Origin of the sequence: Asaia spathodeae NBRC 105894 (assembly GCF_025994195.1) — a bacterium.
Taxonomy (GTDB): domain Bacteria; phylum Pseudomonadota; class Alphaproteobacteria; order Acetobacterales; family Acetobacteraceae; genus Asaia; species Asaia siamensis.
Map to the genome: position 1 here is coordinate 115,222 of NZ_BAPY01000074.1, position 52,655 is coordinate 167,876.

Sequence of the window (52,655 nt, forward strand, 5' to 3'; positions counted from 1 at the left end):
GTGCCCTGATCGATATCGAGGGGCTGACGGCAGAGGATGTGGCGCGCAAGGCCATGAGAATTGCAGGCGATATCTGTGTTTACACCAACCACTCCGTTCGGGTGGAACTGCTCGGCGGGGAGACGCTTTGATGGAAATTCCGAATTACTCGCCGCGCGAGATCGTTTCCGAGCTTGATCGCTTCATCATCGGGCAGAACGAGGCCAAGCGCGCCGTGGCCATTGCCATGCGTAATCGCTGGCGCCGGGCGCAGCTTGCTGACGGGCTGCGTGAAGAGGTCGTGCCCAAGAACATTCTGATGATCGGTCCGACCGGTTGCGGCAAGACCGAAATCGCCCGCCGACTGGCCCGTCTCGCGCAATCGCCTTTTCTGAAGGTCGAGGCCACGAAATTCACCGAGGTCGGCTATGTCGGTCGTGATGTGGAATCGATCGTGCGTGATCTGGTCGAAGTCTCGCTGACCATGCTGCGCGAAGCGCGGCGCAAGGATGTGAATGCCAAGGCCGAATTGGCTGCTGAGGCGCGCCTTGTCGATGCTCTGACGGGCGAGGGCGCTTCGGCTGACACGAAGACCAAGTTCCGCCAGATGCTGCGCAATGGTGAACTCGAGGACAAGGAAATCGAGATTCAGGTCGGTCGCGAGGCTGGCCCAGGCGACATGCCGGAAATGGCAGGCGGCACTGTCATGAATGCGGCGGCCTTCGGCGATCTGATGAAAAATCTGATGAACCGCTCGCCGCAGAAGCGTCGTCTGACCATTGAGGCCGCGCGTGTGCTGCTGATCCGGGAGGAGGCCGACCGGCTGGTCGACAGCGACGCCCTGACACAGGACGCCGTGCGTCATGCGCAGGATCACGGCATCGTCTTTCTGGATGAAATCGACAAGGTCTGCGCCCGCTCCGGCGAGGGCGGGGGGCGCAGTGGCGATATCTCTCGCGAAGGCGTCCAGCGCGATCTGCTGCCGCTGATCGAGGGCACGACCGTCACCACCAAATATGGTCCGGTCAAGACGGATCATATCCTCTTCATCGCCTCAGGGGCATTCCACCTGGCGAAGCCCTCCGACCTGCTGCCTGAACTGCAGGGGCGTCTGCCTATCCGTGTGGAGCTGGCGGGTCTCACCCGTGATGATCTCAAGCGTATCCTGCTCGAACCGGAGCACTCGCTGCTCAAGCAATATGTGTCGCTGCTGGGCACGGAGAAGGTAACCCTGATTTTTGAGGACGGCGCTGTCGAAGCGCTGGCCGAGCTGGCTGCGGATATCAATGAGCGCGTCGAGAATATAGGTGCCAGACGCCTGGCAACAGTAATGGAGCGCCTGCTGGAAGATATCTCGTTCCGTGCTTCCGATTGTGGTGGTGAAACGATTACCGTCACGGCGCAGGATGTTCAGGAGCGTGTGGCTCCCCTTGCCAGCAAGGGCGATCTGAGCAGGTTCATCCTGTGAGCGGCGCGGTTCAGGCACCATGGGTGCAGCCGGTCGACGGGTCGGCAGAAGAGGCCATTACCGCGATCAGCGACGAGCTGGCCATGTTCGACGACTGGATGGATCGTTACGAGTATATCATCGAGATGGGGCGCGGATTACCGGGTTTTCCTGCCGAATGGCAGAATGACGCCCATCGCGTGCCGGGTTGCCAGAGTCAGGTATGGCTGGAGGCGCACGAGGCCGATGGCAGGCTGTATTTCGCCGGAGCCTCGGACGCCGCTATCGTGAGCGGGCTCGTTGCACTTTTGCTGCGTGTCTATTCAGGGCGGAGCAAGGCCGAGATCGAGGCAACAGATCCGAAATTCCTGCATGATCTGGGATTGGTGAAAGCGCTCTCGACAAACAGGGGTAATGGTGTGGAAGCCATGGCGCAGGCGATACGCGCCCGCGCCCGTGCCTGAACGAAAAAAGACCCGGCATTGCATTGCCGGGTCTTTTTGTTTCTGGTCCGGTAAAGAAGCTTTCGCGTCCGGATCAGTTCTTGCCGGGCGCGCCATCGGCGGGCGTTGCTGCCGGGGCCGCCTTGGTATCGTCCTTAGCGGCAGTATCAGCCTTGCACTTCGTGAACTTGCCCTTGGCGTCACGACATTTCTCAGCCTTTGGCTTCTCGCATTTTGTGAATTTGCCTGTGGTGGCGTCACGACACGGCTTGGCGTAGGCGACTGGTGCAGCGATCGCGCCGCACAGAAGGGTCAGGGCGAGAAATCCACGGAGCATGGCTCATTTCCTTCGTTTGAGAGTGTTGAAACACTCTGACATTATTTACGCAGGTGCAAGGGTTTTTGCCTGCGTCACAAAACCTTCCCGGCCCGACGAGCAGTCACAAAAAAACCCGCCAGAAGGCGGGTTTTTCCGTTGGTCTGCTGAACCGGTTCAGTTCGGCAGAGCGTAGGCGATGACGTAATCGCCCATCTTGGTGCCGAACGAACCATGGCCGCCAGCATAGGTCACGATGTACTGCTTGCCATTGACAGAGTAGCTCATCGGGGTGGACTGGCCACCAGCGGGCAGACGGTCCTGCCACAGTGTCTTGCCGGTCGTGACGTCATAGGCGCGGATGTAGAAATCCAGCGTCGAGGTCAGGAATGCGACGTTGCCAGCCGTGGTGAGCGGGCCACCGAGGCTCGGCACACCGATCTTCAGCGGCGGAAGCTGCACGGGCAGCGAGCTGCTGTAGAGGCTGTCACGCAGCGTGCCATTGCGGTGCTGCCAGATCACCTTGTTGGTACGCAGGTCGATACCGGCCATGTAGCCCCACGGCGGACGCTTGCACGGGATGGGCAGACCCAGCTTGGTGGTGATGGGGTTCAGGAACGGGCTGAGCATGACGGCATAAGGCGCGCCGTAGTTATGCTGCAGACCGGTCTCGCCACCGGAGCCCTTTCTGTTGCCATCTTCCGGCCAGAGCGGGTTACCCGGACCACGGGGAACGAGCTTCGACACGAAAGGCAGGGCGATCGGGTTGGAAATGGCGATCTGACGCTGCGGATCGACCGCAAGGCCACCCCACTCGAAGATGCCGAGATTGCCCGGGAAGATGAGCGAGCCGCGTTCTGAAGGGGCAGTGAACGTGCCTTTGTAGTCGAGCTGATGGAACGCGACGCGACAGATCAGCTGGTCGAACACGGTGCCGCCCCACATATCCTTGCCCGTCAGCAGGGCCTTGGGACGGAGGGTCAGGTCAGAGAAGGGCTGGGTCGGTGCGACGTGATCGCCCTTGACCACGTCCTGCGGAACCGGAAGTTCGGGAGCAGGCACGACCAGCTTGCCGTCACGACGATCGAGCACGAACACATTGCCCGTCTTGGCCGGCGCGTAGATGGTCGGGATGACGGTGCCATCCTTCTGCGTGATGTCGACAAGGCTCATCTGGGCCGGCAGATCCATGTCCCACAGGTCGTGGTGAACGGTCTGGTAGCTCCAGGCCAGCTTGCCGGTATCGGCATGCAGGGCGAGAATGGCCGAGGCATAACGCTCTGCGTCAGGCGTACGGTTGCCGCCCCACTGGTCAGGCGTCTGCACACCGGTCGGGATGTAGACGAGACCCAGATTGGCGTCATAGGACGCGGTGATCCAGGAATTGGGCGAGTTGGCGACGTATTTGTGGTCACCCGTCGGCATTTCGTTCGGATCGGGGTTGGACGGGTCGAACACCCAGACCAGCTTGCCGGTGAACAGATCGAATGCACGTGTGACACCCGACGGTTCCTTTGTGGATCCGTTATCGGTCACGGCACCGGAAACGATGACAACCTTGTCGGTCACGACCGGAGGCGATGTCGGCTCATAGCCGCCAACATGGTCATACGGCATGAAGGGCGTGCGCAGATCGATTTCGCCGTTCTTGCCGAAGCTCGGGCAGGCCTTGCCTGTCTGGGCGTCGACGGCAAACATGCGACCATCATTGACCGGAAGGAAGAGGCGCTCATGGCACTCATCCGGCGCGGGCGTACCATCGGATGTCACGGCGCTGGCGTCGGACTTGTGATAGGTCACGCCACGGCAGGTGAGATGCTGGAAGCCGGGGTTGACGTAGAGATGAGGGTCGAACACCCATTTCGTCTTGCCGGTTGCCCCGTCGACAGCCCAGAGCTTCTGGTGAAGCGAGCAGAAATACAGCGTGCCATCGACTGCCAGCGGCGTGGCTTCGTTGGTGGCTTCGCCCGGATCGTTCGGCCCCTTCAGGTCGCCTGTGCGCAGGGTCCAGGCAACCTTGAGCTTGCTCACATTGTCCGAGTTGATCTGCGTCAGCGGCGAGAAACGATCGCCATACTGCGTGCGGCCATAGGCATGCCAGTCACCATCGGGCACCTGCGACGCATCGCTGCCTGCAGCGGCGATCTTGTCTGTCGGCAGATTGCCTTCCTTGTCGCCCGGGTCCTGCACGAACGCGAAGATCACGACGATCAGGGCGAGAAGAACGCTGCCGGCGAGGGGGAAGGTGGCCAGGCGGCTCGTGGTGATCTGCCGGCTGACGAAGGGCAGAAGCAGCCAGATGCCGAGGATGACGATGACGTCACCGCGGGGGACGAGAGACCAGAAATCGATGCCGATTTCGCCAATCGCCCAGGCAAGGGAGCCGAGGATGATAAGGGTGTAGAGCCAAAAAGCCGCCGGGCGGCCGGTCCAGACAAGATACGCGGTGGCCAGAAGGGCTATACCGCAGACTGCATAATAAGGGGTGTCGCCATAGCTCAGGAGCCAGACACCGCCGAGTGTCAGATAGATGCCAACGAGGGCAAATATGACGGCGGTGAGGGCTGCCCAGAACCGCGGCCGGGAAACCGTGTTCATGCGTCGTCCTATATGAGGTTTCGTGGTCGGAAACGTTGTGAAAAGAGACCGCGTGGTAAAAGGCGCAAATGTTGATCTACGTCAAGAACGTCCCACATTATGGTTAAGGTCCCGTCTAACCTAAAGTAAATGTTTATGCGCGTTAAAACGGGTTGTGCGGAGGCAGGATATCCTATAGGTGCCCCCTTTCGAACGCGCGTCCAGGCGATGGTAGGGCATGCCTGGCCGCTTGGTGGTGGTTGCGAGTGATTGCGACAAGCCGCCTGATATGTCGAGAGGAGAACGAAATGCCCAAGATGAAGACCAAGTCGTCGGTCAAGAAGCGGTTCAAGATCACCGCGACCGGCAAGGTGATGTGCGGTCCCGGCAACAAGCGCCACGGCCTCATCAACCGTCCGCAGAAAATGAAGCGCACCAATCGCGGCCCGCAGACCATGACGGACATGGATGCGAAGACCGTGAAGCAGTGGGCCCCCTACGGACTGGCTTGAGGAGCAATATAAATGGCACGTGTTAAGCGCGGCGTAACGACGCACGCCCGTCACAAGAAGGTTTTGGATCTCGCCAAGGGTTACCGCGGCCGGTCTTCCACCAACTATCGTATCGCTCTTGAGCGCGTCGAGAAGGCTCTTCGTTATGCCTATCGTGACCGTCGCAACAAGAAGCGCGATTTCCGCGCTCTGTGGATCCAGCGTATCAACGCTGCCGTTCGCGAGCAGGGCCTGACCTACAGCAAGTTCATCAATGGTCTTGCAAAGGCCGGCATCGAAATCGACCGTAAGGTTCTGGCCGCCATCGCATTCGATGACGCAGCAACCTTCGCCGAAATCGTGAAGCTGGCGCAGATGGCTCTCGAGCAGCCTGCCCAGGAGCAGACGGCTCAGGCCTGATCTGCCGCTTTTCGGATTTGCCGATTTGCAGATTTGATAGAAAACGGGTCGTCCTGTATCAGGACGGCCCGTTTTCTTTTTTGACGGTACCACCAGACGAACGATGGGACAGGCAGTGATGGGCGATGATCTGGAAGCGCTGAGAAGCGAAACTCTCGAAGCGTTGGCGCAGGCGCAGGATCACGCCGCCTGGGATGCCATTCGTGTCGGTGTGCTGGGCAAATCCGGCCGCCTGACACGACTGCTCAAGGAACTGGGCAAGATGAGCCCGGAAGAGCGCAAGGAACGCGGTCAGGCGCTGAACCGCCTGCGCGATGCGCTCAACACTGCGGTCGAGCAGCGTGGCCAGGAAATTGCCGAGGCAGCCCTCGAATCGCGTCTGAAATCCGAGCAGGTCGATGTGACCCTGCCGGCACCGGCGACTCCGCTCGGTCTTGTCCATCCGATCAGCCGTACCATTGAGGAAATGACGGCCATTTTCGGGGCGATGGGATTCAGCGTTGCCGAAGGGCCGGATATCGAGTCCCAGTGGCACAATTTCTCGGCGCTCAACACGCCTGACCATCATCCGGCACGCACCGAGCACGATACGTTCTATCTGCCCGCCACGCATGAAGACGCTCCGGCGCGCGTGCTGCGCACCCAGACATCTGGCGTTCAGATTCGCACCATGCTGACCCAGGAACCGCCCATACGCATCATCGCGCCGGGTCGCACCTATCGCGCCGATCATGATGCCACTCATTCGCCGATGTTCCATCAGTGCGAAGGGCTCGTTATCGACAAGGGAATCACGCTTGGTCATCTCAAGGGCTGTCTGATCGAGTTTCTTCGCGTTTTCTTCGACAAGCCGAATCTACCGGTGCGTTTTCGCGCGTCGTATTTCCCGTTCACCGAACCCTCAATGGAGGTCGATATCGGCTGGTCGCGCCAGACGGGCGAGATCGGCGGTGGCACGGACTGGCTGGAGGTTCTGGGGTCGGGCATGGTGCATCCGCGTGTTCTGGCCAATTGCGGCCTCGATCCCGCCATCTGGCAGGGCTTTGCCTTCGGAATGGGAATCGAGCGTCTGACCATGCTCAAGAACGGCATTCCCGATCTGCGTTCCTTCTATGATAGCGATCTGAGATGGCTGCGCCATTACGGCTTCTCCTCCCTGTCTTCCGCCAGCCTCGCAGAAGGAGTCTGAGACCATGAAATTCACTCTTTCCTGGCTGCGTGAGCATCTCGATTTCACCGCATCGCTCGACGAGATCCTGAGCGCCCTCAATACGATCGGTCTTGAGGTCGAAAGCGTCGAAAATCCGGCTGACAGCCTGCGCGGATTTCGTGTTGCGAAAATTCTCGAAGCGCATCGCCACCCCGATGCCGACCGTCTTCAGGTCTGCGTCGTGGCCGCTGGCGGCGACTATGAAAAAGTGCAGGTTGTTTGCGGCGCTCCCAATGCACGCACCGGGCTGCATGTGATTTTCGCCCCGCCGGGCACGTATATCCCGGGAAGCAATATCACCATCAAGGCTGGCAAGATTCGCGGTCAGGAAAGTGGCGGCATGCTCTGCTCGCTGCGTGAGCTGGGTCTGGGCGCTGAGTCAGACGGTATTGCCGAACTGCCAGAGACGGTCGTGCTGGGTCAGGCCTATGCCGATTATGCAAAGCTGGACGATCCGGTGATCGATATCTCCATCACCCCGAACCGTGGTGATGCGTTGAGCGTACGTGGCATCGCCCGCGATCTGGCAGCCTACGGAATCGGTCATCTCAAACCCTGGCTCGTGGAGACGGTCGAAGGTCGTTTTCCTTCCCCGATTTCATGGAATATTCAGTATGAAACAGCGTGCCCCTTCATCGCGGGCCGACTGGTTCGCGGTGTAAAGAACGGCCCGAGCCCCGACTGGCTGCGCCAGAGGCTGGAGTCGATCGGGCTGAAGCCCATTAGCGCGCTGGTGGATATAACCAATTTCCTTACCTTCGATCTCGGACGCCCGCTTCATGTCTTCGATGCGGCAAAGATCAGCGGGACGAGTCTGTCCCTGACGCGCGCTGCGCGTGAGACTTTCCGCGCGCTCGACGGACGCGATCTGGTGCTCGGCACCGATGATCTGGTCATTGTCGACCAGGCTGGTGTTCAGTCTCTGGCCGGATTGATCGGCGGTGAATCGACGGGCGTCTCAGACGAAACCTGCGACGTGTTCATCGAAGCAGCTCTTTTCGACCCCGTGCGCATCGCTCTGACCGGGCGCCGTCTTGCTGTGCACACGGATGCGCGTCAGCGTTTCGAGCGTGGAATCGACCCGGCGCTGGTGCTGTCCGGGCTTGAGGCAGCAACACGGCTGATCCTGTCGCTCTGCGGCGGCGAGGCGAGCGAAGTGACCACTGCCGGAAATCTTCCTGACTGGCATCGCGAGGCTTGGCTGCGTTTCGAGCGTCTCGAAAGCCTTGGCGGCGCACAGATCGAATCCGATGAGGCGGTGCGCATTCTCGAGCATCTGGGCTTCGAGGTGAAGGAGCGCGACGACGCGCGTGCCTGCTTTGCCGTGCCGTCATGGCGTAACGATGTGGCCATGGGGGTGACGCTCGACCAGGCGCCGCATCTCGACCCGGATCAGGCCCGGACGGCAGCGTCTTCTGTTCACGCCATTGAGGCAGAGAACGACCTGATCGAGGAAGTGCTGCGTATCCATGGTCTGGATCTGATTCCGCCACAGGCCCTGCCGCAAAAGACCGCCATCGCCGGCCCTGCCGTGACGCCCGCACAGAAGCGTCTCGGCGAGCTGCGCCGTCTCTGCGCGATGCGTGGCCTTGTCGAGACGGTCGGATTCTCTTTCGTCTCGCATGAAGATGCGCTCCTGTTCGGTGGTGCCCCGGAAGGGTTGCGCCTGCTGAACCCGATCGCCTCCGATCTCAACCAGATGCGCCCGACACCTCTGGTCAATCTGGTGCGCGCCTGGCAGCGCAATGCGGCGCGCGGTTTTGCCGATGCAGCCCTTTTCGAGATTGGACCGTCTTTCCACGCCGATGGTCAGAAACTGGTGCTGGCAGGTCTTCGTGGTGGTGAAACGCCGCGTCGCCCCGGTGCGCGGGCTCAGGTTAGAACGCTCTGGGATGCCAAGGCCGATCTGATGGCGGCACTGGATGCGCTGAAGCTCCCGGCCGAGGCGCTCAGCATCACAACGGATGCGCCGGGCTATTATCACCCTGGCCGTTCGGGCGTCGTGCGTCAGGGGCCCAAAATGGCTCTTGGTTGTTTTGGCGAACTGCATCCCCGGGTGACCCGGGCGATGGGGATCGATGGCACGCTCGTGGTCTTCGAGATCTGGCTCGATGCCGTACCGCTACCGAAGGTGAAGCGTCGTCAGGCACCCTCTCTGTCTGCCTTCCAGCCGATCAGCCGTGATTTCGCCTTCATCGTGGCGCCCGGAATGGAAGCGCAGGCTGTGCTCAAGGCAGCGCGCGGGGCTGAGCGGACGCTCATTACCGATGTCAGCCTCTTCGATGTTTATGAAGGGGCGCCGCTCGAAGCCGGTCATCGCTCTCTCGGCATCGAAGTGACCCTTCAGCCGGTCAAGGCGAGCCTGACCGATGAAGAGATCGACGCCGTGTCCGAGAAAATCATCGCTGCTGTTGCCAAGGCAACCGGCGCAACCCTGAGGCGCTGAACGCTCATGCCCCATTCGCTCATCGCCCCTCGTGTCATCTGGCTTCTGGCAGGTGAGGCCAGTGGCGATGTGCTCGGGGCCCATCTCATGCAGGCGCTGCACGCGCGCGATCCGCATCTGATCTTTGTCGGGATCGGCGGACCACGCATGGAGGCTCTGGGGCTCAACAGCCTGTTCCCCATGCGCGATCTGGCCGTCATGGGACTGGTCGAGGTGCTGCCTCGAATCAGGCAGCTGTCGCAGCGCCTCAATGAGGCGGTGAATGATGTGGTGCTGCGTCAGCCGGACATGATCGTCACGATCGACTCCCCCGGTTTTGCCCTGCGCTTTCTCAAGCGGCTACGCGATCAGAATGTCCCGAAGATCCATTATGTCGGCCCTCAGGTCTGGGCCTGGCATGAAAAGCGCGTTCATAGTTTTCCCGAACTCTGGGACAGGCTGCTCTGCCTTCTGCCCTTTGAGGTCGAGTGGTTTGCCCAGCGCGGGGTGGCGGTCGATTTCGTAGGCCATCCCGTTCTGCAATCCGGTGCCGATCAGGGCGACGCGAAGCGTTTCAGGCTGCGTCATGGGCTTAGCGACAACGCGCCCGTGCTGATCCTGATGCCGGGTAGCCGTCGCTCGGAAGTGCCGCGCCTTCTGCCGGTCTATGGCCATATGTTGTCGCTGCTGAAGAAGCGCCTGCCAGATATCTGCCCGGTGCTGCCGCTCTCTCCTCTCGTCGCCCAGACGGTGAAGGCCGCCGTCGCGAAATGGCCGGTCAAGCCGATCATCGTGACCGAGCTGCATGACAAGCATGACGCCTTTGCCGCAGCCGGGGCGGCGCTGACGAAATCGGGCACGTCAACGCTTGAGCTCGCTCTGGCTCATGTGCCCATGGCGGTCGCTTATCGCGTGAACCCTGTGACGGCCTTCATGGCGCGCCGCATGATCAAGGTGAAATATGTCGCCATGGTCAATCTGCTTGCCGGGCGCGAGGTGGTGCCTGAACTGCTTCAGGAACGCTGCACACCAGAGCATCTTGCCGATTCGGCCTACGCGCTTCTGACCGATCCTGCTCTGGGTGAGGCGCAGAAAACTGCGTTCGACGCCGTCATGGCCCAGCTCAGACCGACGGAATCGGACAGGCACAACGGCACGCCTTCCGATGCTGCAGCGGAAGCCGTACTGCGCATTCTGAACGAGAAGTCACGCAGCACAGGCAAAGACGTAGCCGCGGAGCGGGAGTAGCGCCTTCCTAGTGGCTTTTGCCGTAGAGCGCCTCGGCCGAGATTTCGGGGGCAGTGGTATCGCGCAGCCCCTCTGGCGTGACCTCGTGGTAAAAACAGCTTCGGCGTCCGGTGTGACAGGCGACGCCTTTCTGCTGAACAAGAACCAGCACGGCATCGCGGTCGCAGTCGATACGCGCGGAAACGAGTTGCTGCGTCTGACCCGAACTCTCGCCCTTGCGCCAAAGCGCATTGCGGCTGCGTGAGAAGTAGCAGACCCGCCCTGTCGCAAGCGTTTCAGCCAGAGCCTCGCGATTCATCCAGGCGAGCATCAGGATCTCATGCGGTGCCTCTGCAGACTGGGCAATGGCAGCAATCAGCCCGTCCTTGTCGAATTTGACCGTATCGAGGACGCCTTCCAGCGTCTGCTGGTCGGGGGGGGAGTAGTTCATGGTGTTTCTTCTCTGAACCAGTCGGGTCGTTGGGGGGTGAGGGTCAGTCCCTCATGCAGGATGTCTTTTGACCAGACTTCGCGACGCAGGAGGGCAAGGCCGTGCGTGCCGACGCTGCTGCGCATCTGACCGATCTCGCGATCACCCTCCATCAGCAGTGTACCGGGCGGCGGCAGGGTGTGATCGCTGCGTACGGGTACAAGGCGTTTCTTGACCAGTCCGCGATAATGGGTGCGCGCTGTGAGTTCCTGACCCATATAGCATCCTTTCTGGAAGGAAATGCCGTTGAGCCAGTCGAAATTGGCTTCGATCAACAGGGTCTTTTCAGTCTCGCAATCGCTTGAATCAGTTAGGCCAAAGGTCAGGCGGTGGCTGTGATAGGCGGTGAGGGCCTCGGCATTGCCTGCGCTCTCGGCCGGGGCAATACGGCGAGAACCGGCCGTGTCGAGCCTCGGATCGGGCCGTGCATCGCTGGCAGTTTCACCGTCCCAGAGCGCCTCGACGGCAAGGGTAGTCTGTTCGATCTGGACATCGGCCCGCAAACGGAAGCGCGAAAGCCGCGTGCAGAGAAAGGCCGCGTGATCTGCGGGGACATCGAGGTGAAGAACATCGCCACTATGCCAGATAAAGAAATCCGAGAGGTAACGCCCCTGCGGCGTCAGAAAGCCTGACCAGACCAGTTTTTCAGAATCAGCCAAGGTTACGTCATTCGAGACGAGCCCCTGTAGAAAGCTCACCCTGTCCTGACCGCTTACGGAGAGGACCGAGCGATCCGTGAGCCATGCTCTTGCCATTATGGTTCTCCATTTCGGACAGTATTGATAGGAGATGCGGATTGCAGCGTCATGAAACAAGAGAGAAGATGTGAACGCGACGCATAGGTTATTCGCACGTTAGGTTGTCAACGCAAGTCATTCCCCTCGGAAGGGGAGATCCTGGGAGGCGTGATTCTTGCCTGTTTCCGAGATTATAGATCCGGCTGATCCGGAAGCCGAAACAAGAAGGCGCCGTTTGATCGAGCTCGTCGCTCCCATTCTTGGGGTTGTGCTCGTTATTGTGGTGATCGTCATCGTCACGCTGCACTCCTACCACAAGACACGCAATGGCGTGATCTCGCTTTCCCAGGACCTGCTCAGCGAAGAACAGAAAAACATCACGCAAGAAGTGTCGGATTATCTCGCGCCAGCTCCGGCAACCGCCATCGTGGCACGTGATCTGCTGACCGACCCTGTCACCGATGAACCTCCCAGGGTCTTTCTGGCGTATGGCGCCTCCATGCTACGCAATGTCACCCAGGTTGAAAGCTTTTATCTGGCTGATGATCGCGGGTCCTTCTGGTTTATTGATCGCGCCCCAGAGGCAATCAGCGATGGTATGGAATGGGTGCATCTGCTGCACGACAAGAACGTTTTCAGACACTGGTATTACGACAAGGGCGGCAAGCTCGTTCGCGTCATGGATACGCCGGGAAAGGATTATGACCCGCGTCAGCGCCCCTGGTACAAAGGGGCCTTCGAGCATCCCGATCTGAACTGGTCCGATCCTTATCCGACCGTCGCGACCGAGCAGCTGATTGTTACTGCAGCGAGCGTTCTCCATACATCTGACGGTCATCAGGCAGTTTTTGCGATCAATATTTCCCTGAACCGGCTGACTGATTTCCTTGCGGCCATCAAGATCGGAAAAAGCGGTAAGGCGGTCGTGGTAGACAAGGAAGGCCGCATGATAGCGGGCAATAATCTGCTCGATGTGGCACGCAAGGCCGATTGGCAGTTCGACAAGATGCTGCTCGATCCGCAGACGCAACCTGTCTTCACCAGAGCGCTCTCCCTGTTCCACATCTATGGCGCGGGGGTGCACCTCATCAAGGCGCATGACAAGCAGTATGTCACCATCATGGCCTCGCTGCACAAGATAAGGCCGGGTTGGGTCTTGCTGCTGAATGCGCCCGAAGACGATTTTGCCGCCTTTGCGGCGGCCGCTGGACGGCAAGGACTTCTCTTTTCGCTTGTGATTGTTGTGCTTGCGGCGCTTCTGGCGGGTTTTCTGGTGCGTCAGAATCGCAGGACTGAGCGTCTTCGACGGCAGATCGGCTTTGAGCGTGCGCAGGTGAAAGCGGAGAGCCGGGCTCTCAATGCGATGGCGGGGACACCTCATCTTCTGGATCCGACGCAGGACGCCCCCCTCCTTACCCAGAGACTGGCAGAACTCGCAAAGGCGAGACGTGTAGGGTTCTGGCGCTCCGTCGGTGACGATGAGCGGCTGCTTTGCGAGGATTCCTATGACAGTGCTACCGAAGCGCATAGTGCTGGCATGGAGTTGTCGCATAGCGATCTGAAGAACTTCTTTACGCAATTGATGGCAGGTGAAGTGATCGAGAGCGATCATGCCGCAAGCCAGGAAGGCCTGCGCACGTTCCAGCGCATGGTCATGGCGCAGATCGGCTCAAAATCGGTCTATATCCAGCCTATCCTCGCGCGCGGCCTTGTTATCGGCATGGTCGTGCTTGAAGACGCGATCCGGCCCCACGCAGTGTCGCATATCATCGCTATTGTTGCTGAGGTTGCGGCCATACGGTTTGCGGCCATGCGCGAAGATGAAAGCAGCACAGCAAAGCCGACCCCGCAGCGCCGTGAGGAATCCACGAGCATTAGAGCGCGCTTGAGCGAGGGGTTTATCGCTGCGCCAGAGAGGCGGGATGTCGGTGAGCTTGCCTCTGGTCAATACGCCATGGTGCCTGTCGCAACGGTGCTGTTTCAGGACTCCACGACCGAAAGCGACGTTGCCCTGATTCCGATCGTGCAGGATCTTGTTGAAAAATTTCAGGAGGTGGTCCAGCAGCAAAATCTGTTTTCCGCTCAGGTTCTGGGGAGCCGCCTCGTTCTGATCGGCGGGTGTTCGCAGGAGCCTGATCCAGAGGCCGCGCGTCGTGTGGCCGATGCGCTTCTTGCGTTGCGCGAGCTGGCTCTGATCACTTTGTCCGATGCCGATCTGACGCCGAATTTCCGGATCGGCCTTGATGTCGGCCGTGCCTTCGGGGCAACGCTTGGCAAGGAGCCGGAGGTGTTCAACGTCTGGGGCGAGGCGCCGCAGACGTCCGAGCTTCTGGCCGTCAGCGCACCCGACGCGGGCACTATCCAGGTATCGGAAGCGGCCCATGCGCTGCTGCGCGATTTTTATCTCTTCCGACCGCGCGGCATGTTTTATCTGCCTGCGTTGGGTATCACCAATACTTATGTGCTGGCGGCGCGGCGGTGAGAGAAGAGCTTCCTTTTTATCGGCGCTTTCTGCGCCGTCTGGGCGGGCTGACACGACGACAGCTTCGCTTCACACTCATGCTCGTCGGCGCAAGCTGGGGGGTTGTGCGAGAAGCATCTCGCCCCACCTCATGGCGTCGCACCGTCATTTACGAATTCAAGAGCACGCTGCGTCAGTCGGCAGGAGGCGGGCTTTTCAGCACGCTTTTCACGGCGGCGCTGACGGGGTTCGGCATTGTGGCGCAAGCCATCTACTGGCTCGGCATTGCGGGAATGGCCGATACGACGGATTCTCTCCTTGCGACGGTTCTGGTGCGTGAAATCGCGCCTGTTCTGGTTGGCATCATCCTGCTCGGCCGGAGCGCCATGCTCAGCCTGACGCAGCTTGGGCAGTTGACGATCGGGGGCGAGCTTCGTGCACTTCAGGCTCAGGGCATCGATCCGTTTCTGACGCTGGTGATGCCGCGCGCTCTGGCGACAATGCTCGCCTCGTTCACACTTGGCGTTGTGTTCAGCGTTATCGCGCTTTCAGTGGGTTATGGCGTCTGCCGACTGCACGCCATTATCACGATGCCACTCTGGACGTTTCTTTACGATATTGTCGGCGCCATGAAGCCGATCGATTATCTCGGCATTCCGCTCAAACTGGTTCTCAGCGGATTTCTGCTCAGCCTGACTACCCAGCTGACCGGTCTCGACGCCACGCGCAGCGATACGCTGGCAACGCTGCTGCCGCGTGGCTTTGCCCGCGGCATTATGGTGATCATGATCGTGAATGTCGTACTCGGGGTGGCTGTCGCATGAGCGATGATCTTTCTGCCGTGCTGGAATTGAAAGAAGCCCTGCCGGTTTTTGAAGAAAGCGGCCTGGCGTCTATTCCTTATTCTTTGCGGCTCATGCCCGGCGATTGCTTGTTGATCGCCTGCCGCGATCCGCTGCGGACCACGCGTTTTGCCGATCTGTGTAGCGGATTGACGCCACTCGTGTCGGGTCATGCGCTGTGTCTTGGCCTCGATTGGGAGAAGCTCGCCGAAACGCGCGCCTGGGCGTTGCGTGGCAGGATCGGGCGTGTGATGCAGCAGGGGGCCTGGATCGATCTCTTCGGAACCGATCTGAATATCCTTGTCCAGCAGCTGCATCACACGCGCACGCCGACGCAGGATCTCGTTGATGAAGCGACGGCTCTTGCCCGGCGCTTCGGACTTCCGGGTTTGCCGAGCCTGGCGCCCGGCAGGCTGAGCAAGGCCGATCGGGCAAAGGCTGCCTGCGTCAGGGCCTTTCTGGGAGAGCCGCGTCTGCTTCTGCTGGAAGACCCAGTCGAACAGGAGAATGCCGATATGATGACGGCCTTTCTTGCCGAACTGACGGCGGCACGGGAACGCGGCTGTGGTGTCATCTGGTTCTCGCGGGAGCCGGAACTCTGGCATGGCTACAATGCCATGGGCACGCAGCGTTTCAGATTGCTGGATGAAGGTCTGATGCCAATGAAGCAGGTGGTGTGATGTTTCGCGTACGCTCCAATTCCGAGGCCGATGGCCGTTCACGACCGCTGATGCGTATCCGCTACGCAGATGAATGGGTCGGCATTCTCGTGATGGCGACATTCGGTCTGTTCATTTTCGCGATCATCGAGGCCGGTGTGCTGCGCGACTGGCTGACGCCTTCCGGCAAGCTGCATTTCAACCTGCCGGAAAGTGGTATCGCCGGGCTCGCTGTCGGTAACGATATCGAGCTCATGGGCATTCGTATCGGGTCTATCCGCTCGGTGAAGATCAATCCGCATGGCAACATGTATGCGATTGCCGATATCGATCCGCAGTTCGAGCCCTATATCCGCAAGGACAGTCGCGCGATTATCCGTCATCGCTTCGTTGTGGCCGGCGCGAGCTATATCGAGCTGGAGCGCAGCAAGGGGCCGGCGATGGACTGGGAGTTTGCCGAGCTGGAGGCTACGGTCGAGCCCAACCCTGCCGATATGATCACCAAGACGATTGCCGATATCCGCGCTGGCATGATGCCCAGCCTGCATAATGCCGACAGGATCATGGCTGATCTGGCAACGGTTACGAACGCCATTCGTGCGGGGAAGGGATCGGTTGGCGGGATCATCATGGATGACAAGCTGCTCAACCATGCCGATGACGTTCTCAAGTCGCTGCAGGACTCAATCGAACGTCTGAAGCCCATCGAGGCACAGGTTTCGGGCGTGCTGAAGCAGACCGAAGGCACCATGAGCAATCTGCGCTCGAGCAGCAATGACGTGAAGAAGGCCACGCCGCAGCTCAAGGAGACGATGGCGCATATGAACGAGGCGAGTGCCCAGCTTCCCGCTCTGCTGACCCAGGCCCAGGCAACGGCGAACAGTCTCAAGAAACTGACCGACCAACTGCGCAGCCTGTGGATTCTGGGAGGCAGCTCAGGCAAGGCAACGCCACGCAAATTGCGCGCCGGAGATATCAAGCCATGAGATCCCAGACCCGAAGATACCGGGCTCTTGTAGCGGTCAGCGCTCTTGCTGGTCTGACTGCCTGCGGCGGCGCGGGCGATCATGGTGGGGTACGCACCGATCAGGACTACGCCAATGCCATGGATGTCGGGCGCGAAGCCTTCGACATGACCCGAGCCGAACAGGCCCGGACGCAGTTCCAGACGGCCTATGATCGTGCCCTGCTGCGTGACGATGCCGTGGCGATCGACGATGCGGGCTATAATCTGGGCGTGGCGCAGCTGGGCATGGGCGACCCGCAGGCGGCTCTGGGCACCGTTGCGCAGACACATCGTGCCCTGACTCTGCGCGGGGCGACGGCTGGCGCAGAGCTGGAGCTTGTTGCGATGGCGGCCTATTGTCGCCTTGGTCAGTATCAGGCAGCCCTTGACGCTGGCGGGCGTATTCAGACCAGCGATCCGGCGTTGAGTGAACGGCGCGCCTTCCTTACAGGGCTTGCCGCAGATGGGCTGGGGGATGTGAAAACTCTCGCCAGCGCGCGCGATGCCCTGCCGCATTCTGCCAAACCTCCTTTGCTCGAGCAGGCCGATCGCGCTGAAATCGAGTCCCGTCTGGCGCTGCGTCAGAGAGCCTATGACAAGGCCGAGAACGAGGCATTGAAGGCTGTAACCCTGCGTCGGGATATTCTGGATTATCGCGGTATGGCGCGCGGCCTTGATTGCGCAGCCAATGCGGCGAGAGGGGCAGGTCAGTTGAACAAGGCCGCTTCCTATGCCCAGCGCGCCGCAGAAAGCCGGGCCCAGGCTGAAAAGAAGCCCTAAGGCCGGTCTCTTGCGGCTCTGTTGGGGCATCCCTGTTTATCCGGAAGCGCGCGTCTGAGGCGGCCGGACCCGGTTTCAGGCAATCTTCGTTGGCTGCTTCGTCAGTGTCGGGCGTTTCATGGCCCTGACGGACATGATCGTCAGAAAGGCGCACGCAAAAAGCCCGGCGATAGAGGCGGAGCCAAACCACACAAGCACACCGGAAATCAGGTCAAGCTGGCAGCACAGGAGGGCAGCCAGAACGGGCAGGACGATCCGGCAAAGATGAAGGGGAAGGCGGGGTGCTGGTGCGATGCCCTGCACCCGCAGGAATTTGGGTTGCAGCATCGCATGGGCAAAGAGGGCAACGGCCCAGAAGGATGTGGCGATGATGATGATGATCATAGGGCGACAAGCCTGCGATGGATGAAAAGCGCTGCAAGACCGAAGCAGAAAACCGTCAGATCGACAGATTTATAAACATCGAAACCGTTGAGAAAACCGTTTGCGCTGCGTGTCAGCAGATCGAGCGGGAAAAGCGTCAGGGCGAAGGCCGCAAAAACTGCGCATTGCTCGTTCCAGCCTCGTCTCGGTTTCGCACTGAAGCTGCGCAAGGCAGCATGAATGAGGGTTACAGACCAGACAATAAAGAAGGTCCGGATCTCAAAGGCGCCGCGAGCAGGCAGATCCGACCAGAAAAGACGATTGGCCCAGAGATAGGAAAGACAGGCAAGAGGCAGGCCTGTCGTTACGGCAATGGTCAGCGTCTCGGCCAGACGGAACAGAAAATTTCGTGCCTTTTTGGGGCGGTGTTTCATCAGGAACAGGATCAGGCCGCCCGACATCATGATGCTGCCCACAAGGCCGGAAATGAAATAGAGCCAGCGCATGGGCAAGGATGCCCAACGAATGAAGTGCAGACCGCGCAGCACGCCGCCGATGCGGTGAAGATTATCCGGTATCTGGACGACAGCGATCTGGCTGCCGTCTTTCTCGGAAAAGGTCACGTGATCGCGCGACAGGGCGAAAGACGCGGAATCGGCTTTTGTCATCGATACCGTGCCCCGTTCGAACAGGACCAGACCCACCGTATCCGCTCCAAAAACGGCTTCGGCCTTGTGGAGCATCGGTGCGAGGGGAGCGAGGGCAGGAGTGTTCTGCCCGTTTTCGGGTGCCCGACCGCCCGGAGGATGTGCCGGTCGCTCATGGCCCGGCCTGCCATGATGCCCCATGCCGAACATCGGAAAGAGGCGCGGGGCGTGAATGACGGCGCCGGTATAGGCCATCATTGCCATGAAGGGCAGAAACAGCAGGCCTGCCAGAATATGCGCGTCCATCCAGGCGCGCGTCTTCGAGGCGAAGGGTCGGAACAGCAGGAGATCGGTCAGAATGCTGCGGAAATGGATGATGATCCCTGACACGACGGCCACGAGAAGGCCGATTGCAGCGATTTCGGTGAGCATGTTCCCCCAGAAGGGGCCGTAATAGAGGGAGTGGTGCAGGTCGAAAAAGAGCTGCCCGCCGCCAGTCTCACGCGTGAGAATGGGAAAGCCGTCCGCCGGATTATAGACTGTGCCGATAAAGGCATGGCCGTTGAAATACTGGACGCGCAGCATGGGGTCGCGCGGCGTTGGCAGGGTGATGAAGGCGTTCTCACCTTGGCTGCGCAGGTCCTGCGCCAGTCTGCCGATCCGATTGAGCGCGTCATCGCTCAGGGGGGATGGTTGATAGCGGGAAAGCTCCGGCTGCATCCAATGGGTCAGTTCGGTATCGAACAGAGCCAGTGAGCCTCCGGTGAATACGACAACCAGAATAAGCCCGCCGATGAACCCTACCCATTCGTGAAGCCATCCCATGCGGATGCGAAGCGTGTCGCGCATCAGAAGAGCCATCCGAGACAGGGGGCGAGCAGGGCCAGACTGGGCACGATATTACGCTTTCGGCGGGGCGGGATTGAGAAAATCACGAGCAGCAGGGCGGGCATAAGGGCAAAGGCGCACAGAAACCCGACATTCATGAAAGGCTCTCCGCCCATGCGGCGAAAGAGGGAGAGCACACCGATACCTGCAATATAGACGAACGCGATGCCCAGTATGAGCCGCAGGGTCCAGGCACGGATCAGCTTTCGGTCATGTTTTTTTTTGAGACTCTTTCGCATGTGGTTCCTGTGCAACAGGGCCTGCTTTTCCTGACGAAAGATCGCCGGAAGGGCCAAAGTTTAGTTGCGAGCGTTTCTTAATCGCGTCTATTTGACCGCGTCATTTACCCCTTGTCAATGAGATCGCCCTCTTGAACAGTTCGGCCCTGATTACCGTCAATCCTCTGCGCAAGCGCTCACAGCGCATCGCATTTTCTGCCCTTCTGATGATGTCTGCCGCTCTTGCCTGCGAGGCGCGCGCACAGGATCAGGCGAATGTTCAAGCACAGGCACAACAAAAACAAGGTAAACCCGATCAGAAACAGGCCGCCGCATCATCCGGGGGAAAAGAGTTGTCGTCGGATGAGCAGATCGAGGTGAAGGCACAGCGCCTGAACCGCATGGAAGTGAAGTCTGGCGGTAATCTCGGCGCTTTGGGCAACAAGAAGGGGCTCGATGTGCCCTTCAATGTGCGCAGCTATACCTCCGCCCTGATCCTGAACCAGCAGTCACAGACGCTGGGCGAAGTGCTGATGAACGATCCGACCGTGCGCACGACGCTGGGTTATGGCAATTTCTCGGAACAGTTTGTCATCCGTGGATTCCCCGTCTACGGCGATGATGTCGCGATTGACGGGCTGTATGGCATCACGCCGCGCCAGCTTGTCTCCCCCCAACTTTATGAGCAGGTTCAGGTTCTCAACGGTGCCAGTGCCTTCCTGAACGGCGCGGCACCTGGTGGCACGGCGCAAGGCGGCAACATCAATCTCGAATTCAAGCATGCGGGCGATACGCCTCTGACGCGTGTCACGGGCGACTATACGAGCTCGTCGATGGGCGGCGGTGCCGTCGACGTGGGGCGCCGTTTCGGTCAGGACAAGCAGTTCGGCGTGCGCATCAATGTGGCCGGTCGCAGCGGTGTTACGGCCATTGACCGCGAAAAGCGCCATCAGGTGGCTGTGGGTGGCGGTTTCGACTGGCACGATCGTGCCGACCGCACACGGGTAACCATCGACATGGCCTATGAGAACCAGGGCGTGAATGGCGGCCGCGGCGGTGTGTTCCTGAGCGGCGTCACCTCGGTGCCCAAAGTGCCGGGTGCAGGCACGAATTACGGTCAGCCCTGGACCTATACCGAGCTCAACTACATCTATGGCAAGCTCAAGGTTGAGCATGATTTCAGCAAATACCTGACGGCGTATGCGCAGTTCGGTGGTCTGGGGGGCAACGAAAAGGGTAATTACGGCAGCACCTACGTAACCAACAGCCAGACCGGCGCAGGCTATAACGGGGCGATGTACGTGCCCTATGTGCAGACGAATGAGAGCACACAGGCCGGACTCCGTTCACATTTCAACACTGGCGGCATCAAGCATGAAATCAATGCGGGTGGTTCTGGCCTGTGGGAGGAAAATGCTTCCGCCTATGCCCTCGCGCTGACGAGGCAGACAACCAATATCTATCGTCCGACACTTTATGATGCGTCACAGCCCGAGACTTATATTGGGGGGAATCTCAGTAATCCGCAGAAGAACAACACGACGCGTCTGTGGAGCCTGTTTCTCTCAGATACTGTCTCGGCATTTCATGACCGCGTAGCGCTGACGGCGGGCTTCCGTTATCAGGCCATCAAGACAGTTGCCTATAACTACGGCAAGAGCACGACGTCTTACGATCAGGGCGCGTTCACACCGGTTGTCGGTCTTGTGGTGCATCCCACGCGACAGACCTCAATCTATTTCAACCGTATCGAAGGGCTGGCACCCGGCCCGCAGGCCAGTGGGCAGGTCGTCAATCTTGGCCAGATTTTCCCGCCCTATCAGACGGTTCAATACGAACTCGGGGCAAAATACGATATCGGCCGGTTCTCGACCGCCGTGTCAATTTTCCAGATCGAGCAGCCCAATGCCTATACGTCTGCGATTGCAGGCACCACCACCAGCATCTTTTCGGTCGACGGATTGCAGCGTAACCGGGGTATCGAATTCACGGTCAATGGCGAGATCGTGAAGGGTCTGCGCTTCAATGGTGGCACGTCGATCATTGATGCCAGCCAGCGCCGTACATCGGGTGGACTTTATGACGGCAATCGCTCTATCGGCGTGCCGGGCTATACGATCAACGGCAATCTTGAATATGATCTGCCATTCATTCGTGGCGCGACGCTTACCGGGCGTGTGATCCAGACCGGCCACCAATATGCCGACAATCTCAACAAGCTGCGCGTACCGAACTGGACACGCTTCGATGTCGGGGCACGTTACAGCTTCGTGGTCGAGCACAAGGCCATCACGACCCGTCTTGGTGTCGATAACCTTGCCAATACGCGCTATTGGGAGAGTGCTTTCGGTGGCTATCTGCTTCAGGGCCTGCCGCGCACGTTCAAATTCTCTGTCACGGCCGATTTCTGAGCCACTGAAGACGAGAGGGGTGTTGATGCGCCTCTCGTTTTCATAAAGGTGCTACACGTCTCCTGTTCGTCGAAAAGCCAACCTTCGGGTTGGCTTTTTTTGTTGCCTCGTCTCCCTCCTGTCCGGGCGGGGAGAGGGCAGTGCGCGCCAGAAAAAACGGGTGCCCCGCTGTCATGGACAAAGCGGCTCAGGGGGGAGGTCTTCTGAGGCAGGATAGCAGGAAACTCTGGGGGCACGATTTGACCTGCGCTGGTGGCTCACTGTTCAAATCGCAGCGCTTGCTCTCTCCGCAGACAAGACTGGCAAATAACAGCACCCGTACAGGCCATAAGGCGCGGGACGATCAGGGAGAGTACGATTTCCTTCCGTGATCCGTGCCGATCAGCCGGAGAGAAATCATGAAAAAGGCCAGTCCCTCTCGGAACCGGCCTTTCCTGTCTCTATCGAGCGAAGGCGCTTAGTGCCCTTCGGTCATCGGCTTCATGCCGAGATTGGCCAGAAGCTTGCGGTCGCGGTGCTCTGCCGGGTTGGGGGTGGTCAGCAGCTTGTCACCACAGAAGATCGAATTGGCACCGGCGAGGAACACCAGAGCGTGGGCTTCGTCGCTCATCAGCTCGCGTCCTGCAGCCAGACGTACATGGCTGGCGGGCATGGTGATACGCGCAGCGGCCACGATGCGGGCGAAGGTGATGGGATCGACAGCCTCGGCTTCGGCGAGGGGCGTGCCCTCGACGCGCACGAGCAGGTTGATCGGCACGCTCTCAGGGTGCTGGGGCAGGGAAGCCAGTGTGGCAATCAGGCCAGCGCGGTCGCTCTCATCCTCACCCATACCGACGATGCCGCCACAGCAGACATTGATGCCGGCTTCGCGCACATTCGAGAGCGTGTCGAGACGATCCTGATAGGTGCGGGTTGTGATGATCTTGTCGTAATACTCGGGCGAGGTGTCGAGGTTGTGGTTGTAATAGTCGAGACCGGCCTCTTTCAAACGGCGTGACTGGTCGCCATCGAGCATGCCGAGCGTGACGCAGGTCTCGAGACCAAGCGATTTCACGCCTTCGATCATGGCGCAGACCGTATCGAGGTCACGTTCCTTGGGCGAGCGCCATGCGGCGCCCATGCAGAAGCGCCCGGCACCCGCAGCCTTGGCGGCGCGTGCTTCCGTCAGCACCTTTTCCACGGCCATCAGACGCTCGGCCTTCACGCTCTTTTCGTGCAGGGCACTTTGCGGACAATAGGCGCAGTCTTCAGGGCAGCCGCCCGTCTTGATTGAAAGCAGGGTCGAGATCTGCACGCGCGTCGGGTCGAAATAGGCGCGATGCGCCATCTGGGCGCGAAAGATCAGCTCCGGAAAAGGCAGGTCGATCAGGGCCGCCACTTCGTCGCGTGTCCAGTCATGCCTGATCTCGGGTTTCCAGCTTGCCTGGGTGCGGATTTCGCGGGGAAGGACCGGATCACGGGTCAGCGTATCGAGGGACATGCGGGGCATGGCTCCAAAATATTTGAAAATGAAAAAGCTCCGGCAGCGATGCCACAGCAAGGGGGCGCTTGTCACCCATCTGCGCGAGATGTCTACCCAAAATGGCGCATTCATGTCATCACTGCGTCATGAAACATTGGCGCATCGATCAGATGGATTGGGATGCTTTCGATGCATCCCGCGTGGACCCGGACATCATTCCGGTCATCAAGGCGGCGGCTGTGGTCGAGCGGAACGGGCTCGATTATGCGGTCTATCTCGGCAACGTCTTCGTGGGCGACCCGGATTTCCGTCAGGCAGCGGATAACTGGGCGGTCGAGGAGGTGCAGCACGGCGATGCGCTCGGCAAATGGGCCATGCTCGCTGACCCGAGCTGGGACTACATGAAGGCGTTTGAACGCTATCGCGCCACGTATCATATCGAGCAGGATGTCGATGCCTCGATCCGTGGATCGCGCACGGGCGAACTGATCGCGCGCTGCATGGTCGAGACAGGGACATCGTCTTTCTATACGGCCATGGCCGATGCAACGGATGAGCCGGTTCTCAAGGCAATCTGCAAGCAGATCGCTGCCGATGAATACCGGCATTTCAAGCTCTTCTACGACCACATGCATCGCTATCTGAAGCGTGAGAAGCTGAGCGTATGGCAGCGCACGAAGATCGCGCTTGGTCGTGTGACCGAGAGTGAGGATGACGAGCTGGCGACGGCTTATTACACCACCAATATGTCAGCCAACACGCCCTACGATCACAAGAAATGCATCGCTGCCTATATGGCGCGGGCAATGGGTTGCTATCAGCTCAAGCATATCAACCGCGTGACGAGCATGATCTTCAAGACCATCGGCTTTACGCCGCATTCGAAGGTTCAGGTGCTGGTTGCCAAGGCGATGTATCAGCTGATCCAGTTCAAGGCGAAGCGTTTCAGGCGGTCTCTGGCGACTTCCTAACGAAAGCGTTTTCTGTCCTACGACAAATTAAGCCCTCTCACGGTGCGTTCCTGCTCTAAGATGGATCAGAACCAACACCGTGGAGCGTTATGGCTGTGCTGTCTCATCTTTCACGCCTTACCCTTATGGGGGCGATCATTTCCGGTGGCGTGCTGACGCTTGCAGCAACGCCTGTCATGGCAGACCCATATTCCCTGCCGATCGCCTCATCGGGGCCGGTCGCCCTGCCTCCCGTCGCCGATGGCGGCACAATGGCCGCACGCGGCCTCGCCGCGCAGGTCGGTCTGCCGCAGTTTACCTCGCCAAGCTGGCGCCCCGGTCTGGTGCGCCATATCGTGATGTTCCGCTATAAATCGAGCGCGACGGCCGCCATGCGTGCCGAGGTGACATCGCGTTTTCTGAGGCTCGTGCAGGACTCACGTCGCCCCGATGGCACGCATCCGGTCAAGTCGATCGAAATGGGCGTGCAGAACAGCGGCGAGGGGGTCGATGCCGGGTTGCAGCAGGCCTTTATCGTGACCTTTGCCTCCGAAGGTGATCGCAACTTCTATGTCGGCAAACCCGTGATCATGGACCCGGCCTGGTTCGATCCGGCGCATGAGGCGTTCAAGACATTTGCAGCCCCGGCTCTGGAGCAGGTGGTGGTGTTCGATTTCGATGTTCTGGCCACGGCCAGTCTCGAGCCGAGTGGGCACAAGGGCACGTCGCACAAGGCTGGCAGCCAGACTCGCCGTTGAACAAAAACTGTCATAACGTTGCATAATGTGTCCCGCCTTACGGGAAGGCGGGACCTGAAGCTTATTTGTGGAAAAGGCTGCCTAGTGACCAGAAAAATGAAACGCGCTTCCTCGCTCTGGCTCGGTGCTGTCAGCGTTCTTGCTCTGACCGTGCAGTCTGCTTCGGCCCAGACGACCGCTCCGAAAGCCAAGGCCGATGACGCCAGCGTCAAGCCTTACGATCCGAGCTGGGGCTTCAACATGGCTGGCATGGACAAGGCGGTACGACCGGGCGACAATTTCTTTCAGTATGCCAATGGCACGTATCTGAAGAACATCGTCATTCCGGCAGATCGCGCCTCTTTCGGTCCGTTCATCATTCTTGCCGAGACGGCACGTGAGCGCGTGCAGAAGATCCTCAGCGAGGCGGGCAAGCATCCTGCCGCCGATCCGAAAACAACCGAGGAAAAGCTCGGCGCATTCTATGCGACTTTTCTTGATACGGCTCAGGCAGACAGGCTGGGTGCGACCCCGCTCAAGGCCGATCTCGACACCGTGCGGGGCGTGAAAGACGCTGCGTCGCTGGCACATCTGTTCGGCCAGGCGGCATTTGGCTTCCAGTACGCTCCTTTTTCTCTGATCATCAACGCGGATGACAATAATCCTGGCGAATATGCGCTGCTCCTGCACCAGGGCAAGCTCGGCCTTCCGGATCGCGATTACTACCTCAAGCCCGATTTCGCAGCCAAGAAGAAGGCGTATCAGGCCTATATCGCCAAGACCCTGACCATGATCGACTGGGCGGGTGCCGAGCAGGAAGCCGCAAAGATCGTGGCGCTCGAGACCGAATTCGCGAAGGTCGAGTGGTCGCGCACGGAAATGCGTGACCCCGTAAAGGTCTACAACCCGATGACCGTGGCCGAGCTGGCCAAAAAGGCACCGGGTATCGATTGGGCCGGGTTCCTGACATCAGCCGGTATCCCTGCATCGAACCTCGAAAACCGCCGCATCATTGTGGGTGAGCCGACAGCCCTTGCGGGAATGGCCAAGGTGCTATCGACGGCAGATTACGGGACGATCCGCTCCTGGCTTGCCTTCCATCTTGCCAGCGATGCCTCTTCCTATCTGAGCCAAAGCTTTGTGCAGGCGGACTTCGATTTCTACGATCATGAGCTCGAGGGTTCCCCGCAGCTTCCCGTGCGCTGGAAGCAGGCCGTCAGCCATACGGAAGACGCGATGGGCTGGGCGATCGGCAAGATCTATGTCGAGCGTTATTTCCCGCCCGCAGCCAAGGCGCGCATCACGGGGCTCACGCAGGACGTCAAGGCAGCGTTTGCCAATCGTCTGGCCCATAATGCCTGGATGGCGCCTGCCACCCGAGAGGCAGCAGGCCGCAAGCTGCAGAATTTCGAGATCCAGGTCGGCTACCCCAACAAATGGCGCGACTATGCAGGGCTGACGATCAAGCCGGGTGACCTCTATGGCAACGGCGCGCGCGCCATCGCCTTTGAGTGGCAGTACAACCTTGGCCATCTCGACACGAAGGTCGACCGCAACGAGTGGTTCATGACCCCGCAGACGGTCAATGCGTATAATGACCCCAACCAGGTCGAGATCGTCTTCCCGGCAGCCATTCTGCAGCCGCCCTTCTTTGATCCGAATGGTGATTCTGCGGTCAATTACGGTGCTATCGGCGGGGTGATCGGTCATGAAATGACCCATTCCTTCGACGATGAGGGGCGTCAGTATGACGAGCATGGCCGACTGCACCAGTGGTGGACGCCAGATGACGTCAAGCGTTTCCAGGCGCTCGCCGATCGTTACGGCAAGCAGTATGATGCGTTTGAGGTGCTGCCCGGCGTGCATCTCAATGGCAAGCTGACGATGGGCGAAAACATTGCCGATCTCGGTGGTCTGACGCTTGCACTCGACGCCTACCATGCCTCGCTGCATGGCAAGCCCGCTCCTGTCGTGCATGGTCTGACCGGCGATCAGCGCGTGTTCCTGGGCTGGGCTCAGGTCTGGCGTCAGAAGCTGCGTGAGGATTCCATTCGCAATCGCGCCGTGACAGACCCGCATTCGGCACCGGAAGCCCGCGTCAATCTGCCGATGCATAACATCGATGCGTGGTATGCGGCCTTTGGCGTCAAGCCGGGTGACAAACTCTACCTCGCTCCACAGGATCGCGTTAAAATATGGTGATTTTTTCGCGTTGTTCGTTAAATATCCCTGATGCCGTTTTTCGGTCTGCGTCGCCATGACGCAGCCGCGAACGGCCCGAAAGGTGCAATAAACTCCATGTACGTTCAAGGAACGGCGAGGGAACAGTCTCCGACAGAAGAGACGACCGATCCGTTCACCTTCTTCAGGGCTGGCGCCTCATGAGGCGCCAGCACGATCTCCACGACCTGTTGACGGTCGCGGCCGCTCTGGTGCGGGCCCCTGCCGCCTACATGACTCTCCCCGATCGCGGTCGGCAGAGCGTGGCGGCCAGTTATGGCCCGCTTCCTACACGTCTTTCAGTGCCGCTAAAGGCGCCGCAGCAGCCCCTGGTTCAGGAATTGCTGCCACCGCTGAACGAGCTGGCGCAGGCCCCCTGGCGTTACGTGTTTCAGATACGCGTCCCTGTTCCGCTCGTCCGGGAGCAGGAAGCAGGGACGCTCTGTTTCCTGACACATGGGTTTCTGGACCCTGATGCCATCTCGTTCCGGGAAGGAATGGACGCCCTGAAGCGGCAGATCGCGCTCGTCCTTTCCAGACCGGATGATGACAGCCCCGAGGAAAGCCCAGTCACGGCTCCAGCCCCGAGGGGAGGGCGCTCGCGACGGGGCGAAGCGCCGTCGGCGCTGCCCTCGATTGAGGATCTTCCCGGGATCGGCACGTTCGAGATCAGGTTCGGGAGCAATCTCATTTCACTTTCTGCCGAATTGATGCGCCTGACCGGTGTGCCGACCGGCACGCAATGTCCGATAGAAGTGTTCCAGAACTGCATGCCGGTGCCGGATACCGATCTGCTGCATTTTGCCGAGGGTATCAGCGACGAGATCCAGTTTCCGGAGACGGATTTTGCGATCGAGAACCTGACAGATCAGACCAGAAGCTGGGTAAGGCGCAGGGCAGAGATCGAGGCCGATGAAAGGGGAACACCCTGGCGCCTCATCGGTACGCTCGAGGATATCACGCGAGACAGGGTGGCAACCAACCGGCTTTCGGCAATGGTCATTCTTGGTGATGCCTTGCGCAAGGTGGACACACCCGCAGAAGCCTATCACGCGGCGGCTTCAGCGCTGGCCGATGCGCTCGGTGCCGATCGGGCCGGCTGGGCCCTGTTCGAGGCCAGTGACGAGACCCATTTTCGCATCGTGCAGGACTGGCACAGCGCCGGTTTGCCAAGCGCGGCTGGGACATACGACCGGTCCGATTACAGCGTTGCCCTCAATATGCTCGAGCAGGGGGTGTTGTTCTCGGTGCGCGATGCACATGAGAATGTCTGGCTGCCCTGCCTTGTTCCCGAGCATGGCAACAAAGACCAGATCAGGTCGCAGCTTCTGATGCCGGTTCTGAGTCAGGGGCATCTGACGCATTGTCTCTATATCCAGTGCTGCACGCCGCGCGACTGGACCGATCAGGAGCTTGCCTTTCTGAGGGCCGTCTCTGACCGTGCCCAGGTTGCGGCGGCGTCTCTTGAAGCACGCGCCCACCAGCAGACAATGCATCAGGAGCTTGCCCACCGTCTCAAGAACACGCTGGCTCTGGTTCAGGCTCTGGCTAATCAGAGCCTGCGCGGGGTTGATAATCGCGATGCGGTAAAGGCCTTTGAAAAGCGCCTCGTGGCCCTGGGGTCGGCGCATGACCTGCTGATGCGTCAGGCATGGCGCAGCGGTGATCTTGAAACGCTTGCGCGCGAGGTGCTGGCCCGCATCGCACCAATCGAGCGCTTCCATCTGGCAGGGCCCCCGGTCTCGCTCGGACCCAATACGGCGACCACGCTCGGTCTGATGCTGCATGAGCTTGGGACCAACGCAGCCAAATATGGGGCACTCAGCGCCGAGGCGGGTCGGGTGAGCCTCGTCTGGTCAGTCGTGACCGAAGAGGCGCGTCGAAACCTCTCCCTGCATTGGCGGGAGGAAGGAGGGCCACCTGTCGCCGCCCCTCAATCGAAGGGGTTCGGGTCAAGGCTGCTTCAGGCCGGGTTCGGTCATCAGGGCTCGGCAGCCGTGGCCTATCCCGAAACGGGATGCGATGCGCTCTTTACTCTTCCGCTGCGTCAGGCGCAGAGCAATTGAGGGGGATGAGGGCAGGGGATGAAAAGGTTGATGGCCGGAAGAGGCGCCAAAAGCGTCAAACCCGGACTATCCTCTTGCCATTCCTGCCCTGAAGTGATCGAACACAGGCAATTCGCCTGATATTCGTTTGCTGAAGGATACGCCATGACCACGATCTCTCTGGGCTATCTGCGTAACGCCCTGCACGCTGGCTGTGCGAGCGCGGTCGCACGCGTTCTCGATGCCCATGAGGCCGAGGTCGAGTTTGTCGATGCCGATCCGGGGGAGCTGCCTGGTCTGCTCGATGAAGGCGCGATCGATCTGCTTGTCTCGGCCTGGCTGCCGCGTGATGCAGATCTGGTCCAGCATGGCATGCGCGTTCTGGGCACAATCTATCGACCCTATTATTGCTGGGGCAGCTATGAGGCTGTGTCGTCAGCGGCCGAACTGTCGGGCGACTCTCTGGACGCGCTGTTCGTTGCCCGCTCTGATGCGGAGAAATTGCAGCAGGTTCTGGCCCAGACGCCGAACCTGTCGGGTCTGACGCCAACAATTTGTGAAGACGAGGCCCTTTTCGGCACGGTGCAGGGCGCGCGCGAAGCTGGCAGGAAATTTGTCGTGTTTCTGGCGCAACCCCATGCGCTTTTTCACGACGAGGCATTCCAGCCGGTCAGCGATCCGCGTTTTTCGGAAGAGATGGAAGCGGCGCTGCTTGTGCGTGAATCTGTCGCTGCCTGTGCCGATCAGGACATGCTGGATGAATTGTCCGAGATGACGCTAGGCAACAAGGTGATGAGTGCTCTCGAATATGCCATTCAGGTCGATAATATGGACCCTGAAGAGGCAGCCGAGGCATGGCAGCGCGGGCGTCTGGTGGCGCGATAAGGCATTGCTGCCCTGTTGCCGCCCGTCAGCGGCAATAGGGTCGATGGAGTAGTCTGACGGGTGAGGGAGATGTGGGGCAGGTTTTCTGTCCCATGCCTTGACCTTGTCAGTTTGTATGACCAGGAAAGACCGTCCGGTCGTTTTCATCAGGTAAATACGACCTGAAATCAACAAAATTTCTATAAATTCTCAATCTATACTATAGACGGCGCACCCGGTATTTTTTGCAGGCAGTGCATGTCTTCTTATCCAGAAGCGTCAGATCTTTACGAGAAATTCAGGCATTGCAGCGACGAGGCGTGGTTGCACATCCTTGTCGCCTCGCTCCAGTTGCCCGAGATCGAGGGCGTGAGGATGCCTGCTTTTCCCGACCCGTCTTTTCAGAGTGAAATTCACGGTCATTCGGGCGAGGTGTCGCTTCACGAGGCCTCCATGTTCTTTCGGGAGATCAAGGCTTATTGCCGCTATGTCGGCAGGCCGCTCTCTGCGGAAACGAGAGTGCTCGATTTCGGCTGTGGCTGGGGGCGTATCCTGCGTCTCTTCATGAAGGACATCCGCCCGGAAAATCTTTTCGGAATCGACTCGACATCGCGGTTTCTGATGGAGGCGCGTCGTTGCAACCCGGCGCTGTGTTTTCTTGATACCCGACTGGCGCCGCCGACCCTGATCGGTGCGGGTACCTTCGATCTGATTGTCTCGTTTTCGGTATTCTCCCATCTGGATGAATTCATCGCTGGATTATGGATCAACGAGTTTCACCGTCTTCTGCGTCCCGGCGGGCTTGCGGTCATCACGACACAGAGCAGGCGGTTTATCGCCTTTTGTGCCGAGCAGCGTTTGCGCCGTGCCTCCGGGATAAGGCTTGAGCATGGATGGCATGAGGCCTGTGCCGACAGCTTCACGGATGAAGCGCGTGCCAATGCCCGCTATGATGCCGGGCGCTTCCTGCATGCCTCGTCCGTCAGGCGTCCGCATCCGGGCGCGCATTATGGCGAGGCGATCATCCCGCGCGCGTATATTGTCCAGAAATGGGGGCATCTGTTCAGGGTGATCGAGTTTTTGGACGACCCGGCCCGTCTACCCCAGGTCTTCATTGTGTTGCAGAAGGTCGCGTGATGAAAAACAGAGTTCTCTTGACTGCCGTCTTCGTTTTGGTGTCAGGCATAGGGGTGGCAAGGGCGCAGGCGCAGGCGGGAAACCATGCCTCTGACGAGACAATCGAGGTTACCGCTCAGCCCTTTGTGGTTCTGTCGAAACGCTACCAGCGGCTTGAGCGTGTGTTCAGGCGCTTCGATTCCTATCCTGCTGCTGACAGAAGCGGTCTCACCCTGCATCTCAAGGCGACGATCCAGCCGGGGGATCGTCCCGGCTATGGCTCAGGTCTGATGCTGCGCAATGGCGATGAGATGATCAGGCTGATCCCCGCGCCCGGAAACGAGATCGTCTTCCCACGTGACGCAGGATTATGGGAGGCAAACCCCCCGCTCTACGCGAGGCTGCGTCCGGGAGAGACGGTGAGCGTCGGGTTTTTCTTTACCGTCACGCCTGCAGACCCGACGCGCTTTACTCAGGGCGAGGCGAAGCACTGGCTGAACCAGCTTGACCGATGCATCGAAGATGAGGGCGGTTTTCTGATAGCCCTGCTTTTGCCTGACACGCACAAGCTGACCGTCGAGATTGCCCCGAACAGCCGGTTCGAGGTGGTCGAGAATGGCACGACGCACCCACTGGTCGTCAATCAGGGGGCCACGCCCTATCGCTTTGTTTTCCGGCCGCAGGATTATCCGCGCGATGCGGTTTTTCAGGCAAGCAAGCCCCTGGTCCGCATCGTCCTTGATCTGCCTTTTCCGCTGCATGGGGCCCTTGAGCGAAAGTAACAATTTGACAGCGATGCATGGCCTCCGCCATCACCCACCCGGAATTGCTCAAAGCTTAGGGTGAGAAAGAACTGATGTCAGTGCATGCATTCGTGTTTCCGGGCCAGGGCAGCCAGTCTGTCGGAATGGGGCAGGGGCTTTACGAAGCGTTCCCTGCTGCGCGCGAAGTATTCCAGGAAGTAGATGATGCGCTTGATGAGCATTTGTCGAAGCTCATCTTCACAGGTGATACCAGCGAGCTGACGCGCACCGAAAACGCGCAGCCTGCCTTGATGGCCGTCTCGCTTGCGACGGTGCGTGTGCTCGAAACCGAAGGCGGTTTTGCCCTTTCCGACAAGGCTACGGTTGTGGCTGGTCACTCGCTTGGCGAGTATTCCGCTCTGGCGGCTTCGGGCGCGCTGGGCATTGCCCAGACGGCACGCCTGCTGCGTCTGCGCGGTCTGGCCATGCAGGAGGCCGTTCCCGCAGGTGAGGGCGGCATGGCGGCCCTTCTCGGCGTCGAGACTGATCTGGCCCAGGAAATCTGCCGTGAAGCTGCCCGCTTCGAAAGCGAGGGTGGCGATGTCGTTCATGAGACGCTTGAACTCGCCAATGATAATGGCGGCGGGCAGATTGTAATCTCGGGTCGTCTTGCAGCCGTTGAGCGTGCCATTGTGCTCGCCAAGACCAAGGGCGTGAAACGCGCTGTGCTGCTGCCGGTCTCTGCGCCTTTTCATTCATCGCTGATGCAACCTGCTGCGGAAAGAATGGCAGAGGCTCTGGAGCGCGCCGAGATCAAGGTGCCGGCTATCCCCGTCATCACAAACGTCACGGCGGGCAAGAATACGGACGCAACCCGTATTGCCGATCTGCTGGTGCAGCAGGTGACCGGCTCGGTGCGCTGGCGCGAAAGCGTGCTGGCGATGGCAGCCATGGGTGTGACATCACAGATCGAACTGGGTGCGGGCAAGGTGCTGACAGGCCTGGTGCGTCGCATCGTGCCTGACATGACGGCGCGCAATGCGGGTACCCCGGAAGAAATCGAGGCGCTGCTTCGCGACCTCTGAAAACCTGGAGAAAACGACAATGTTCAATCTGCAAGGCAAGACGGCGCTCGTGACGGGCGCTTCGGGCGGTCTGGGCGCTGCCATCGCACGCGCTCTTCATGCCCAGGGTGCCGAGCTCGTGCTTTCCGGCACGCGTGAACCGGCTCTGGCTGAAGTGGCAGCGAGCCTTGGCGAGCGCGTGCATGTCTGCGCCGCCAATCTCTCAAGCGGTGAAGAAGCCGATGCGCTCGTGGGCAAGGCTGAGGCCCTGCTTGGCAAGCCGCTCGATATTCTCGTCAATAATGCCGGGCTCACGCGCGATGGCCTCATCATTCGCATGAAGGATGAAGACTGGTCGCAGGTCATGACGGTTGATCTGGAATCGCCCTTCCGCCTGTGCCGTGCCGCTCTCAAGGGCATGCTGCGCCGTCGCGGCGGGCGCATCATCAATATCGCCTCGATTGTCGGTGTGACGGGCAATGGCGGTCAGGCCAATTATTCCGCAGCCAAAGCCGGCATGATCGGTATGACCAAGTCGCTGGCTCAGGAAGTCGGCTCGCGCGGCGTAACGGTCAACGTGATCGCACCTGGTTTCGTCGAGACTGCCATGACGGCCGTGCTGCCGGATGCACAGCGTGACAAGCTGCTGGGCTCCATCCCGCTCGGTCGCATGGGCAAGCCCGAGGATATTGCTGCAGCCGTCGTCTATCTCGCCTCTGAAGAGGCAGGTTGGGTGACCGGCATGACCATGAACGTCAATGGCGGGATGGCCATGCCCTGAGGGCAAAAGCGCCTTCGACACGCAAAGCTTGGCGTGGGAGGGTAAACCATGCTAAGCGCCCGCTGCTTCGTCCGAAGCGTGGGCGTCCAGGCCCGCCGGGGTCCGAACTTCGGTCCGCGATTCAGGGTACTGGCAGTATAGGCCGTCTCTGAAGTAAAGACGGGGACCGACTGGGCGACCAGACGGATGGTAAAACAGATTCGAACCGCCCGAATAAGGGCACACAGGAAGCCAGAACAGATGAGCGAAATCGCCGATAAGGTTAAGAAAATCGTTGTTGAGCATCTCGGCGTTGAAGAGAGCAAGGTAACCCCTGACGCTTCCTTCATCGACGATCTCGGCGCCGACAGCCTCGACACGGTCGAGCTGGTCATGGCTTTCGAAGAAGCCTTCAGCGTCGAAATTCCTGAAGATGCAGCCGAGAAGATCGCGACCGTCAAGGACGCCATCGACTACATCGAAAAGCAGAAGGCCGCCTGATCCGGCTGCATCGGGCCATTCGGCCTGATGCATTGATCTTTCTCCGGCTCCCGTTCAGCGGAGCCGGAGCATACGACGAGATTTACAGCCGCTCCCTCATGGCAGCCCGCCGGGAGCTGGCCTTTATGACTGGAGCTTCGTCCGCCCATGATGGCAAACCTATCGGCAATGAAAGAAAGACGCGTCGTCGTCACCGGTATGGGGCTTGTCACGCCACTGGCGGTGGGCGTGGACCAGACCTGGCAGCGTCTGATTGCCGGACAGACCGGCATTGGCCGCATCACCTGCTTCGACCCGAGCGATCTTCCTGCCCATGTGGCGGGTGAGGTGCCTGAAGGCCCGACCGCAGAAGGCGGCCTGACGCTTTCGGACTGGGTCCCGACGAAGGACCAGAAGAAGATGGATCGTTTCATCCATCTCGGCATGGCGGCTGCCATCCAGGCCGTCGAGGATTCAGGCTGGAAGCCGGAATCCGAGGAAGATCGTTGCGCGACCGGCGTGATGATCGGCTCGGGCATTGGTGGTCTTCAGACCATCTATGATGCCTCTCTGACAGTCGCGAGCGGCAAGGCCCGTCGTCTGTCGCCCTTCTTCATTCCCTCCGCCCTGATCAACCTGATTTCGGGCCACGTGTCGATTCGCTATGGCTTCAAGGGGCCGAACCACTCGGCCGTGACCGCCTGTGCGACAGGTGTGCATGCCATTGGCGATGCCACGCGTCTCATCATGCTGGGCGATGCCGATGTGATGATTGCAGGTGGAGCCGAGGCCGCTGTCTGCCCGTTGGGCATTGCAGGGTTCTCCTCCGCTCGTGCGCTCTCCACCGGCTTCAATGATACCCCCGAGAAGGCGTCGCGCCCCTGGGATCGCGACCGTGACGGCTTCGTCATGGGCGAAGGCTCGGGCATTGTCGTGCTTGAGGAATACGAGCACGCCAAGGCACGTGGTGCGAAGATCTATGGCGAGATCATCGGTTATGGTCTCTCGGGCGATGCGCATCACATCACGGCTCCTGCAGAGGGTCATGAAGGGGCCTTCCGCGCCATGAAGGCTGCCCTGCGCTCTGCGGGCATCACCCCGGCCGATATCGATTACGTCAACGCACATGGTACCTCGACCATGGCCGATGACCTCGAGCTTGATGCGGTTGAGCGTTTCTTCGGTGATGACGCCAAGCGTGTCGCCATGTCTTCAACCAAGTCTGCCACGGGCCATCTGCTCGGCGCGGCGGGTTCGGTCGAAGCCATGTTCTCGATGCTGGCGATCCGAGATAATGTCGCTCCGCCGACGCTCAATCTCGACAATCCAGCGCGTGAGAGCGTGATTGATCGCGTGGCGCATGAAGCACAGCAGCGCAAGATCAACATCGCGCTTTCCAACAGCTTCGGCTTTGGCGGCACCAATGCCAGCCTGATCGTCAAGGGCGTCTGATTCACGTCCTGAAATCATGAAGGGGCGGGCATGAAGCGCGTCTTTCTTGCCCTTTTCCTGCTTCTTGTCCTTTCAGGGGCAGGGGGGGCTGCGGCGCTGTGGCAGTTCGCACATCGCCCCGGGCCGCTCCAGAACCCCGTCGATCATGTCGTGCCTCACGGCAGCACCGTCATGATCGCCCATGATCTGGCTTCCGCCGGGATCATCCCAGGTGGCTCACTGTCTGAACGTCAGTTCAGGCTTATAGCCAGACTGACCAGATCGCAGGGCGCCCTCCATGCTGCAGAACTGCATTTTGCTGCGGGCGCCTCTGTGCTCGATGTTCTCGATGTGCTGCGTCACGGTACGCCAGTCAGCCATCATCTCACCATTCCCGAAGGACGCACGGCGCGGCAGATTGCGACGCTGATCGTGCAGGACCCGCTTCTGACCGGTCCCATGCCCGCGATCGAGGAAGGCGCGCTGCTTCCCCAGACCATTGCCTATGAGCGTGGTGCGCCGCGTGCGCAGATCGTGCATCGTCTCGAAACGCTCATGACGCAAACTCTCGCCCGCGTCTGGGCTGGCAGGGAGCCTGACCCCACCTTGAAGACGCCGAGGGATCTGCTGATTCTGGCTTCGATTGTCGAGCGGGAAACAGGTGACGACGCCGAGCGGCCGCAAGTGGCACGCGTCTTTCTCAATCGTCTGGCGCTTGGCATGAAGCTGCAATCTGACCCGACAGCGATCTACGATCTGAGCGAGGGGCTTGGTGTGCTGGATCATCCCGTAACCCATGATGATCTGCATGTGGCAGGCCCGCATAACACCTATGAAATTGCGGCCCTGCCGCCAGGCCCTATCTGTTCCCCTGGCCTTGCTGCTTTGAATGCGGTTGCGCATCCTGCCACCGGAGACATGCTGTATTTCGTGGCTGACGGTACAGGCAAGCACGGATTTTCACATGATCTGCATGAGCATAACACGCGGATCGAGGCTCTGAGAGCCCTCAGGGCGGGGCAGACTGGCCAGGGCAAGGCCCCCTCCCGTCATCCCTGAAGTCAACAGGCCAGGCTCGGGGCGATAGGAGATCCGCCCCGGTGCTTGCGTTTTACTTCGGTGCCGAGAGTGTTTCGCTTTTCACGGCGCCATGCGACTGGCTGGTGAATGATTTGCTGCTGTCGTAATTCGCCGGATAGGGGCTATTGCCTACCGTTCCGCCCGAGGCGGAGGTTGCAGCACCCGTGATGGCTGGCTGTGTCGGTGTTGCGCTTTGCTGCTGCACGACCTGCATCAGGACGCGTCGCAGCGGGTCAGCGCCGGTATTGTTCACGCGCATCGAGATAACGATATCTTCCGGGCCGACGGGCTGATTGTAGAAGGCGCGATTGGAGGCGCTGTCGATAGTCAGCTTGGAACCGCCGAGCGAGGCGCCGGCAAAAAGTCCGGATGATTTCTGAAGCGCGAGAATATCGGTGTTCGAGGCACCGGCAGAGCCGCTTTCGATACCGCTTCCCATATTGGCGAATGAAGCAGAAGCCCCGGCGCTGAACTTGAACTGGCTGTCGAGCAGGGCCTGAAGACCACGATCGGACATGACGAAAAACATCAGCTCAGAGCTTTCAACCCCGAGCTGAAGTCCCATTGAGGCAGAGCTCAGCGTATAGAAAGCCGGGTCCGACCACGAGCCGCGGGCATCGCGTGACAGCAGAAGGCAGCCGCCACCCGCACCGCCGAAAACGATCGACATACGAAAGACCGAGGGGCACACCATGACGGCGCGCGCCTTGGCCAGATAACGCTGGGCGCGCGAATTTGGTGTGGTGCCCTGGAAGATATCCTGAACCGCGAGCGTCGCACGGTCGACCAGAGCCTGTTGTTTTGGCGTCGCCATGGCAGGCACAGCCGTCAGACCTGCTGCCAGCAAGACCGTGGAAGCGACGAGTCGGCGGGAGAGAGAAACCATGGATGAAGGGCCTCGTATCGTGAACCGTCAGGGGGCAGGAACTGCCAGCCCTGACGGGAAATTATGGCGTGAGAATGGTTGTCATCAGGCAACCGGACCGGATGTCAGAGAAGGCGCATTCCGGCAGCCGCAGCGATCGGTTCGGCGACACCCGGTGCTGCTGCGAGAATGGAAATGCATCCGGTCAGCCCGCCATCCTGCAGGAACGGTGAGACGCGCGCGCCACTTTCCTCGATCATGACGAGGGCGGCGGCAACATCCCAGAGATTGATGGCGATTTCGAGATAGCCGTCACAGCGACCCGAGGCGACGTCAGCAAGAGCCAGAGCGCCACAGGCGCCGGTTCGCGGTGCAATACCGAGCTCCAGAAACGCCTTCGCATGGCTGGCATAGGTTTCCGGCGATACTTTCGCGCTCCATCCCGTTTCCACCAGGGCATTTTTCGGGTCTGTGACGGGGGAGGCGGTAAGCTTCCTGCCATTGAGCCAGGCACCCACGCCGCGCTGGGCCGTATAGACCTCGCCCAGAGCCGGGGCATTGATCACACCCGCAACTGGCACTGCGCCATCCATCAGGCCAAGTGAGACGCACCAGCGCTCGCGTCCGCGAGCGTAGTTCGATGTGCCGTCGATCGGGTCGATAACCCAGGTCAGCCCACCCTCACGCTGGCGTCCTCCCTCTTCGCCCATAAAGCCATCTTCAGGGAAAAGGGCCTCGATCCGTTTCGAGACAAGGGCCTCGACTGCCATATCGGCTTCAGTGACATAATCCTGCACGCCTTTCATGCTGCCGACCGGTCCACCCGGCGGCGGCCTCATTGCCATAGCCAGGGCGGCGGCATCGGCGACGACGGCGCGGGCAACCTCCAGGCGTTGGGCGATGAGACGTTGATCGGTCATGCAGACACTCCTTATTCGACACGTCGGGCCGCACGGAGAGACGCTGTCATGGCAGGGTCTTCCAGAGCCATGAGACGCAGCGCGGCGTTATGGCCGAAAAGCTGCATCAGGGTCTTTCTGCGGGCCGTTGCCAGCTTGGCAAGCGGGCTTTCGCGGATCATGGCACATTCCGGCACGATGGTTGAGGGGCTTTCCATCACATGCGCGACGAAGAGCCCGACATCGTCCGGAATGAGGGCCTGAGGGAAATGCTGATCGACTGCGAAATACAGTCTGTCGCACCAATCCCGATATTCCGGCCATTTGCGATCTGTCAGAAAATCGCGTGGTCCTGACTTGATCTCGATGCAGTGCAACTGCCCATCGGCGCCAAGGGCCATGATATCGGCCCGGCGACCGGCAGCGGGCAGGGAGAACTCGTTCAGACATGCCCAGTTGAGATTCCGGGCCAGACCGAGCATGGCGCGCCTGATGGCAAACTGGTTTTCCGGCAGGCTCAGAGGCGGGGGTGTCACGTCGGTCATGCTCCGCTTGTCCTCTTCGTAACTTTGCCTGTCGCTCACTTGTGGTTACTCATCGAAGGCACCCTGCTTTCACCTGTCTGGAGAAACTCTTGTCTGACAAACGCGACACAACCGATCGGGTTATGCCTGTTCTTGACTGGATGCGTCGGGAAAAGGCGCTGAGTTGCGCCATTTTCGGAATTGTTCTGTTTCTGATCGGGTTTCTATGCGGTCATCTCGATGAGCGGCTGCATTTCGGGCTCGACATGCTTGCCGTCATCGCTTTCGGTGCTGCTGCCTGGCTTGAGCATCAGGCAGCAGCGCGCATGGTGTGGATTCTGCTTCTGGCAGCGTCAGTCGTTTTTGCGCAGATGGATTTTCGTCTCTCGAGCCACCTGACCCAGACCCGTTCAGAGAGTTCTTTCGAGGCGCGCTAGGATTTCTGCGCCCCGCCGGTCGAAAGATGCGGCGTCGAAGCGTGAAAGAACGCGGTTGCGCCCGATCTGCCCCATTGTGGCAAGGCGCTCTGGCTGACGCAGCAGGTCTGCCAAAGCGAGCGCCAGAGCCTCGGGGTCTTTGGGCGGCACGATACGGCCGCAGGCCTCGGTGATCGTATGAGGCAGTTCTCCTGCCTCTGACGCGATCACGGGAACACCGCAGAGCAGCGCCTCATGAGCGGCCAGGCAAAGCCCTTCCCAATGCGAGGGCTGGACGTAGATCTGCAACGTCGAGAGAAACTGTCGTGGTTCGGCGTTATAGCCATCGAGAACGATCGGTAGCCTGCCGCGAGCGATCAGTGCCGCCAGACGGTCACGTTCCTCGCCTTCGCCGGCGATATGGAACTCGTATTCCGGAAGATTCGCGATTTTGCCAAGAAGACGCACCGCTTCGCACAGCGTGTCATATCCCTTGACCGGATGCAGTCTCCCGAGACTGCCGATACGGATCGGTGCGGCCTCAGACCAGGGGACGGCGATCGGAAAGCTGTCACTGGCGCGAAAGATCGGCCAGCAGGTCAGTTTGTCGGCGCTCAGACCAAGCTTGCGCTCTGTTTCCTGCTCCACGCAGGTGGAATCGGCAATCCAGAGCTTCGAAAGACTGCGCATGAGGCGCAGCAGCCTGGCATTGGCGGGCTTGAGGCGGGCAGAATGCTGCCAGCTTACCACCGGCAGCCGGCGGCGAAGACCGACCAATTGTCCGAGAAGGGTGGCGCGTGTCAGTGAGGTCCAGATCAGATCGGGCTTCTGCTCGCCGATTTCCCGATTGAGCCAGAGCAGGGCTGCCAGATGATCTGTCTTGCTGCCCTCGCGCACATGCACGGTCAGTCCGGCCTGCAGCATGGGCTTGATGGCGCGCCCATCGCGGCGTGTGAGGGCAAGCACAATCACTTCATGACCGTTCTCACGCATGACCTGTGTGATGGCGGGCACGGGAAGGGCGGCACCACCGCCTTCAACCGAGTTGATCACATAGGCAATTTTCATGACGCTTCAGCCAGCAGCTTTTCCACCAGAGCGAGGTCCTCAGGCTTGTCGACATCGACCGCCGCCCGTCCGTGGGCCATGGGCACGAGACTGACGCGGGCACCGGTCAGGGCATGAATCCGTGACGTGAGTGTCGCGCTGTCGAGGCGCCTGAACAATGCCCGCAGCAGGATGCCAAAGCCCAGCGTGCGGGCCATTCTGAGTGGATGCTTGCGGTCGCGTTCAAGCTTCTGCCACAGCACGATGACGGCGCGGGCACGATCGGTGCGCAGCAGGAAGAGATTACAGCCCGAAAAACTCATGTCGCTCAGTGGGATATAGGTGCGCTTCGTTCCCTTTACGTCGCGCTCTATGACGGGACGCAAGGCAACGCCCACGGCCAGGTCACAGCCTGATGATTCGGCATCGCGAAGAAACTCGGTAATCCAGACCGGCTGAAGAAGCGGGTGATCCGCCGTCGTGATCAGCAACGGTGCGCCTATACGGTCGAGCGCCAGGGCAACACTGCCGCTCGGGCCTTTGGCCGTGGGGACGCAGGTAAACGCCCTGTCGAGCGCGTCAAGCGCTTCGGGTGTCTCGATACTGACGTAGACAGGGCCGAGGCTCGGCGTTGCAGAAAGCGTCTTGAGAACGCGATCGATCATGGGCCGGCCCGCGACAGGGAGAAGGGCCTTATGGGCAACGTTTCCATGGCGGGCCAGCGGGTCCTGCGCGCCGTCGCGTGACCCGGCAAGAACCAGAACGGGAAGACTCACCGTGCGCTGCTGCCACTTCTCGCGCCGTCCGGACGCTGCTTGGGCGGTGCCCCTGTGCGTTTCATGACCCAGGGGTAGCGTTTTGCCTCGTCGAGATCATAGCCGAGATCGAAGACATGGGCGCTGCGGGGGCGGGCGCGGGCATCCTTGTAGAAGCTGCCGAAAAGGCGATCGGCAGCATAATTGGTGATACCGTAATTACCGTCTTCATCATGGAAGTGATGCAGCACATGCAACTGCTTGATCTTGCTGACCCATGCCCAGCGTGGCTTGTAGGCCAGATGCTGGATGCAGTGGAAAAACTCGTAGATGCAGGTCATGACCAGGCCTGTCGCCAGTGCGGCAAAAGCCGTGCTGGCCCCGCCGATGCCCCATCCGATAGGCATGACAATGATCGCAATTGTCGGAAGCGTATTGAGCGGCGAGCCGAACAGCACGTCGAGCAGATGCGGGTCCTGATGGTGGTCGAAATGGACGCGCTTCCACAGCGAGGCCGTGACCGGGTTACGATAGAGCCAGCGGCCATGAAGAATGAAGCGATGGATGGCGTACCAGGCGAAGGGATAGATCCCCACCACCAGCAGGATGGTGATCAGGGTCGGCCCGAGCTTCGGTGCGAGAGCCAGGGCGACCCCGGTCGAGATTGCGATCAGGGTGAAATAGAACAGAATGGTCGGGTAGGTGAGATAGGCCATCCAGAGCTGCGGCAGGCTCATCTTGCCAAGGTCGAAGCTTCTGCCGGTGCGAAGGGAGCCCTGGTTTTTCCGGGCATTCCAGAAGGCTTTCCAGAAGCCTTCGGCCTGTTCACCATTGAACGTGCTCATTTTTCTTCCATCTTCACTATCCATGCCCCTCCGAGGAGGAATGCCAGGGCGGGAGGCGCCGTGACGGCAATTAACGCAGGCAGGGTTCCCGCATTGCCCAGTGCCTGTATCAGGCCTTGAAGCACTATGAAACCAAAACCGGCAGCCAGCGCCGCAATCGGCAGCAGGCTGCGCGTCCCTGTGCGCGGGGGAATATAGATGACCGGCAAGGCCAGGAACAGCATCGCGCAGAGCGAGACCGGCAAAGTGAACGGCGCAAAAAGCGCCATGCGATAGGTCGCTTTCGGCAGGCTCGAGGCTCCACCACGATGCAGGATGCTCCAGAGTGACCAGAAAGACAGCACCGGATAGTTCTGCGAAAGCTGGATCAGCGTATCGGGCGTCACACTCGCGGGCAGAAGCGTGATGTTGCTGCGCTGGTCAATGTCGACACGGTTGCTTCTGAGCGCGAGGCTGCGCACACGGGCTGCCTGCCATCCGGTCTTCGGGTCGTAGAGCAGCTCCGGCGCTGTATCGGCGGCTACCAGATCGCCGCCAGGGATGCGGTGATAGACAGCAACCTTTGTGATACGCCGCCCGCCATCGCTGAAGCTGTCGATATGCACGACGTCACCCGCGGCGTGAAACCAGAATCCGTGGCCGCTGCCTGCGGCGTGAGGGTCGGTTCTGTTCCACCATTTGGCAAGAGCCAGCTCGGCGCGTGGAGCAATGACTTCCTGCGTCGCGATGCCGACCAGGCTGATGATCCCGATTGCAGGCAGGAGCAGCAGAAGCAGGCGTCTTGTCGAGAGCCCGGCGGCACGCAGGCTTGCTGTTTCGCTATTGAGCGTCATCTGCATGAGCAGGAAAAGCGCGCCAATCAGCGTGCTCAGAGGGAGCGTCTGATAAATGAGGCTTGGCAGTCTGAGCAGGGCGTAGCGCACCATGCCCATGGCACCGAGATGACGCTCGAGTATGGGCGTGGTCATCTCGAGCAGGCCCAGAATTTCCATCATCGACACCAGAATTGCCCCGCAAATCAGGGTCCGGCTCAGAAAGGAGCGTGTGAGATGGGTGCGCAGCACCGCGCGTGATGCCTGGGTCTCGCTCATGCCGGGCGCCTCGCCTTGTTGAGGGGGATCGCCTGACGTCGGCGCCATGACCCGCGTGAGCGTCTGAAGATGGACGCCATGCAGATCGTGCAGAAAAGAATTTCAGGCAGCCAGATGGCGTAAAGACCCCTCATCCTGCCGGTCGCGATCAGGCCGTGACCGAATTGCAATGTGTGGTCGAAGCCCACCAGCACGAGCGCAAGCGCGATGAGACCCATGATCGGGCGACGTCGTTTGGCGCCTATGGCCAGTGCCACGGCAAGGGGCGGTATGAAGGGAATGGCGAGCGCGCGTGCCAAGCGGAAATCGAGTTCTGCACGCAGGCTGGAGCGGGTAATGACGCCGTCGCCGGCAGGCGCATCCGATTGATGGGAGGCTTCGAGACGGGTTGCCAGTTCCACCAGTGTCAGTTCGCGTTCGTCGATCCCGCGGGAGCGGAACGCCGCTGTATCGTGGCTCTGATCGAAGGTGCGCATGCTGTGTTCGAAGCGGGTCTGATTGGCCTTGTTGCTCTCGTCGCGCGGATCATAGACGATCAGCCCATCCCACAGATCGAGGCGGGTCTGCTTGAGAGAGGGGACGGCAGTAATAAGCCCGCGATGCGCAGTGATGATCCGGACCGCGCCATCGGGTTCGCGCTGTCGGATGAAGACCTCATGCAGCACTGTCCCGTTGCGCGAGACGCGGTCGGCTGTGAGCATCGAGTCGCTCGACGTCGTGGCGAACATGCCGGCCTGAAGATGAGGTGCCCAGCCCGAATGGGCGGCATAGTAAAATCCGGATCGGAAATCGTAACGCGCTACGGGTTGGATATAGCCATAGAGCAGGATGCTGCCGAGCCCCAGTACCACACCTGTCCACATATAAGGCCGGGCGATACGAAGCAGCGAGACGCCACTCGCCATCAGCGCGTCGATCTCGTTATTGTCGCTCATTCGCCGGATGATCAGGAAAACGCTGACGCAAAGAGCCGCGGGCAGCGCCAGGCCAAGATAATGCGGCAGCAGGTCGGTCAGCAGCGAGACGAAAGTGGCCAGTGAGCTCCCCTCTGCGGCGAGATCGTCGAACAGGACGAGCAGGCGTTCCAGCAGAAGGGCCGCCAGAACGGCAGCCAGCGAGACAACGAAGGGCGGAAGAAGCTGGGCCAGGAGATAGCGGTCCAGCGTCGGAAAATGGGGAAGACGCATCAGCCTTGCCCATCCCGAATGAGCCAGTTGCGATGACGGCTGCACCGCCACCCCTCTGCCTGAGTGAATTGACGTGTCGTCAGGTCGATCTCCCATCCGGCGCTTTTGCGCGCAATTGCGATCCGGTTCCAGCCACTATGGCGCCAGGGTCTGGATGATTGCAAAGAGGCCGATGGCACGCCGATGAGCGGAATGGATGTGCCTGGAATCGTCGAGAGTGTGGCGTCATGCGAATGGCCATGCAGCACCATGGCGGCACCGTGTTGCGCGATAATGGCAGCGACTGACTTGAGATCGAGCAGGGATTTTCGCCATGGGACAAGTCCGGCGCGTGGGGGGTGATGAATCATGACCACGCGGCATTTGTCTCGTGTCGTATCCAGAATTTCGGCCAGACGCGTGCGTTGCGCTGCGCCGACACGCCCGCAGGCCATGAAGGGCGGGGTCGGTATGGCGCTGTTCACACCGATAATGGCGAGATCGCCTTCCTCGCGCAGATAGGGAAAGGCGCCCTCGGCCGTATTTTCCGTCCAGTCTGCCCATTTGGCTGAGGTGTCGTGCCACGGTTCGCGCACCATGGCGTCATGATTGCCCGGCACCACGAGGCAGGGGGCCGCCATGGTCCCAAGCCAGGAGGCGGCATTCGAAAATTCTTCCCGCAGGCCGAAATTCGTCAGGTCGCCGGTATTGAGGATCAGATCAGGCTGGGCGGCATGCATATCGTCGCGAACAGCATCCGAAAGCGCGGGCAGGTGATGATGGACGCGATGGCGCTTCCATGAGGCGACGCTGAGGGCCCGCTTGTTGGTGAAATGGCGCCATGAGGGCAGGGAAGCAGGGGGTGGAAGATGCACGTCGGAAAGATGCGCCAGAACCACAGAGGGGGTTTCGGTCAGGGTCATCAACCTTTCTCTTCCTAACGACAGGTCAAAGGCCGGTAACGGCAAAAGTTAAAAATGACCAATCGGTTTCTGGTCCCGCTGCCTAAGTCATGCTATGGCGCCGCGCAAGGCGGACCCCCGATGTTCCGTCGGGCTGAAGGGATTACCGTAACATAAATGATACTGCCGTGCGCCTAGCCCTGATCCATAACCCGCGTAGTCGCAAGAACCGTCGGGATGGCAGAAAATTCGCGCGCCAGGCGAGTGACCTTCTTGGTGACGGGTTTCTCGTGCCTTCTTCTCATGACGAGATGCAGGAGATGGTGACGGAACTCGCCCGGCGCAATGTCCCTCTGGTCGCCATCAACGGCGGCGATGGTACGGTCAGCGATGTCATGACCGCCATTGCGCGTATCTATCCCGAGGATGCGCTGCCCGATATCGCGATCTTTCCTTCAGGCAACACCAATCTGATTGCCCAGGATATCGGTTTTTCCACACGCGGTATCGAGGCACTCAAGCTTCTGTATCGAAACAGTGCGGTTCTGCCACGCAAGACCCGCCGTCCTCTCAAGATTTCCTGGCCTGAGGGTGAGCATGAGACGCGTCTTGGCATGTTTCAGGGCAGCTCGGGTTACGCACGCGCGATTGCCATAGCCCATTCGCCGCATGTGCTGCGCTACGCGCCACATAATCTTGCGGTAGCTGCGACTCTGATAGGTGCTTTCGCCAGCCTGCTCTGGCGACGACAGCGCGAGACCTGGCTGGCGGGAGATCCCCTTACCCTTGAGGTGGATGGCACGCCGCTGGTCGACGGGCAGAGTTTTCTTTTTCTCTCCACAGCGTTGCAGAAGCTCAATCTCGGTATCTGGCCATTCTGGAACACAGGCAAGGTGAGAACCGGCGACCTGCATTTCCTGCGCGTTGCCGATCATCCCAAAAAGCTGCTGCAGGCAACCTGGGCACTTCTCCGTGGTCGTGCGCCGGCCTGGCTGCGTGAGAGTCCCGATTATACGAGCGGCAAGGCGAGTGAGCTCGTCCTGACCTGTCAGGGCGATTTCGTGCTGGACGGTGAACGCTTCTCGCCGGGCGCCAGCCATCGCATTGTGCTTTCCGAAGGGCCGGAATTCGGTTTTGTGCATGACTGAGGCTGACTCTGCGCTTGATCAGATCCTGATCGGTGAACTGACGACACCGGTCGACCCGCGTCTGCATACGCTGGTCACGCAGATTCTCGGCATTGCCCGACCACTTGGTGTGCTTTTCTACGGCTCCGGTCTGAGACAATTCGACCCCGAAGGGCTTTTCGATTTTTATATCGTGCTCGAGCGTCTGTCCGACTGGCCGGCGTCGCCCGCAGCGATGCTGGCCAATCATCTGTTGCCCCCCAATGTCTTTTATGCCGAGCATGAAATCGACGGGCAGGTTCTACGGGCGAAAATTGCCGTTCTGACCGTACAGCAGCTTCGTGCAGGGGCGTCTCCGCGCTCGACCGATACAACGCTATGGGCACGGTTCTGCCAGCCGGTACGCCTCGTCTGGGTGAGAAACCCTGAAGCTGCGGATACCCTTCTCGCGATCATCCGCTCCTGCGTGACGACAGCGGCTGGCTGGACGGCACGTCTGGAAGAGGGAGCGCATCCCCCCGAAAAATGGTGGGAGGCACTTTTTAGGCGTACCTATCGCGCCGAGCTACGTGTCGAGAAATCGGCACGAGGTTCCGTGATCATGCAGGGTCAAGACGCGCGTTACGCCGCGCTCACCCGCCCGGCATGGCAAAGTGCAGGCCTTGCTTTTGATGAGACGGGCGGCTGTGTGGCCCCGAGGCTGTCAAAAGCCCAGCGCCTACGGGCAGGGCGTCGATGGGAACGCATGGCTCACAAGGGGCGGTGGCGCAACGTTGCCCGGCTTATCAAGGCAGCCTTCACCTTCAAAAATGGGGCCGCCTATCTTGCCTGGAAAATCGAACGCCATAGTGGCTTCGTTTTGAAGCTCTCTCCCTTTGAGGCGCGTCATCCATTGATCTGTCTGCCGAGACTGCTCTGGCGAGCTCGCAAGATCTTTCTCAGCGGGATGCAGGGCTAAGAAACAGGCATTAAAAAAGGCGAGGGTTCGGAGAACCTCTCGCCTTTTCTGTGGTCGCTGACCGGGTGATTACCCCAGAACGTCCTTCTTCACCTGGGCGAAAATGCCCAGAGCACGGTCGATTTCTTCCGGCGTGTGCACTGCCATGACAGAGCAGCGCAGCAGCGGGTGTTCGTCAGGTGTTGCAGGCGGGAGCGACAGATTGACGTAAACGCCGAGTTCTAGCAGGCGATTCCAGAAAACAAGAGCCTGCTCGACATTGTCGAGCGTGACGGCCACAACCGGGCTGACATGCGCACTCGTCTTCAGACCCAGCGCATGCAGACCGTGGTTGAGCTGCTTTGCATTGGCGTAGAGCTGCGTGCGCAGCTCGGGGCGTGCGATCATCTCATCAAGTGCAGCCAGCGTCGCGGCAATGATTTCCGGCGGCAGCGATGCGGTGAACATATACGGACGTGAGCAGAGGCGGATCAGCTCGAGGCCATCAAGGTTGGAGGCGCAATATCCACCAACCGTACCGAGGCTTTTGGAGAACGTGCCGACGACGAAATCGACATCGTCCTCACATCCGTCGCGCTCGGCCAGACCGCGGCCGTTCTCGCCCAGAACGCCAAAGGAATGCGCCTCATCGGCAAGGAGATAAGCGCCATGCTTCTTCTTGACCTCGGCAAATTCCCGCATCGGCGCGACATTGCCGGTCATTGAATAGATGCCTTCAACGACGATCAGCTTGGCACCCTGATGATCCTTCAACCGGGAGAGGCGACGATCAAGATCGGCCGGGTCATTGTGGCGAAAGCGGATGACCTGAGCATAGCCAAGACGGCTTGCGTCATAGATGCTGGCATGGCTGTCTGCATCGAGCAGGAGCACGTCATCCTTGCCGGCCAGGGCGGAAATTGCTCCGAGATTGGCCTGATACCCCGTTGAGAAGATCATGCAGTGACGACGGCGGAGGACTTCAGCCAGACGGGTTTCAAGCTTGCGATGAAGCGCGTAGGTGCCGTTGGCGATGCGCGAGCCCGTTGTGCCAACACCTTCGCGGCGTACGGTCTCGATGGCTGCCTCGGCGGCGGCTGTCGACTGGCTGAGGCCGAGATAGTTGTTGGTGCCGAAAAGAAGGGTTTCACGCCCCTCGATCAGACCGACCGTGGCCGAAACCGGATGATCGATCACCACCCCGAACGGATTGCGGGGCGAATGCGCCGTCAGTCCGGCTGCCGCCGCCTTGAGGCCTGTATATTTGGCGAAGATATCGGTCACGAGGCGCTACCGGCTTTGAGAGATGCGAGACAGGCTGCAAGATCGTTGATCGTGCGGATGTCGGCCAGTTTGTCGAGAGGTACGGAGACATCGAGTTCGTCTTCAATCTCCATCACGAAATTCATGACGGCGAGTGAGTCGAAAGCGAGATCTTCCACAATCTTGCTTTCACCGGTGATGTCGCGGGGGACTTTCGGATTGGCAAGCAATTTGTCGATGATCATCGAGGCGATGGAGGCGACCGTATCGGCCATTTCAAGGTCTCCGAGTAGAGGCATTGGGGCGTCAGGCGCCCCGTGATGGTGGGTCTTATGCGACAGCCTGGGCCTTATGGCCAGAGGGCGACCCTTCGGCAGCTTCTCATGCGGGGCTGTCGGGAAAACAGGGGAGGAAGCAGTTCGTCACGGCCGTCCCTCCCGCGAGCATCAGGCGGCGGTCTGGCTGGTTTCGAACTGACCTGCCAGAAGCATTGCTTTGGCCCGGGCGCGTGTCAGCTTGCCTGACGATGTCTGCGGCAAGGTATGCGGCGGCACCAGAATGACATCGACGTCGATACCATGCTGACGACGGAACAGACCCATGGTCTCCTCGCGCAGTTTTGCGCGATCATCGTCATTCGTGGCGCGGCACTGCACCAGCGCTACAACGCGCTCACCCTCGCTGCCTTCGACAGCAAATACGGCGACGTCACGTGAGCGCAGCGAGGCAATTTCATGCTCGGCAGACCATTCGAGATCCTGCGGCCAGATATTGCGTCCGTTGATGATGATGAGGTCCTTGGCGCGCCCGGTGATGACCACCTGACCGTCAAGCATGTAACCAAGATCGCCCGTATTCAGCCAGCCCTTGCTGTCCAGCACCTCGTCAGTCTCGGCGCTACGGCCGAAATAGCCGCGCATCAGGCTGGGGCCACGAACATAGACCAGGCCCACATGGCGCTCGGGCATAAGGGCACCATCGGCATTGCGCACCTGCACGTCATGCTCCGGAAGAGCGACGCCGCAAAGGACGAAGGTGCGCAGCGCATGAGAGGGATCATTCGAGGCGATCGCAACACCGTCGGTCTCAAGCTTGCGCAGGTCGATTGTATCGGTAACGATGCCTGTATCAAGCGGAGCAAAGCTGATCGCGAGCGTGGCTTCCGCCATTCCGTAGCTCGCTACAAAGGCGCGGCCATCAAAACCATAGGCGGCAAAGCGCTCGGCAAAGGTCTCGAGGATATGGTGGCGGATCATGTCGCCGCCGATCCCGGCGATGCGCCAGCAGGATAGGTCGAGGTCACCCGAAACAGGGCGACGCGCGCAGAGTTCGTAACCGAATGAAGGGCTATAGGCGATCGTGCCGCGATTACGGCTGATCAGATCGAGCCACACATGCGGGCGTCGGGCGAATTCGCGCGTCGGAAGAAGATCTACCGTCAGCTGACAGGTCATGGGCGTCAGGAAGAACCCGACGAGCCCCATATCGTGATAGAGCGGCAGCCAGGAGACGCAACGATCCCCGGTCTCTCTGACCTTGAGGCCGTCACGCGCGATTGCCCGAGCATTGGCCATGCCTGCCGATTGAGTGACGGCAACCCCCATCGGAAAGCGCGTGCTGCCTGATGAGAATTGAAGATAAGAGAGGTCTTCAGCGCCAATCGACGGGAGGGGCTGGTCGGATGGGGCAAGGGCCAGCAACTCGGCAGGCGAACCGCCGAAAGCGAGATCGAGTCCGGCAACGATATCTGCTGTCCATGATCCGATCAGTTCCGGCACGACAACAGCGCGGGCGCCCGAAGCCGAGACCATGCCACGCAGCGTGGAAATATAGGCTTCCCGGCCACCGAACGCGATTGGCAGGGGCAATGGCGCGGGTACGAGCCCGGCATATTGACAGCCAAAGAAGATGCGAGCGAAATCGCCGTCGCTTTCGGCAACGATGGCGACACGGTCACCGACCGAGAGGCCAGCACCGAGCAGACGCCGTGCTGTCTCAAGCGACTGCTCGCGCAGAAGCTTGTAAGGCAGCGCCTCGAGAAGCTGACCTCGACCATTATAGATATTGAAGCCCGCCGTTCCCTGCGCCGCGTAGTCCAGGGCAGCGCTGAACGTCGGGAAGTCACCGTGACGGCGCTTCTGGTTCGATGCAGTGGGGACGGGCGTTTGGTTAGGCGTCATGTTGATAGGTCTGCTCTGCTTTTCAATCTGTCATGGACCGCGAAATCCGGAGAAACCCCGGCCACGTCCCTGCGTAATGGGTTAGGCTGCGCTACGTAGATAATCGACGATGGCGTCTGCCGCTCCGGGGGCAGTCGGGCCGTCATCGGTGAATTCGAAGGTCTCTAGTATATATTGGCGCTGCGCCTCAAGAAAATCGTCATGCTTTGTTACCGCAGCGTCGAGAGCCAGAGAAAGCCCGTCCGCACTGTCGAGCACCTGGCCGAGATTCCAGAAGTGATAATTCCTGTCTGACTGCCACGGAACGTGGTGTGCATTGAGAAAGACGCAAGGTCGCGGGCGGACAAGAAACTCTGCAACCTGCGAACTCACATCGCCCAGATAGAGATCTGCCGCCATGGTGTAGGTCATGTCGATACTGCGCGGGCTGCCGGGATCGATAAGAAGATGATCATGATGGGCAAACCGGGCGACGAGTTGCTCGCCTTCCTGCCTGTGTTTGTCGAACAGGCGATAATGGGGGGCAAATATCAGATTGTATTTGTCCTGATTGGCAAAATACTGAAGGATCTGCTCGCCCATAAGCGGCCACGAAGACAGCTTTGACGAGAAATGCGGATTGTAGAGAACGATCGGCTTGCCGTTGTCGAAGAGGGCAGGGCGCGCGCGCGCCATTTTTCTCACGATATCGAATTTTGCATAGGAACCGCGATAATAGCGCCCGGGGCTGATCGCGCCCTGCGAGAGAAGCCGCTCTTCGATCTTCTTGCCTGAGAGCAGCACGAAATCGAATTCCTTGACGTCGCGCGCAAAACCGATGGCTCGATCTCCCGCACCATGACGCGTCCAGATCAGCCGGGGTTTGCGAATGCCCATCCGGCGCAAATAGAGCGAGGTACGCTCCGGCACCACAATCGCCTCGAAACGCGAAAAATACTCACGGTTGAAAAACAGGCTGGCCATCTTGCCCAGAACACCTGGTCCGGATTGCTCGATACGACGTCTGAGCATCTCGGGCATTTTCAGGAGATCGAAACGCGCCCGTGCCTGAGGGTAAAGTGCACTGAGTGTCTTCGCATAATCCAGATGGGCTTCCGTCGTGCAGGCGACGTGCACTTCTGTATCGGCGTGCCGCGAGGCGATTTCCATGGCGATGGGCAAGGAGTGCAGCGTCTGGTGAGGCTGCGCGATATAGGGAAATGCGATCTTCATCATGGTTGAGGGTCAATTACCGATACGCTGCATGGTCATCGAAAGTATCCTCAAATCCTGTGCCTCGATCTGTGACAATCGCCTGATGCCGCCTTCACTTGGACAATCATGCATCCGGTATCGTCCTGGGGCTGTTTTTTGTGCTTTCCCCAGCAAGTTACAAGGCAAGGTATTATAAACGTGATGCTGGCAGAGCTTAATTTTTCGCAATCGTTGGAAACCCGGAGCCATTATCGCGATCAGCTTCATTGGCAAGCTGGGGGTTTCGAAGGGCGGGATAACGCATCGCGCTGTCATGGCCTTCTATAAGGAGAGCGACGCATCGCCGCACAACACACAATTTATGACGCATCTTTGCAGAGACGGGTGTGAGGCGGATTTTTTCATTTTTTTGAAATTTTGTGATTGACGGGTGTGGGTGTGGGGTCTAAAAGCCC

General features: G+C 59.9%; 50 protein-coding genes (1 of these 50 running past the window's edge). 29 read left to right on the forward strand and 21 right to left on the reverse strand.

The genetic code is table 11. The features are described from left to right. The 3 genes in view from hslV to AA105894_RS15655 are tightly spaced (each overlapping or abutting the next) and all read left to right on the forward strand, a layout consistent with a single transcriptional unit that may run on beyond the window. On the forward strand, positions 1-131 hold the 3' end of the coding sequence (gene hslV, locus AA105894_RS15645; RefSeq protein ID WP_188425916.1) for an ATP-dependent protease subunit HslV. Its footprint begins 448 nt before the window's first position; only the last 131 of its 579 coding nucleotides appear in the window; its start codon lies off the left edge, out of view; it ends in the stop codon at positions 129-131. Then, positions 131-1,447 carry an ATP-dependent protease ATPase subunit HslU gene (gene hslU, locus AA105894_RS15650; protein ID WP_267312549.1) on the forward strand — a complete coding sequence of 439 codons (1,317 nt, stop codon included), beginning with the start codon at positions 131-133 and terminating at the stop codon, positions 1,445-1,447. Before hslV ends, hslU begins: the two co-directional genes overlap by 1 nt. Continuing rightward, positions 1,444-1,890, forward strand: a complete 447-nt coding sequence (locus AA105894_RS15655; RefSeq protein WP_267312550.1) for a SufE family protein — start codon at positions 1,444-1,446, stop codon at positions 1,888-1,890. The genes hslU and AA105894_RS15655 overlap by 4 nt, the downstream gene beginning before the upstream one ends. 73 nt (positions 1,891-1,963) lie before the next feature. On the opposite strand, the gene AA105894_RS15660 is transcribed toward AA105894_RS15655, so the two are convergent. Then, positions 1,964-2,206 carry a hypothetical protein gene (locus AA105894_RS15660; protein ID WP_188426308.1) on the reverse strand — a complete coding sequence of 81 codons (243 nt, stop codon included), beginning with the start codon at positions 2,204-2,206 and terminating at the stop codon, positions 1,964-1,966. 156 nt (positions 2,207-2,362) lie between these two features. Then, on the reverse strand, positions 2,363-4,783 hold the full coding sequence (locus tag AA105894_RS15665) for a glucose/quinate/shikimate family membrane-bound PQQ-dependent dehydrogenase (protein WP_267312551.1): 2,421 nt from the start codon (positions 4,781-4,783) through the stop codon (positions 2,363-2,365). A 287-nt stretch (positions 4,784-5,070) separates the two neighbouring features. On the opposite strand from AA105894_RS15665, the gene rpmI reads away from it, so the two are divergent. From rpmI to lpxB, 5 genes are all read left to right on the forward strand, one after another. Further along, the gene (gene rpmI / locus AA105894_RS15670; protein ID WP_023978115.1) at positions 5,071-5,274 is read left to right on the forward strand and encodes a 50S ribosomal protein L35; all 204 of its coding nucleotides are present in this window, start codon (positions 5,071-5,073) and stop codon (positions 5,272-5,274) included. A 12-nt stretch (positions 5,275-5,286) separates the two neighbouring features. Beyond that, complete coding sequence (gene rplT / locus AA105894_RS15675) at positions 5,287-5,673, forward strand: 50S ribosomal protein L20 (RefSeq protein WP_147094196.1); 387 nt, start codon at positions 5,287-5,289, stop codon at positions 5,671-5,673. A 118-nt stretch (positions 5,674-5,791) separates the two neighbouring features. Then, on the forward strand, positions 5,792-6,862 hold the full coding sequence (pheS, locus tag AA105894_RS15680) for a phenylalanine--tRNA ligase subunit alpha (protein WP_267312591.1): 1,071 nt from the start codon (positions 5,792-5,794) through the stop codon (positions 6,860-6,862). A gap of 4 nt (positions 6,863-6,866) precedes the next feature. Continuing rightward, positions 6,867-9,329: a phenylalanine--tRNA ligase subunit beta gene (gene pheT, locus AA105894_RS15685; protein WP_267312552.1), complete on the forward strand. Its 2,463-nt coding sequence runs from the start codon at positions 6,867-6,869 to the stop codon at positions 9,327-9,329. 6 nt (positions 9,330-9,335) lie between these two features. Further along, entirely contained in the window at positions 9,336-10,556 is a 1,221-nt protein-coding gene (gene lpxB / locus AA105894_RS15690; RefSeq protein WP_267312553.1) for a lipid-A-disaccharide synthase, read from the forward strand. Between the two features lie 7 nt (positions 10,557-10,563). Here lpxB and hisI read toward each other — a convergent pair whose 3' ends face one another. After that, on the reverse strand, positions 10,564-10,986 hold the full coding sequence (gene hisI, locus AA105894_RS15695) for a phosphoribosyl-AMP cyclohydrolase (protein ID WP_267312554.1): 423 nt from the start codon (positions 10,984-10,986) through the stop codon (positions 10,564-10,566). Next, entirely contained in the window at positions 10,983-11,780 is a 798-nt protein-coding gene (gene ygfZ / locus AA105894_RS15700) for a CAF17-like 4Fe-4S cluster assembly/insertion protein YgfZ (RefSeq protein ID WP_267312555.1), read from the reverse strand. The genes hisI and ygfZ overlap by 4 nt, the downstream gene beginning before the upstream one ends. A 217-nt stretch (positions 11,781-11,997) precedes the next feature. Between ygfZ and AA105894_RS15705 the strand changes: the two genes are divergently transcribed. The 5 genes from AA105894_RS15705 to AA105894_RS15725 are packed head-to-tail and all read left to right on the forward strand — an operon-like array spanning position 11,998 to position 17,510. Then, the gene (locus AA105894_RS15705) at positions 11,998-14,244 is read left to right on the forward strand and encodes a cache domain-containing protein (RefSeq protein WP_267312556.1); all 2,247 of its coding nucleotides are present in this window, start codon (positions 11,998-12,000) and stop codon (positions 14,242-14,244) included. Further along, positions 14,241-15,047 carry an MlaE family ABC transporter permease gene (locus AA105894_RS15710; protein WP_267312557.1) on the forward strand — a complete coding sequence of 269 codons (807 nt, stop codon included), beginning with the start codon at positions 14,241-14,243 and terminating at the stop codon, positions 15,045-15,047. The genes AA105894_RS15705 and AA105894_RS15710 overlap by 4 nt, the downstream gene beginning before the upstream one ends. Next, positions 15,044-15,745 carry a P-loop NTPase family protein gene (locus AA105894_RS15715; protein ID WP_267312558.1) on the forward strand — a complete coding sequence of 234 codons (702 nt, stop codon included), beginning with the start codon at positions 15,044-15,046 and terminating at the stop codon, positions 15,743-15,745. The genes AA105894_RS15710 and AA105894_RS15715 overlap by 4 nt, the downstream gene beginning before the upstream one ends. Further along, complete coding sequence (locus tag AA105894_RS15720) at positions 15,745-16,710, forward strand: MlaD family protein (protein ID WP_267312559.1); 966 nt, start codon at positions 15,745-15,747, stop codon at positions 16,708-16,710. The genes AA105894_RS15715 and AA105894_RS15720 overlap by 1 nt, the downstream gene beginning before the upstream one ends. Then, entirely contained in the window at positions 16,707-17,510 is an 804-nt protein-coding gene (locus AA105894_RS15725; protein WP_267312560.1) for a hypothetical protein, read from the forward strand. Before AA105894_RS15720 ends, AA105894_RS15725 begins: the two co-directional genes overlap by 4 nt. 75 nt (positions 17,511-17,585) lie before the next feature. Here AA105894_RS15725 and AA105894_RS15730 read toward each other — a convergent pair whose 3' ends face one another. The 3 genes from AA105894_RS15730 to AA105894_RS15740 are packed head-to-tail and all read right to left on the reverse strand — an operon-like array spanning position 17,586 to position 19,647. Further along, positions 17,586-17,894 (reverse strand): hypothetical protein, encoded by a 309-nt coding sequence (locus AA105894_RS15730; protein ID WP_267312561.1) that lies wholly within the window; start codon positions 17,892-17,894, stop codon positions 17,586-17,588. Further along, positions 17,891-19,369 carry a PepSY-associated TM helix domain-containing protein gene (locus tag AA105894_RS15735; protein ID WP_267312562.1) on the reverse strand — a complete coding sequence of 493 codons (1,479 nt, stop codon included), beginning with the start codon at positions 19,367-19,369 and terminating at the stop codon, positions 17,891-17,893. Before AA105894_RS15735 ends, AA105894_RS15730 begins: the two co-directional genes overlap by 4 nt. Continuing rightward, entirely contained in the window at positions 19,369-19,647 is a 279-nt protein-coding gene (locus AA105894_RS15740) for a hypothetical protein (protein WP_267312563.1), read from the reverse strand. Before AA105894_RS15740 ends, AA105894_RS15735 begins: the two co-directional genes overlap by 1 nt. Before the next feature lie 131 nt (positions 19,648-19,778). On the opposite strand from AA105894_RS15740, the gene AA105894_RS15745 reads away from it, so the two are divergent. Then, a complete protein-coding gene (locus AA105894_RS15745) occupies positions 19,779-22,037 on the forward strand; it encodes a TonB-dependent receptor (RefSeq protein ID WP_373316791.1) in 2,259 nt (752 codons plus the stop codon). Between the two features lie 457 nt (positions 22,038-22,494). Here AA105894_RS15745 and bioB read toward each other — a convergent pair whose 3' ends face one another. Further along, positions 22,495-23,526 carry a biotin synthase BioB gene (bioB, locus tag AA105894_RS15750; RefSeq protein WP_229719699.1) on the reverse strand — a complete coding sequence of 344 codons (1,032 nt, stop codon included), beginning with the start codon at positions 23,524-23,526 and terminating at the stop codon, positions 22,495-22,497. Between the two features lie 119 nt (positions 23,527-23,645). On the opposite strand from bioB, the gene AA105894_RS15755 reads away from it, so the two are divergent. The 12 genes from AA105894_RS15755 to mltG all read left to right on the forward strand — a co-directional run bounded on the left by AA105894_RS15755 (position 23,646) and on the right by mltG (position 36,968). Continuing rightward, positions 23,646-24,470, forward strand: a complete 825-nt coding sequence (locus AA105894_RS15755) for a ferritin-like domain-containing protein (RefSeq protein ID WP_267312564.1) — start codon at positions 23,646-23,648, stop codon at positions 24,468-24,470. An 89-nt stretch (positions 24,471-24,559) separates the two neighbouring features. Then, on the forward strand, positions 24,560-25,207 hold the full coding sequence (locus AA105894_RS15760) for a Dabb family protein (RefSeq protein WP_267312565.1): 648 nt from the start codon (positions 24,560-24,562) through the stop codon (positions 25,205-25,207). Between the two features lie 96 nt (positions 25,208-25,303). Further along, positions 25,304-27,388, forward strand: a complete 2,085-nt coding sequence (locus AA105894_RS15765) for a M13 family metallopeptidase (protein WP_267312566.1) — start codon at positions 25,304-25,306, stop codon at positions 27,386-27,388. Positions 27,389-27,567: 179 nt separating this feature from the next. Further along, complete coding sequence (locus AA105894_RS15770) at positions 27,568-29,472, forward strand: sensor histidine kinase (RefSeq protein WP_267312567.1); 1,905 nt, start codon at positions 27,568-27,570, stop codon at positions 29,470-29,472. Positions 29,473-29,616: 144 nt separating this feature from the next. Then, on the forward strand, positions 29,617-30,336 hold the full coding sequence (locus AA105894_RS15775; protein ID WP_267312568.1) for a glycine betaine ABC transporter substrate-binding protein: 720 nt from the start codon (positions 29,617-29,619) through the stop codon (positions 30,334-30,336). A 237-nt stretch (positions 30,337-30,573) separates the two neighbouring features. Continuing rightward, the gene (locus AA105894_RS15780) at positions 30,574-31,452 is read left to right on the forward strand and encodes a class I SAM-dependent methyltransferase (protein ID WP_267312569.1); all 879 of its coding nucleotides are present in this window, start codon (positions 30,574-30,576) and stop codon (positions 31,450-31,452) included. Between the two features lie 17 nt (positions 31,453-31,469). Further along, positions 31,470-32,213 carry a hypothetical protein gene (locus AA105894_RS15785; protein WP_267312570.1) on the forward strand — a complete coding sequence of 248 codons (744 nt, stop codon included), beginning with the start codon at positions 31,470-31,472 and terminating at the stop codon, positions 32,211-32,213. 74 nt (positions 32,214-32,287) lie between these two features. Further along, the gene (fabD, locus tag AA105894_RS15790; protein ID WP_267312571.1) at positions 32,288-33,259 is read left to right on the forward strand and encodes an ACP S-malonyltransferase; all 972 of its coding nucleotides are present in this window, start codon (positions 32,288-32,290) and stop codon (positions 33,257-33,259) included. Positions 33,260-33,278: 19 nt separating this feature from the next. After that, complete coding sequence (fabG, locus tag AA105894_RS15795; RefSeq protein WP_188425894.1) at positions 33,279-34,019, forward strand: 3-oxoacyl-[acyl-carrier-protein] reductase; 741 nt, start codon at positions 33,279-33,281, stop codon at positions 34,017-34,019. Positions 34,020-34,259: 240 nt separating this feature from the next. Next, entirely contained in the window at positions 34,260-34,499 is a 240-nt protein-coding gene (locus tag AA105894_RS15800) for an acyl carrier protein (protein WP_023978090.1), read from the forward strand. 168 nt (positions 34,500-34,667) lie between these two features. Beyond that, a complete protein-coding gene (gene fabF, locus AA105894_RS15805) occupies positions 34,668-35,930 on the forward strand; it encodes a beta-ketoacyl-ACP synthase II (RefSeq protein WP_371869840.1) in 1,263 nt (420 codons plus the stop codon). A 30-nt stretch (positions 35,931-35,960) separates the two neighbouring features. Next, on the forward strand, positions 35,961-36,968 hold the full coding sequence (gene mltG, locus AA105894_RS15810; protein WP_267312572.1) for an endolytic transglycosylase MltG: 1,008 nt from the start codon (positions 35,961-35,963) through the stop codon (positions 36,966-36,968). Between the two features lie 52 nt (positions 36,969-37,020). On the opposite strand, the gene AA105894_RS15815 is transcribed toward mltG, so the two are convergent. The 3 genes from AA105894_RS15815 to AA105894_RS15825 form a co-directional block, all read right to left on the reverse strand. Next, positions 37,021-37,875, reverse strand: coding sequence for a lipid-binding SYLF domain-containing protein (locus tag AA105894_RS15815; protein ID WP_267312573.1), 855 nt, complete (start codon positions 37,873-37,875; stop codon positions 37,021-37,023). Between the two features lie 104 nt (positions 37,876-37,979). Continuing rightward, the gene (locus AA105894_RS15820; RefSeq protein ID WP_267312574.1) at positions 37,980-38,774 is read right to left on the reverse strand and encodes an inositol monophosphatase family protein; all 795 of its coding nucleotides are present in this window, start codon (positions 38,772-38,774) and stop codon (positions 37,980-37,982) included. An 11-nt stretch (positions 38,775-38,785) separates the two neighbouring features. Then, positions 38,786-39,298 carry an MmcB family DNA repair protein gene (locus tag AA105894_RS15825; protein ID WP_267312575.1) on the reverse strand — a complete coding sequence of 171 codons (513 nt, stop codon included), beginning with the start codon at positions 39,296-39,298 and terminating at the stop codon, positions 38,786-38,788. Positions 39,299-39,387: 89 nt separating this feature from the next. Between AA105894_RS15825 and AA105894_RS15830 the strand changes: the two genes are divergently transcribed. After that, the gene (locus AA105894_RS15830; RefSeq protein WP_188425889.1) at positions 39,388-39,714 is read left to right on the forward strand and encodes a hypothetical protein; all 327 of its coding nucleotides are present in this window, start codon (positions 39,388-39,390) and stop codon (positions 39,712-39,714) included. Here AA105894_RS15830 and AA105894_RS15835 read toward each other — a convergent pair. The 6 genes from AA105894_RS15835 to AA105894_RS15860 all read right to left on the reverse strand — a co-directional run bounded on the left by AA105894_RS15835 (position 39,688) and on the right by AA105894_RS15860 (position 45,520). Next, positions 39,688-40,761, reverse strand: a complete 1,074-nt coding sequence (locus AA105894_RS15835; RefSeq protein WP_267312576.1) for a glycosyltransferase — start codon at positions 40,759-40,761, stop codon at positions 39,688-39,690. The genes AA105894_RS15830 and AA105894_RS15835 overlap by 27 nt on opposite strands. Beyond that, positions 40,758-41,516 (reverse strand): nucleotidyltransferase family protein, encoded by a 759-nt coding sequence (locus AA105894_RS15840; protein WP_267312577.1) that lies wholly within the window; start codon positions 41,514-41,516, stop codon positions 40,758-40,760. Before AA105894_RS15840 ends, AA105894_RS15835 begins: the two co-directional genes overlap by 4 nt. After that, positions 41,513-42,232 carry a sterol desaturase family protein gene (locus AA105894_RS15845; protein WP_267312593.1) on the reverse strand — a complete coding sequence of 240 codons (720 nt, stop codon included), beginning with the start codon at positions 42,230-42,232 and terminating at the stop codon, positions 41,513-41,515. The genes AA105894_RS15840 and AA105894_RS15845 overlap by 4 nt, the downstream gene beginning before the upstream one ends. A 104-nt stretch (positions 42,233-42,336) precedes the next feature. Continuing rightward, positions 42,337-43,431 carry an LptF/LptG family permease gene (locus AA105894_RS15850; protein ID WP_267312578.1) on the reverse strand — a complete coding sequence of 365 codons (1,095 nt, stop codon included), beginning with the start codon at positions 43,429-43,431 and terminating at the stop codon, positions 42,337-42,339. Then, positions 43,428-44,618 carry an LptF/LptG family permease gene (locus AA105894_RS15855; protein WP_267312579.1) on the reverse strand — a complete coding sequence of 397 codons (1,191 nt, stop codon included), beginning with the start codon at positions 44,616-44,618 and terminating at the stop codon, positions 43,428-43,430. The genes AA105894_RS15850 and AA105894_RS15855 overlap by 4 nt, the downstream gene beginning before the upstream one ends. Then, complete coding sequence (locus AA105894_RS15860) at positions 44,618-45,520, reverse strand: metallophosphoesterase family protein (protein WP_267312580.1); 903 nt, start codon at positions 45,518-45,520, stop codon at positions 44,618-44,620. Before AA105894_RS15860 ends, AA105894_RS15855 begins: the two co-directional genes overlap by 1 nt. Positions 45,521-45,687: 167 nt before the next feature. Here AA105894_RS15860 and AA105894_RS15865 point away from each other — a divergent pair, with 167 nt between their 5' ends. Together AA105894_RS15865 and AA105894_RS15870 are read left to right on the forward strand one after the other, a co-directional pair. Then, positions 45,688-46,647 (forward strand): diacylglycerol/lipid kinase family protein, encoded by a 960-nt coding sequence (locus tag AA105894_RS15865; RefSeq protein WP_267312581.1) that lies wholly within the window; start codon positions 45,688-45,690, stop codon positions 46,645-46,647. Beyond that, the gene (locus AA105894_RS15870) at positions 46,640-47,584 is read left to right on the forward strand and encodes a hypothetical protein (protein WP_267312582.1); all 945 of its coding nucleotides are present in this window, start codon (positions 46,640-46,642) and stop codon (positions 47,582-47,584) included. The genes AA105894_RS15865 and AA105894_RS15870 overlap by 8 nt, the downstream gene beginning before the upstream one ends. A 69-nt stretch (positions 47,585-47,653) precedes the next feature. Here the strand turns inward: AA105894_RS15870 and spt are convergent, their stop codons facing one another. From spt to AA105894_RS15890, 4 genes are all read right to left on the reverse strand, one after another. Next, on the reverse strand, positions 47,654-48,847 hold the full coding sequence (spt, locus tag AA105894_RS15875; protein WP_267312583.1) for a serine palmitoyltransferase: 1,194 nt from the start codon (positions 48,845-48,847) through the stop codon (positions 47,654-47,656). Continuing rightward, a complete protein-coding gene (locus tag AA105894_RS15880) occupies positions 48,844-49,101 on the reverse strand; it encodes an acyl carrier protein (protein ID WP_267312584.1) in 258 nt (85 codons plus the stop codon). Before AA105894_RS15880 ends, spt begins: the two co-directional genes overlap by 4 nt. Before the next feature lie 171 nt (positions 49,102-49,272). Further along, positions 49,273-51,006, reverse strand: a complete 1,734-nt coding sequence (locus AA105894_RS15885) for a fatty acyl-AMP ligase (RefSeq protein ID WP_267312585.1) — start codon at positions 51,004-51,006, stop codon at positions 49,273-49,275. Between the two features lie 81 nt (positions 51,007-51,087). Then, on the reverse strand, positions 51,088-52,218 hold the full coding sequence (locus tag AA105894_RS15890) for a CDP-glycerol glycerophosphotransferase family protein (protein ID WP_267312594.1): 1,131 nt from the start codon (positions 52,216-52,218) through the stop codon (positions 51,088-51,090). Positions 52,219-52,655: the final 437 nt, after the last annotated feature.

Coding starts and splice junctions, on each gene's coding strand:
- hslU (WP_267312549.1), top strand. CDS start 131: ATGGAAATTCCGAATTACTCGCCGCGCGAGATCGTTTCCGAGCTTGAT.
- AA105894_RS15660 (WP_188426308.1), bottom strand. CDS start 2,206: ATGCTCCGTGGATTTCTCGCCCTGACCCTTCTGTGCGGCGCGATCGCT.
- AA105894_RS15665 (WP_267312551.1), bottom strand. CDS start 4,783: ATGAACACGGTTTCCCGGCCGCGGTTCTGGGCAGCCCTCACCGCCGTC.
- rpmI (WP_023978115.1), top strand. CDS start 5,071: ATGCCCAAGATGAAGACCAAGTCGTCGGTCAAGAAGCGGTTCAAGATC.
- rplT (WP_147094196.1), top strand. CDS start 5,287: ATGGCACGTGTTAAGCGCGGCGTAACGACGCACGCCCGTCACAAGAAG.
- pheS (WP_267312591.1), top strand. CDS start 5,792: ATGGGCGATGATCTGGAAGCGCTGAGAAGCGAAACTCTCGAAGCGTTG.
- pheT (WP_267312552.1), top strand. CDS start 6,867: ATGAAATTCACTCTTTCCTGGCTGCGTGAGCATCTCGATTTCACCGCA.
- lpxB (WP_267312553.1), top strand. CDS start 9,336: ATGCCCCATTCGCTCATCGCCCCTCGTGTCATCTGGCTTCTGGCAGGT.
- hisI (WP_267312554.1), bottom strand. CDS start 10,986: ATGAACTACTCCCCCCCCGACCAGCAGACGCTGGAAGGCGTCCTCGAT.
- ygfZ (WP_267312555.1), bottom strand. CDS start 11,780: ATGGCAAGAGCATGGCTCACGGATCGCTCGGTCCTCTCCGTAAGCGGT.
- AA105894_RS15715 (WP_267312558.1), top strand. CDS start 15,044: ATGAGCGATGATCTTTCTGCCGTGCTGGAATTGAAAGAAGCCCTGCCG.
- AA105894_RS15720 (WP_267312559.1), top strand. CDS start 15,745: ATGTTTCGCGTACGCTCCAATTCCGAGGCCGATGGCCGTTCACGACCG.
- AA105894_RS15725 (WP_267312560.1), top strand. CDS start 16,707: ATGAGATCCCAGACCCGAAGATACCGGGCTCTTGTAGCGGTCAGCGCT.
- AA105894_RS15730 (WP_267312561.1), bottom strand. CDS start 17,894: ATGATCATCATCATCATCGCCACATCCTTCTGGGCCGTTGCCCTCTTT.
- AA105894_RS15735 (WP_267312562.1), bottom strand. CDS start 19,369: ATGCGCGACACGCTTCGCATCCGCATGGGATGGCTTCACGAATGGGTA.
- AA105894_RS15740 (WP_267312563.1), bottom strand. CDS start 19,647: ATGCGAAAGAGTCTCAAAAAAAAACATGACCGAAAGCTGATCCGTGCC.
- bioB (WP_229719699.1), bottom strand. CDS start 23,526: ATGCCCCGCATGTCCCTCGATACGCTGACCCGTGATCCGGTCCTTCCC.
- AA105894_RS15755 (WP_267312564.1), top strand. CDS start 23,646: ATGAAACATTGGCGCATCGATCAGATGGATTGGGATGCTTTCGATGCA.
- AA105894_RS15760 (WP_267312565.1), top strand. CDS start 24,560: ATGGCTGTGCTGTCTCATCTTTCACGCCTTACCCTTATGGGGGCGATC.
- AA105894_RS15765 (WP_267312566.1), top strand. CDS start 25,304: ATGAAACGCGCTTCCTCGCTCTGGCTCGGTGCTGTCAGCGTTCTTGCT.
- AA105894_RS15770 (WP_267312567.1), top strand. CDS start 27,568: ATGAGGCGCCAGCACGATCTCCACGACCTGTTGACGGTCGCGGCCGCT.
- AA105894_RS15775 (WP_267312568.1), top strand. CDS start 29,617: ATGACCACGATCTCTCTGGGCTATCTGCGTAACGCCCTGCACGCTGGC.
- AA105894_RS15780 (WP_267312569.1), top strand. CDS start 30,574: ATGTCTTCTTATCCAGAAGCGTCAGATCTTTACGAGAAATTCAGGCAT.
- fabD (WP_267312571.1), top strand. CDS start 32,288: ATGTCAGTGCATGCATTCGTGTTTCCGGGCCAGGGCAGCCAGTCTGTC.
- fabG (WP_188425894.1), top strand. CDS start 33,279: ATGTTCAATCTGCAAGGCAAGACGGCGCTCGTGACGGGCGCTTCGGGC.
- AA105894_RS15800 (WP_023978090.1), top strand. CDS start 34,260: ATGAGCGAAATCGCCGATAAGGTTAAGAAAATCGTTGTTGAGCATCTC.
- fabF (WP_371869840.1), top strand. CDS start 34,668: ATGAAAGAAAGACGCGTCGTCGTCACCGGTATGGGGCTTGTCACGCCA.
- mltG (WP_267312572.1), top strand. CDS start 35,961: ATGAAGCGCGTCTTTCTTGCCCTTTTCCTGCTTCTTGTCCTTTCAGGG.
- AA105894_RS15815 (WP_267312573.1), bottom strand. CDS start 37,875: ATGGTTTCTCTCTCCCGCCGACTCGTCGCTTCCACGGTCTTGCTGGCA.
- AA105894_RS15820 (WP_267312574.1), bottom strand. CDS start 38,774: ATGACCGATCAACGTCTCATCGCCCAACGCCTGGAGGTTGCCCGCGCC.
- AA105894_RS15825 (WP_267312575.1), bottom strand. CDS start 39,298: ATGACCGACGTGACACCCCCGCCTCTGAGCCTGCCGGAAAACCAGTTT.
- AA105894_RS15835 (WP_267312576.1), bottom strand. CDS start 40,761: ATGAAAATTGCCTATGTGATCAACTCGGTTGAAGGCGGTGGTGCCGCC.
- AA105894_RS15845 (WP_267312593.1), bottom strand. CDS start 42,232: ATGAGCCTGCCGCAGCTCTGGATGGCCTATCTCACCTACCCGACCATT.
- AA105894_RS15850 (WP_267312578.1), bottom strand. CDS start 43,431: ATGAGCGAGACCCAGGCATCACGCGCGGTGCTGCGCACCCATCTCACA.
- AA105894_RS15855 (WP_267312579.1), bottom strand. CDS start 44,618: ATGCGTCTTCCCCATTTTCCGACGCTGGACCGCTATCTCCTGGCCCAG.
- AA105894_RS15860 (WP_267312580.1), bottom strand. CDS start 45,520: ATGACCCTGACCGAAACCCCCTCTGTGGTTCTGGCGCATCTTTCCGAC.
- AA105894_RS15870 (WP_267312582.1), top strand. CDS start 46,640: ATGACTGAGGCTGACTCTGCGCTTGATCAGATCCTGATCGGTGAACTG.
- AA105894_RS15880 (WP_267312584.1), bottom strand. CDS start 49,101: ATGGCCGATACGGTCGCCTCCATCGCCTCGATGATCATCGACAAATTG.
- AA105894_RS15885 (WP_267312585.1), bottom strand. CDS start 51,006: ATGACGCCTAACCAAACGCCCGTCCCCACTGCATCGAACCAGAAGCGC.
- AA105894_RS15890 (WP_267312594.1), bottom strand. CDS start 52,218: ATGAAGATCGCATTTCCCTATATCGCGCAGCCTCACCAGACGCTGCAC.